This is a genomic window from Deinococcus metallilatus (genome assembly GCF_004758605.1).
GTDB lineage: Bacteria > Deinococcota > Deinococci > Deinococcales > Deinococcaceae > Deinococcus > Deinococcus metallilatus.
Map to the genome: position 1 here is coordinate 2,890,001 of NZ_CP038512.1, position 42,500 is coordinate 2,932,500.

Sequence of the window (42,500 nt, forward strand, 5' to 3'; positions counted from 1 at the left end):
CCCGGAGCGTAACGCGCACACTCCGCCGCCGGGGTCTAAAGTAAGGGCACCGTCCCCACTCTGCCCCGGAGGTGCCCCGATGAACACGCCCCTCACGCCCCTGGACCTGATCCGGCGCGGCCTCAAGACCTACCCCGACCGGCTGGCGGTGACGCAGCCCGGCGGCCCCAGCTTTACCTACCGCGCGTGGGGCGAGCGCATCTTCCGCCTGGCGCGCGCGGTGCGGGAAGCGGTGCCGCCCGGCTCGCGGGTCGCGGTCCTTTCGCCCAACACCCACGAGGGCCTGCTGACCTACGCGGCGGTGCCCTGGTCGGGCAACGTGCTGGTGCCACTGAACACCCGCCTCACGCCGCCCGAGTACGCTTTTCAGTTGAACCACGCGCGGGTCAGCCTGGTGCTGGCCGACGCTGCCCTCGCGCCGAAGGTGGAGGAGGTCTGCCGCGACCTGGGCATTCCCCTGTGGGTGATGGGCGAGGGCAGCAACTTCGAGGAACGCCTGGGCGCGCAGGACGGCTCGCCCCTGCCCCTCCCCGAACTGGACGAGGACGACGTGATCACCATCAACTACACGTCGGGCACGACCAGCAGCCCCAAGGGCGTGATGCTGACGCACCGCAACACGCTGCTCAACGCCATCGAGACGCTGTACAACCTGCACTTCGACCAGGACAGCGTGTACCTGCACACCCTGCCCGACTTTCACGCGAACGGGTGGGGCGGCGTGTGGAGTCCCTTCGGGGTGGGGGCCACGCACGTGACGTTGCCCGCCGTGCGCGGCGACACCATCCATGACGCGGTCCATGCCCAGGGCGTGACCCACCTGTGCGCCGCGCCGACGGTGCTGAGCATGATCACCGACCCCGCCACCGCCCGGCGCACACCCCGCACCGTGCGGGTGGCGACGGCGGGCAGCCCGCCCCACGCCCGCACCATCGCGGACATGAACGCCCTGGGCTTCGACGTGCTTCAGGTGTACGGCCTGACCGAAACCAGTCCCCTGATCACCGTCGCGGAACTCTCGGAGGCCGAGCGGGCGCTGCCCACGCCGGAGCGGGCCGCCCTGACCGCCAAACAGGGCTTCGAGATGCTGCTGGCCGGGGAGGTGGAGGTGATGACGCCGAACCTCACGCCGGTCCCGCACGACGGGCAGACCCTCGGGGAGATCATGGTGCGCGGGAACCTGGTGATGAAGGGCTACCTTGACAACCCGGAGGCGACTGCCAGGGCCTTCGAGGGCGGCTGGTTCCACAGCGGGGACGTGGCGGTGGTCCACCCTGACGGGCGCATCGAGATTCGGGACCGCAACAAGGACGTGATCATCTCGGGCGGCGAGAACATCAGCAGCGTGGAGGTGGAAGGCGTGCTGTACGCCCACCCCGCCGTGCGCGAGGCGGTGGTGGTCGCCCATCCCGACGAGAAGTGGGGCGAGGTGCCCTGCGCCTTTATCGCCCTGCACGCCGGGCAGACGGCCAGCCCCGAGGACCTCAGCGCGCATGTCCGCCAGCACCTCGCCGGGTACAAGGTGCCCAAGCACTACATCTTCCGCGAGGACCTGCCCAAGACCGCCAGCGGCAAGTTCCAGAAGTTCCTGCTGAGGAATGAACTGTGGGCGGGGCGGGAACGGGCGGTGAACTGAGATGAGGTCAGGCTAGGACCCGGCCCGCACGGACGATGGTGCGAAGACGGCGCGTGGCGGTGATGTCGCGGGTGGGGTCCCCCTCGACGATCAGCGCGTCGGCATGGGCGCCGGGACGCAGGACCCCGACCAGCGGTTGTCCATTTTTGGCCAGCAGGCGGCCCGCTGTCCCGGTCGCGGCCCGCAGAGCTTCGGTGGGCGTGAGGCCCGCCTGCGCCACCAGGTGTTCCAGTTCGGCGTGGAGGCCCCCGCCGGGCAGGTTGTCCACCCCTGCCGGAGTGTCGGTGCCCGCGCCGACCTGACCGCCCAGATCGAGGACGCGCCGGGTGAGGGTGGCGGCAAGGCGGGCGTCCCAGTCGGCCACGTCCCGCTCCTCCGCCGTACCCCCGTGTACCGCATCCCATTGGGCACGCAGCCCATCGGCCACCTTCCCGCCCCGGCTTCCGTGCGGCAGGTCGCCCAGGTCGGCGCGTTCCGCGTGGCGTGTGCCCTCGTAGATGCTCAGGGTGGGGACCAGGACCGCTTCCGCCTCCACCACCGCCTGCGCGAATCGGTCGAGGAGACGCTCACCGGGAAACTGCGTGGTGGGGTCGAACCCGAGCCGCCGGAAGGTGAGGGCAAAGCCGCTGGCGTGCTCGATGGTTTGCACACCCAGGCTCAGGGCTTGCAGAGCATCCACCTCGGCCCCACCAAGCCCACGGGTCATACGCATTCCCAGGTCCGTCATCACGGGCAGGCCGTGTTCGCGTACGTGCTGGACAGCCGCCGCGTAGGCGTCCGGGGGAAGCTGCTCGTACAGCTTGACGGTATCCACGCCCGCTGCGGCCAGCGCGTCCACCGCCGCCCGCGCCTCGTCGGCGTCGCGGAGCATCCAGGCGCCTGCCGCCGGGTCGCCCACCTCGCCCAGTATCCCCGGTCCGAAGTGCCGGAAGATGCTGTTCGGGCCGTCCAGAATGGTGCCTGCCCCAAACACATGCGGCCCCTCGCCTGTGGAGGCCAGCGCGCGCAACTCCGCCAGCACCTCTAGGCTGTTGCCCGCGTCGCGCACGGCGGTTACCCCCGCCCCCGGAAACCAGCGGGCGTAGTGGGGCCGGACGTGGACGTGCAGGTCCACCAGGCCGAGAAGGATCGTGCCGTCCGGCCCCGCGTCCAGCACCTCCACCCCTGCCGGGAGCGGCAGGTGTTCGGCCACCTCCAGCACCCGCCCGCCCCGCAGCAGCACGGTGGCCTGGGGCCAGAGGGTTTCGCCGTCGAAGAGGCGTCCAGTGAGGGCCAGCATCGGGGAAGGGGGCATGCCCTCAGCGTGCCGCCGCGCCTTCTCACACCGTAAGCTGGGCGTGTGAGTAGCGTTCTGAACGTCACCGGACCGGCTGCCGTCAGGCTGCTGACGCACGGCCGGGCGCGCAGGGTGCTGGGCGCTTTTTTGAAGGGCGAGAACACGGTGGCGGGCGCCGCGCGGGAACTGGGGCTGGATCTCCGGGTGGTTCACCGGGACGTGCTGGCCCTGAAGGCGGCGGACCTCCTGCGGGTGGTGCGCGAGCAGAAGCGGGCGGGCCGTCCGGTCAAGGTGTACGCGGCGGCAGCTCCGGCCTTTTTCGTGCCGTTCTCCGCGACGGGCGCGGCGGAGTTGAGCGAGCTGGGCGCGGGCCGCACCAGCCGCTATGAAACGCTCTTCCGCGCCGCCTTTTCCCGCGAGTTCGAGCGGCTGCACCACGAGCAGGGCGGCGGGCGGGAATGGGGCGTGCGGCTCTACCTCGCGCCGGAAGGTCAGGTGACCACCGATACGAGTTACGAGGGCGCGGACCTGATCGACGCGGGCGTGCGCTATCAGGGACCGCTGGGCCTCATCCTGAACGCGGACGCGACCGTGACCCTCAGCGAAAGCGAGGCGCGGGAGGTGCAGGTCGAACTGATCCGGCTCCTGATGCGGCTGCGCCCCCGGACGCTGGCCCACGACGCGGCGGGCAGCGGCCGCCCCTACCTGCTGCGGCTGGGCCTGGTGCCGGTGACGCCGGAGGAACGCGCGGCATTGTCCTGAACCCCTCGCCCTGAACCCCGGGCGCTGAACAACGGCCGGTCAGCCGGACGTGGGCACTGCTTTCTTAAGGCTTGGAGCTAGACTGTCAGGCGAGTGTACGCACTCGCACCACAACACTTTTCTGACATTTCTTCCGGGTGTGCCGCGAGCGCCGCTCAGGTACGCCCAACCTAGACCGAAAGGAAGGGCCACCATGACCATGCTGTACTTCGTGCTGGCGCTCCTGGGGGGGTTGGCAGGCGGGTTTTTGATGGGGCAGTCGCGGGGACGGCAGGAACGGGCCGCCATCGACGACCAGCTCCAGCGCGAAGCCCGCGCCGAGGCGGACCGTATCCGGGCGCAGGCGGGCAGCGAAGCCCGGCAACTGCGCGAGCAGGCCGAGGTGCGCCTGCGGGACGCGGAGCGCCGCCTTCAGGAAGCCGACGACCGGGAACGCCAGGGCACCCTCCAGTTGGAGACGCAACGGGAACAACTCCAGACGCTCCGCACGCAGATCGAGGCCGAGCGCGGCCAGGCCAAGCAGGACGCTGCGCGGGAACGCGAGACGCTGAGCGCCGACCGCCAGGAAACCCGGCGCGAACGTGACGAACTCAAACGTGAGATCGAGCGCCTGAACCGCCGCGCCGAACAGCTCGACGCCCGGGGAGACAAACTCGACGCGCTGGAAGAGCGCCTGGAGGACGCCCGGCACGCGCTGGCCGAGCAGGAGGCCGACCTGGCCGAACGTGCGCGGCAGATCGACCTGAAGCTGTACGAGGTCGCGGGCCTCACCCGGGAAGCCGCCCGGGAGCAGATTCTGGGCCAGCTGGACGCGGAACTGGAGGAGGAAAAGGCCATCCGCGTCAAGGCGATGACCGAGCGCGCGGTGGCGGAGGCCAAACGCACCGCCCGCAACGTGATCGCGCAGGCCATCCAGCGCAGCGCCAGCGAGACGAGCGCCCAGATGAGCGTGTCGGTGGTGCCGATCCCCAACGACGCGATGAAGGGCCGCCTGATCGGCCGCGAGGGCCGCAACATCCGCGCCTTCGAGGCGCTGACCGGCGTGGACCTGATCATCGACGACACCCCCGAGGCCGTGATCCTGAGCAGCTTCAACCCGGTGCGGCGCGAGGTGGCGCGGCACGTGCTGGAAGCCCTGGTGGCCGACGGCCGCATCCATCCCACCCGCATCGAGGAGATGGTCCACAAGGCCCAGGACGAGATGAAGAGTTTCATTCACGCCCAGGGCGAGGAGGCGGCCATCGAGGCGGGCGTGGTGGGCGTCAAGCCGGGGCTGATCCAACTGCTGGGCCGGATGTACTTCCGCAGCAGCTACGGCCAGAACGTGCTGAAGCACTCCGTCCAGGTCGCGCACCTGACCGGCATCATGGCCGACGAGCTGGGGCTGGACGCCGCGCTGGCCCGCCGCGCCGGGCTGATGCACGACGTGGGCAAGAGCATCGACCGCGAGATCGAGGGCACCCACGTCGAGATCGGCATCAATCTGGCCAAACGGTTCGGGGAGCCGCCGGAAGTCATCGACGCCATCGCCCACCACCACGACCCCGAGAACGGCGAGACGCTGTACAGCGTGCTGGTCGCCGCCGCCGACGCCATCAGCGCGGCCCGGCCCGGTGCACGCCGTGAGGAACTCGAAGCCTATGTGCGCCGCCTGGAACAACTGGAACAGATCGCGGTCGCCTTCCCCGGCGTGCAGCAGGCCTACGCGATCCAGGCGGGCCGCGAGGTGCGCGTGATCGTGCAGCCTGAAAAGGTCACGGACGCCCAGGCCACCCTGCTGGCCCGCGAGATCGCCGGGCGGGTCGAGCAGGACATGGAGTACCCCGGCCAGGTGCAGGTCACGGTGGTGCGCGAGAGCCGCGCGGTGGAAGTCGCGCGCTAAAGGGAGGGGGGCAAGGGGGGGGCGGTCGCGCGCTAAGGCGGACCGCCCCTCTCCTTTAACCGCTTCGGCCCACCTTAAGTTGGTCTTACCACCTGGGTAGACCTGCCACCCCACCGTACTCCTGAACGAGTTTGTTCGCCTGGTCCCCGTGCAGCCGGACAACTTGCAGGCCGTAGAGGTCAATCAGGTCGGGCAGCACCTCCGCCAGCGTCACGCGCTCCATCAGGCTGCCGTCCAGCGGGCTTTCGGTCACGTCCTTCTTGCCGGTGAAGTACGGGACCTCGCGGTTGTGGCTGCGGTAGATGTGGAAGTCGGCGCCGTTCTCGGGAATCACGAGCTGGTAGATGCGGCCCTCCTGCATCATCTCCAGCACGCGCTCCAGCTCCATCACGCCGTGTTCCTGAATCCGCTCCAGCACCTGCTCCTCGCTCTTGCGGCGGTGCTCGTCCAGAATGGGCTGGATTTTGTCGAGAATCTCCTGCGGGTTCACCCAGCCGGTCCCGCCGACCACGTTCGTTTCACCGATCACCTCATAGGGGGCCTTGTCCGGAATCTCGGCCCGGAATGCCGCGACACGCTCGGACGGGCCCACCAGGATCAGTTCTTTCAGGTCGCCCAGGCGCAGAATGTCGCCGAGTTCTTGGACCATCCCGTTGTAAAAGCGTTGCTGCTCGGCGGCCTCACGGTTCTGGAAGAGGTCGGCGCTGCTGTCGCTGCGGGGACCACTGCCCTGCGCGCCGCCACTCGCCCCCGGCGTGCCCGGGACGTGGCGGGTGCCCTGCGCCATGGCGTCCCAGCTCTTGCCGTTGTCGATCCGGACATTCTCCTCCCGGGTGATCTCGGTCAGCTCGCCCTGCCGCAGCAGAAAGAGCCTTGCCCACTCACGGTCTACCGCCAGGATGGCGACGGTGGGCAGCAGGTCCAGCATACTGGCGAGCATGGACTTGAGCGGGCGGCCATAGTGAAACCGGTCGGGCAGGTCCGCCTGGATGTCGTAGCGTTCGAACATATCCTCGCCCACCAGATAAAAAGAACTCCTGCCGGTATGTCGCTGCGCCTCGGGCAGGTCGGCCAGCACCTGATTCATCACGGTGGGGGGAACGCCCGCATCCAGCATTCCGGCCTTCGCGCGGGTGAGGAGGGCCGGTCCCTCATTGTCAGGCACGGCGGGATTGACGTCGATGACGGCCATCAGGACCATCGCGTTGTCGGGGAGACTCTCGATGCGCTGGATATCGGCTCGGGTGATCATGGTCACTCCTTTCTCCGTCCATTCTTCGGACGCCAGCCGCCGGAAAGTGGCCGGGTTTGCTGAAGTCCGGTTCACGTTTCCGTGACCTCGCGGCCCTGGCCCAGGCAGCCCACCCCGAGGTTCAAGTGCATAATTTGACACCCGACGAATACCACGCTATAGTTTTGGACATCACCGCCCGATGAGGCGGCTTTTTTATTGCCGTCCCTTTTCCTGGCCCTGCGGTGTAGCCTGCGGCCATGACCTCCCCGACCTCCCCCGAATCGCCGCTGAAGTCCGCCGAATGGCTGCTTTCGCATCTGGCCGACCCGCTGGTGCGGGTGCTGGACTGCCGGTACGCGCTGAACGACCCGCTGGTGGGACGCATCGCCTATCTGGAGGGGCATGTGCCGGGCGCGATCTACGCCGACCTGGAGACGGACCTCAGCGGTCCCGTGCAGCCCCATGGGGCGGGCGGAAGGCACCCGCTGCCCGACCCGGCGACGCTGGCCGCGTGGCTGGGCAGCGTGGGCATCGGGAATGACAGCGTCGTGGTCGCCTACGACGATCCCTCCACCGGGCAGGGCTTCTATGCGGCGCGGGCCTGGTGGCTGCTGCGCTGGCTGGGGCACCCCCGGGTCTATGTGCTGGACGGCGGCTGGCCCGCCTTCCTGGCGGCGGGCGGACAGCCGGGCACCGCCGAGCCGGACTTCGCCCCCACCACCTTCACGCCCGACGTGCAGCCGGATATGGTCGCCACTGCCGAAGACGTGGCGGGCCGGGAGGCGGGGACGCTCCTGATCGACTCGCGTGCCCCGAACCGTTACCGGGGGGAGGTGGAACCGCTGGACCGCAAGGCCGGGCACATCCCCGGCGCGGTGAACCGCGAGTGGGCCGGGGCGCTGGACGAGGGCGGGCACTGGCGGGACGCCGGGGCGCAGGCCGCGCGCCTGAACGCGGGGGACGCCTCCACCATCACCTACTGCGGCAGCGGCGTGAGCGCCACCCCGAACCTGCTGGCGCGGGAACTGGCCGGGGTTCCGCTCGGCCCGCAGAACCGCCTGTACGCCGGGTCGTGGAGCGACTGGGTGAGCGAGGGCGCGCGGCCCGTGGCGACGGGCGAGGAGGCGGAGGCCAGGGGGCCTAAGCCGTAAATCTTCCTCCTTGTGCCCCCTGCCCGCCCCCAGCTTCCCTCAGCGTGTGCTGCCGTACCCGCCCGAGCAGGCCGCGCCACGTTCGGGGGCGGTAGCTCCCTGCTCGTACTCGTCGAGGAAGGCTTTCAGGCGCGCGTCGTTCGCGCTCTGGACCGGCAGTTGCGCGTTCCAGGCGCTGATCACGATGGGGGCGGGCAGGCCCTCGTAGGGGCTGAGGAGCGTGTAGGGCCGCCCGTCCACGAGGTGCCGGAGGGCCGCGACCTCCTGCGCCCCCAGGCCAGGGCGGTAAGTGATCCACACGGCCCCGTGTTCCAGGCTGTGGACGGCGTATTCGTTGTAGAGCGGCTGGTCGTAGACGCCGCAGTTCTGCCAGATGGGGTTGTGCGGGCCGCCCGCGGGGGGCGTCTCGGCGTAGACCAGGGAACCGGAGCGGTGGTCCCCGCCCTGGTAGTCGAAGGTCTTCACGCCCTCAATGCCTTTCTGACCGCAGGCGGCGAGCGAGAGGGGCAGGAGGGCGAGGAACAGGGTGCGTTTCATCGCTTCTCAGGGTAGCGGCAGTTTCAATCCTCAGCCCCTTTCAGGACTGGAGACGCCCCGAGAACTCCCGGGGGGTTCAGCCCCGAACCGGCTTCCACGCAGCGTTCGGCATGGGAAGCTGGGGCATGACCGCCTCCCCCCTCCCCCGCCTGGCCGCCCTGACCCAGCCGATCATCTTCGTGGACACCGAGACGGGCGGGCGCGACCCGGCCCGGCACCCGCTGCTGACCATCGGGCTGGTCACGCTCACGCCACAGGGGGAGGTCACGCGGCCCCTCCATCTGCGACTGCGGCATGACTGGTACGATGTGGAAGCGGACGCGATGGCGGTGAACGGCATCGACCTGGACACGCATCACGCCGCCGCGCAACCCGCCGGGGAGGTCGCGGACGCCGTGCGCGCCTACGCGCGGGAGGTCGGGCGGGTGATGCTGGGGGGGCACAACCTGCACTACGACCTGGGCTTTTTGCGGCTGCTGCTGCCGGACCTGAACAGCGTGTTCCGGCGGGGGCGGGTGGACACCAAACTCAGCGCGCAGTTTCTGATTCATGCCGGGGTGCTGCCGCGCAAGGTGGGGACGCCGCTGGACCAGCTCGCCAAGCACTTCGGGCTGGAGTATCAGGCCCACAATGCGCTGGAAGATGCGGCGGTGACGGCGCGGGTGTACACGGAGTTGTTGCGGCTGGTGGCGCGGTGAGGGGCAGGGCAGCTTGCTTCGATTTGCCCCCACCCCCCCAGCCCCCCTACCCCCACCGGGGGCAGGGGGGAGCGGCGCTGCGCTGGGCAAGAGAGGTTTCCTGGAGCGGCGGGTCTGGGTGGGCCGTTGACGTGTCCGGCCTCGACGCTCTGCCCGCTGACCTGGAAGGCCTCGGGCCTGCGGCCCGAACGGCTCGGCTGCCTGGAAGGTTGGCTTGAGAGGTGGGGGTCGGGCGTCGGCTCCAGAGTTTGAAAAGCTTAGGACTTACGCGATTGGGAAAGTGTGTAGGACGCTGTTCTTTCTCCTCCCCCTTGAGGAGGGAGGCCGGGAGGGGGTACACAGGCCTGGCGTCAAAGGTCGTTCGGAATGTTCAGGCCTCCTCTTTACATGTCGCGGTGAGGGCAGGTCCCTTCTCCCCCACCGCGTTGCCGGAGGTGGGCGGCAATCCCGCGTCTACTCCCCCCCCGCGCTGGCCCGCGCGTCTTCGTGGCTCTCGGGCAGGCCGGGGGGACGCCCGGCGGGGAAGGTGGTGGTCAGGAGGTCCACCTCCTGATGGTCGGGCATGATGTTGCCGGTCAGGCCCCGTTGCGCCAGCACCGGGAGGAACTCCTCCATCGCGGGCACCTCGCCGTGAATCAGCCAGACGCGCGGGGTGCCGGTCGTGGAGAGGAAGGCGAGCAGGTCGTCCTGGTCGGCGTGGGCGGAGAAGCCGCCGATGGTGTGGACGTGGGCGCGCACGATGATCTCCTCGCCCAGGATGTGGACGGGACTCTCCCCCGCCACGATGCGGCCCCCCAGGCTGCCGGGCGACTGGTAGCTGGCGATGACCAGGCTGGTGCTGGGCTTCCAGAGGTTGTGCTTGAGGTGGTGCTGGATGCGCCCGCCGTTCATCATCCCGCTCCCGGCCATGATGATCGCGGGGCCGTCATAGCGGTTGATGCGTTGCGACTCGGTGCTGGTCAGGACGACGTGCAGCGTGGAGGGCCGGAAGGGGTCCTCACCGCTTTGGAGGGCCTCGCGGACGGGCGGGATCAGTTCGTCCCCGAACTCGAAGTAATCGCCGGTGGCGCGGGCGGCCAGCGGGGAATCGAGGAAGATGGGAATACGGGGCACCTCGCCCGCCTCCATCATGTTCCGCAGGATGTAGAGGATCATCTGCGCGCGCTCGATGGCGAAGGTGGGAATCAGAATCTTGCCGCCCGCGCGGATGCTCTGGTGCAGGATGTCACGGAACTCGGCCAGCGTCGCCTCGCGGGAGCGGTGGATGCGGTTGGCGTAGGTCGTCTCGATCATCACCGCGTCCACCGGGGGCGGCGGCGTGAAGGTGAGTTGCAGGCCGCTCTCGCGGTTCCCGAGGTCGCCCGACATCAGCAGGCGCTGGCCTTCCACCTCGATCACCAGGTAGGCGCTGCCCAGGATGTGCCCGGCCCGCTCGGCGGTGACCTTGAGCGGCCCCACCTGCGCCCTCTCGCCGTAGTGCAGGGCAGGACGCAGCAGGGCCAGGGTGCGGTGAACGTCCTCCTCGTCGTAGAGGGGTTCGGGGACCTCGGCCTCCCGGCCCACCCGGCGGGCCCGGCGGAGGTCCTGGCGAAACCCCTCCACCTGAAGGCGGGCCGAGTCGAGCAGCACCGCCTCGGCCAGCGCCGCTGTCGGCGGGGTGCAGTAGACCGGCCCCCGGTAGCCGCGCTTGACCAGCAGCGGCAGCCGCCCGATGTGGTCGAGGTGCGCGTGCGTCACCACCACCGCCAGGAGGTCGGCGGCGTCAAAGGGGAAGGGTTCGCGGTTGCGGGCTTCCAGCTCCTCGCCGCCCTGGAAGAGGCCGCAGTCGATCAGCACCGGGCCGTCACGGGTGGACAGCAGGTGCGCGCTTCCCGTGACGGTCAGCGCCGCCCCCAGACTCTCAACTCGCATGGGCGTAGTGTGCGCCGCCTCCCCCTCTCGCTGACTTTACCCGCCCTTCAGGAACCGGGCGGCCGGGGCAGGGCGGGTGTAGGTTCGGCGCATGACAGACCCTCTGATCTTCACCGCCGGGCCAGGGGCAGGGACCCCGGACGCGGCCGAAACCGGGCCGGGGCCGGACGCGGCGGGCCACCCCTTCCAGCGCCTCGCGGTCGGCATCGATTTCTCGCCCGCCTCGCTGCACGCGCTGGAGGTGGCCCGCACGCGCTTTCCGGGGGCCCAGCGCCGCCTCCTGCACGTGACCGACGCCCGCGTGGCCACCACGCCCGACCTGGGCGGCGGCGTGATCCCCACCGGTCCCAGCCCGGCCCTCCTGCACACGCTGGAGAACGCCGACGCGGACCGCCTGGCCGCTCTGGTGCAGGGAAGCGAGGAAACCGAGCTGCTGGTGGGCGATCCCGTCACCGGCATTCTGGAGGCGGCGGAACGCTGGGGCGCAGAGCTGATCGTGGTGGGCACGCACTCGCAGGGGGCCATCGAGCATTTCTTCCTGGGGAGCAGCGCTGAGAAGCTGGTCGCCCGCAGCCCGGTCCCGGTCCTGACCGTGCGGCTGCCCCGGAGGGCTGCGGCGGAACGCTGAGCGTCGGGGGCGGAGGCCAGCAGAAAAAAGCCCCCGCTCAGGGGGTGGGAGGCGGGGTGACGGGCGCAGGCGTGGCCGTGCCCGAACCGGGAGAACTGCCGCTCTCCTCCCCGTCCTGGAAGGTGCCGGTGATGGTGCCGCCCTCTCCGGCGCGGGCCACCACCTCGTTGCGGTCGAGGTCGTAAAGGAGTTCCTGGGCGCGCAGCACGTCGCCCCCCTGTACGCTCTCGGCGGGCTGCTCGGGGGTGCCGATCAATCGGGCGGTGTTCGCCTGGTCGTCGTACTCGACGCGGGCGGCCTTGCTGACGCGCCCCCCCTTGCTGTTCAGCACCACGTTGCCGACCAGCACCGTCTGCTCCTCGTCCACGTTCACCTCAATGCGCTCGCTGGTGCCGGTGAGGGCGCCGTCCTCCGAGGGCCGGGTGAAGCTGATGGGGCCGTCGATGCGGGCGATGCCGTCGGACTCGTCGTAGACGAGCTGTTTGCCCTTCAGTTCGGTCTTGCCCTGGGTCACCAGCACGGTGTCGGGCGTGGGCTTGGGTGTGGCCTCGACGGCGCAGCGGCTCAGGCGGTCGGTCTTGCCGGGCGGCACCTCGTCCAGAAAACGGGCGGTCCCCGCGCTGGCCTCCACCCGCCCGTCGCCGCCCTCGCCATTCTCGCCCTGCCGCTGGGTGACCAGCGCGAGGGGCACCCGGATCACGTTCTTGTCGATGGTGATCCGCACGCCGCCCGGCCCGGTTTCGCTGAAGACGGCCAGGCTGGGCGCATCCTCCGGTTCGTCGTCCTGGCGGCCGCAGATGGTGAAGATGCCGGTTTCGTCGCTGGTCCCGGTGCGGACGATGCGGATACGGCGCTCCTGCCCGTCGTCCCCTTTGCGGACGAGTTCCAGGCTGGCGTTCTCGGCCTCGCTGGCCGGGGGCGTCGTCTCGGGGGTCGCCTCTGTGGGAGCGGCCGACGGGGGAGCGGGGGCAGGCGCCGGGGCCGTGTCCTGCGCCAGCACGCAGGCGGGCAGGGCGGCCCCCAGCAGGAGGGCCAGGGTCAGGGTCAGCCGCCGGATCACCTGGGGCTTCCTCTACCCGGTCACTTCTCGCCGCGCAGCTTGAACTGCTCGGTCGGAATCTTGTACGGCGTGTTCAGCGCGCGCACGCGGGCCAGGTCGGTGCGCTGCTCCAGGGCGCCGCTGGCGGGCGCCTTGACGGTCACCTTGGTCTTGCTGTCCACGCTCACGGCGTTCCCGACCACGTAGGCGACGTTCTTCTTGTCGTCGTAGTACACGGCGTCGCCGGTGGTGGTCAGGCTGCCCTGCACCAGTTTCACGCCGCCGCGCACGTACAGCGTCTTGGACTTGGTGAGCGCGCGCACCTCCTGCCCGTTGATGGTCAGTTCCTTCTGGTTGCCCTTGGCGGCGCGCGTCAGGGTGGGGGTGCCGGTGAGCTGCGCGAGTTCGCGGTCCTCGTCGAAGACCAGTTTGTCGGCCTGGCCGCTCTGGTTGCCGTTGGTCAGGTGCACGTTCCCGGTGCTGGTGGACACGTTGTTGTCCACGTCGAGGCTCATCTGCCCGGCGCTGATGTTCACGGTGTCGCCGCTGCTCTTGTCCTCGGGCACGAAGGTCGCGCTGGGACTCGCGCTCAGCACGCCCTGCCCGGTCACCTCGCTGTAGGCGAGCTGCCCCCCCTTGGCGGTGAGGCGGCCACGGTTCACGATCACGTTGCCCGTGAAGTTGGCGGTGCGCTTGCCCCGCGCCTTGGCGTCACTCAGCGGCGTTCCGGCGGGGGCGGCCAGCGTGGCCTGTCCGGCCTGGATCTTGAGGGTGCTGACGGTCGCCCGCACCGGATTGCCGCTGAAGGTGTACGGGCCGTTGCGGATATCGCCGCGCGGCGCGCCCTCAATATTGATCAGGCGGCTGTCGGGCGCACTCTGCGCGAGGACGGTGGTGGCGGCCAGAGCTGCGGCCAGGGCCAGGCGGGTGGGGGTCCATCGGGGGAAGGTGGGTCGGTTCATGTCGAGTCTCCTCTCGCCGCAACGTCTGCCAGCGGCACACGTTTTCCGTTCTTGCACGTCTCGGTGGGGTCCAGCGGCGCGCTGATGCGGCTGTCCTCGCCCGAGTCGTCGATCTGAAACTGGAAGGACATCCGCAGCCGGGTGATCCGGCCGGTCAGGAAGGGGGAATCCAGCGCCGCGACTGGGGCGCTGAAGCCGTAGCCCTGCTCGACCCGCACCGGCTGCTGGGGCGTGCCCTTCAGGTCGATGTCCGCACACTGCTGCACCAGCGTGATCCGGGCCTGACGGGTCAGCATGTTGTCCTGCGCGTCAATCGTGAGGTCCGGGGCGCTCAGGGTGGCGTCCAGCACGGCGGGGCCTGTCGTCTGGCCGTCCGCGCCGCGTTTCCTGATCCAGCGCCCGCCGTCCGAGAGGCCCGCCAGATGTGTCTCGCCCTTCAGCGGATCGCTGGTCACGTCGGCCGCGCGGAACCGCCAGACCGCGTCCACGTCCCGCGCCGGATACAGGGTGAGCGCCACGCCCTGAAGTGTGGCCCCCGTCTGCGCCCCCTCCGCCGGGTTCTGCGGCAGGAGCGCGAACACCAGCGCAAAGATTCCCAGCGCAACGAGCGCGTACACCCCGGCTTTCAGCACGCGCGCACTCTAGCGCGGCGCCCTCATGAGAGTGATGGGGGGGACTGACGGGGGTGAGGAGGGTGGTTTGGGCTTTTCACCGCGCACCGCCTCCCGCCAACCGCGTACCCTCTCCCCCATGATCGACACCCACTGCCACCTCGACTACCTGGATGACCCGGCCTCGGCACGGGGCGAACTCGGCCTGACGGGACTGGTCTGCATCGGGGCCAGCCCGGAGCACGCGCGCAACGCGGTGGCGCTGGCCGAGCAGTTCGGAGACGTGTGGGCGACCGTCGGCCTGCATCCCACCGACACGGAGGAGGACGGGCCGGACGCGCGGGCCGAACTGGAGGCCCTGGCGCTCCACCCGCGCGTGGTCGGCATCGGGGAGAGCGGTCTGGACGACTACTGGGACGACTCGCGGAGGGCGGCCCAGGTGTCGGCCTTCGAGTGGCAGCTCGACCTGGCGCGGCGCACGGGCAAGCCGCTGGTGATTCACGTGCGCGACAAGCCGGGACAGGACAGCGCCCACCGGGGCGTGATGGAGGTGCTTTCCGCCTGGCCGGACGTTCCGGTGGTCCTGCACTGCTTCAGCGGGCATCCCGGCCTGCTCCGCTTCGGCGTGGAGCGCGGCGCGGCCTTCGGATTCGCGGGGAACACGACCTACAAGAACGCCCGGGAGATTCAGGAGGCGGCCCGGGTGGTGCCGCTGGACCGCCTGCTGGTCGAAACCGACGCGCCCTTTCTGGCCCCGGTGCCCAGACGGGGCAAGCCCAACCGGCCCGGGTACGTGCGTTACACCCTGGACTTCATCGCCGGGCTGCGCGGGCTGGACGCGGCCGAACTGGAGCGCGTGACCGACGCGAACGCCCGGCGGGTCTACCGGCTGGACGGCGCGGCAGACTGAGACAGAACAGTCCGGACAGAGTGACATGGGGCAGGGCGAAACCAGGGCGTAGACTACCCGAGTTTGCACAGCCCGCTTCCGGCCCGGCCGGAGGTCCTCCCGAGTCTTGCCCCCTTCGGAAAGGTAGCCATGTGGCCTGATCTGGCATCCTCCTCAACCCTTTCTGCCCCCCTCCGCCCGGGGAAGGCATGACGCCCCCCTCCCCTTCGCCCGACCTCCCGCTCGCGGGTGTGCGTGTGGTGGACTTCACGCGGGTCCTCACCGGCCCCTACTGCACGATGCTGCTGGGGGACCTGGGGGCCGATGTGATCAAGATCGAGCCGCCGCAGGGCGACGACACGCGCGCCTGGGGACCGCCGTACCAACGACAGGGCGAGGCGCGGGAATCGACCTACTACCTCAGCGTGAACCGCAACAAGCGCAGCGTGGTGCTGGACCTGAAGACCGAAAGTGGTCTGGAAGCGGCGCGGCGGCTGATCGGCAGGGCGGACGTGCTGGTGGAGAACTTCCGCCCCGGGACGTTTGAACGCCTGGGCTTCGGCTGGGAGACGCTCCACGCCCAGTTCCCCCGGCTGATCTACGCCGCCATCAGCGGCTTCGGGCAATCCGGGCCGTACCGCGACCGCGCTGGCTATGACGTGATCGCGCAGGGCATGGGCGGCCTGATGAGCTACAACGGCGAGGAAGGCCGCCCCCCCGTGCGCGTCGGCGTCGCGGTGGCGGACGTGTTCGCCGGGTCGCTGATCACGCAGGCGATCCTGGCGGCGCTCTACCAGCGCGAGCGCACTGGCGCGGGCCGCCGGGTGGACGTGAATCTGCTTGAGGGCATCATCTCGCTGGGGACCAGCCAGATCAGCCGGTACCTGAACGGCGGGCAGATTCCCGGGCCGCAGGGCAACGACCACCCCAGCATCGTGCCCTACGGCACCTACCCCTGCGCCGACGGCCTGATCAACGTGGCGGCGGGCAACGACAGCCTGTGGCGGCGCTTCTGTGCCGCGCTGGGCTTCGAGTCGCTGGGCCACAACCCGCAGTACGCCACCAACGAGGGCCGCGTCCACGCCCGCGAGGCCCTGAACGCCGAACTCTACCCGGCCTTGCAGACATACACCCGCGCCGAGGTGATGCGGCGGCTGGACGCGGCGGGCGTGCCCTGTGGCCCCGTCAACAACGTGCAGGAGGTCTTCGAGGACCCCCACGTGACCCAGCAGGGCATCGCCGTGACCGTTCCCCACGCCAGCCTGGGCCAGACCACCGTGACTGCCCCGCCCTGGAGCCTCGACGGCCAGCGCCCCCCGGTTCGCCGCGCCCCGCCCACCCTGGGCCAGCACACCGGGGAGGTTCTGGCCGAACTCGGTTTCGACCCCCCTGACCCCTTCCAGAAGGAGCCCCGATGATCGACGAATTCGGAGTATTTGACCTGCTGACCCCCGACGAGCGCCTGATCCGCGAGAGCGTGCGCGCCTTTTGCGACGCGGAACTGCTGCCCCACATCGCCGACTGGTGGGACAGCGGGGATTTCCCGGTGCGCGAGGTGATGCGGCAGTTCGGCCAGATGGGCCTGCTGGGGCCGACGGTGCCCGAGGAATACGGCGGCGCGGGCACCTCCTACAGTGCCTACGGCGCGATGATGTACGAACTGGAACGGGTGGACAGCGGCCTGAGAAGCGCGGCCAGCGTGCAGGGCAGCCTGGTGATGTTCCCCATCTTCACCTACGGCAGCGAGGAACAGAAACGCCGCTACCTCCCCGGCCTCGCCTCCGGTGAGCTGATCGGCTGCTTCGGCCTCACCGAACCGGACGGCGGAAGCGATCCCGGCGCGATGCGGACCCGCGCCCGGCGTGACGGCAATGAATACGTGCTGAACGGCAACAAGATGTGGATCACCAACAGCCCCGTCGCGGATATCGCCGTGGTCTGGGCCAAGGACGACGAAGGTGTGGTCCGGGGCTTCATCGTGCCGACCGATACGCCCGGCTTCCAGGCGCCCAAGATTCACCGCAAGATGAGCCTGCGGGCGTCCATCACCGGGGAAATCGTGCTGGAGGACTGCCGGATTCCGGCGGAGAATGTGCTTCCCGGTTCGGGGGGCCTGAAATCGCCGCTCTCGTGCCTGACTTCCGCCCGCTTCGGCATCGCCTGGGGGGCGATGGGGGCGCTGGAAGCGGTGCTCCAGACGGCGCTGGACTACACCGGCAGCCGCACCACCTTCGGCAAACCGATTGCCGCGCGGCAACTGGTGCAGGACAAGCTGGTGCGGATGGCAACGGACCATTCGACCGGCCTGCTGCTGGCGTGGCGGCTGGGGCAGCTCAAGGACAGCGGGCGGATGAACTACGCCCAGGTGAGTTACGCCAAGCGCAACAACGTGCGGGTGGCGCTGAACGGCGCTCGCCTGGCCCGGGAGATGCTGGGGGGGAACGGCATCACCACCGAGTACCCGGTGATCCGGCACATGCTGAACCTGGAAACCGTGGATACCTACGAGGGCACCCACGACATCCACACGCTGATCGCCGGACGGCAACTCACCGGGCAGAACGCGCTGGAGTAGGCGGCGTGGCCTCCGCGAGCGGTCCGGGTGGGCAGGGCGACCCGCCGCGCAGGCCGCTGCACCAGCAGGCGACCCTGACCGTCGCGTCGGAGGGCCGGGGTATCGGCTATGAGCTGGACGGCGTCGCCTACGGCCTGATCTGGCCGGGGCCTGAGCCGGTTGGCCTGGAGGACTCGGCCAGGATGGCCCTGCTCCACGCGGCGGCACTGGAATTGCTGGAGGTCGAGGTGGCGCTGCCCCCGGCCATGCCCCTCGCCATGCCCGCCGGGATGCGGGTGACCCGCGCTTCGGAAGGTGACCCGGCGAGGGCACTGGAGGCCGCCCGCCTGGCCCTGGCCGTGTGCCGGATGGCCGAAGGTCACCCCCTCACCGGGCCGGAACTTCGGGCCGTGCGGCAGCAACATGGCCCGCCCGTCACCCCCGAGGTGATCCTTCACGCGGACGGCAGCGCGGACAAGCTGGGCGGCAGCCTCAGCGTGGGCTATACCCTGAACGGCAGGCCCTACGAGACGTTCTTCCTGCACGAGCGGGGGCACGAGAACCTGGCCGAGCGGGAAGCGATCCGGCTGGCGCTGACCCATGCCCGGTTCCTGGGTTACACGCGGTTCCGGGTCCGCAGCGACCACAAATTCCACGTGCGGCGTTACGCCGAGGGGCTGATCCACCGGGGCAGGCGCAAGTCGGCCTCGCTGGAACGGCTCGACGCGCTGGTAGACGAACTGGGGGACGCCGTCCACTTCGAGTATGCCGTGACGAACGCGACGGACGCGCCGCACCGCCTGGCCGTCCATGCCCGCGCCCTGCACCGGCTGGCGAGCGGGCAGCCCCTCTCCCACGCGCAGCGGGTGGCCCTCCGCCGGGTGCATTTCGCGCGGAAGGCGGGGGGCGGGGTGCCGTACTGAGAGGCGGCTACCACCATCCCCGACGCTTGAAGTAGTACGCCAGCAGCCCGCCGATTACCAGAAAACTGGCCCAGGCGAAGGCGTACCCGTAGCGGGTGTGCAGCTCTGGCATGTTCGCGAAATTCATGCCCCAGACGCCAGCCAGAAAGGTCAGCGGCAGGAAGACCACGCTGACGGCGGTGAGGGTCCGCATCACCTCGTTCATGCGCTGGCTTTGCAGGTTCAGGTGCAGGTCGAGCAGGCTGGTGAGGAAGTCGCGCAGCCCGTCCAGGCGGCTCGCCACCCGCGTGAAGGAGTCCAGCACGTCGCGGTAGCGCACCAGATCGGCGGCGGTGCCCTCGGCGTGCCGGGCCAGCAGGGCCGTCGCCTCGCGGGCATCGGCGCTGAGGCGGCGGGCCTGGGCCAGCAGGTGCTTGAGAGTGAACACGTCCCCGACCGGATTGGTGCGCCCGTCGGTGAAGACGCGCTCCTCCAGAGCGTCCACCCGCGTCTCCAGCGCGTCGGCCAGGGTGAAGAAGGTGTCGGCGGTCTGGTCGAGCAGTTCGTACACGATCTCGGGCGCGGTGTTCACGCTCTCGCGGCCCACCAGCTTCCAGACGGTATTCAGTGCCCGCGTCCCCGCCCGGCTGATCGTCAGCACGGCGTCGGGGTACAGGAAGATGCTGAGGCGCTCGGTGAACTCGTCGGCCTCTTCGGGGTGGGCAAAGGACCGGATCGTGATGAAGCCGTGTTCGGGATACGCTTCGGCGCGGCTCCAGTGCCCCTGTTCCAGCGCGTCCTCCAGCGCCAGGCGGTTGAGGGGAAAGGCGGCCCGCAGCCGGTCGAGGTCCCCCGGCGTGACCTCCTGCGCGTCCACCCACACGTGCTGGGTCTGTCCGGTCCAGTCGAGAGGCGTGCCGGTGAGGGTCTGGGCGCGAATCATGGGGAAGATGGTAAGTGGTCCGTGGAGCGTGGTGCGCGGGACAGGTTGGGGCCCGCAGGAAACTCCGCCGCCTCGCAGACAAGAGCAAAAGGGCAGCGACTCACCACTGACCACTCCCCACTCCCCACTCCCCTATCCTGTCCCTCGTGAACGCATGGCTCTGGGTGATGGCTGGCGGCGCGGTCGGCGCGGCGGCACGTTACGGGGTGACGCTGCTGCTCGCGCCGCTGGTGGCCCGCACGGCCCCCCCTCTCCAGCACTTCCCCTTCGCCGTGCTGGGCATCAACGTGCTGGGGTCGTTTCTGCTGGGCCTGACGCTGACGCTGGTGGGGCGCGGGCTGTGGCCGCCGGAAGCGCGGCTGGCCTTCGGGACCGGCGTGCTGGGGGCCTTTACCACCTTTTCCACCTTCAGTGTGGAGCTGGACGGCTTGCTGACGCGCGGCGCGGCGGGTCCGGCCGCCCTCTATGCCGCGCTCAGCGTGGGGCTGGGTGTGCTGGCGGCGGTGGCGGGCCGCTCGCTGGGGGCGAGACTGTGACGGGGCGCAAACGCAAAAAGGCCGAGGTCACGCGGACGCCGGAACACTTCCTCGACCTGGCGGACGTGCTGGTCTACGTCGGGCAGGTGATCGCGCGGGGCGTGCCGGGGGCGGTGTGGGTGCGCGCGGAGATCGCCAGCCTCACCGACCGCCGCCACCTCTACCTCGATCTGGTGCAACTGGAGGACGGGGTGGAGGTCGCCAAGTGCCGGGCCACCGTCTGGGCGCGGGAACGCTACGCGCTGGAGGGCAAGTTCCGCCGCGCGACGGGCGGCACGCTCACGGCGGGTCTGAAGGTGCTGCTCTTCTGCACGGCGGAGTTTCACCCCCAGTACGGCTTCTCGTTGAACGTGCTGGACGTGGCCCCCGAATTCACGCTGGGAGACGCGGCGCTCAAGCTCGACGCGCTGCGGGAGGCGCTGGTGCGCGAGGGGGTGTACGGCCTGAACCGCGCCCTTCCCGCCCCGGCTGACTTCGCGCGGGTGGCGGTGATCAGCCCGGCGGAGGCGGCGGGCCTGGGCGACTTCCGCCGCGAGACGGACGCGCTGGAGGCGGCGGGGGTGGTGGAGTTCCTCTACCTGGAGGCGACCTTCCAGGGCCGCGAGGCGTCGGGGAGCCTCACCGGGGCGATTGCCGAGGCGCGGGAGGCGCACCAGGAAGAACCGCTGGACGCGCTGGTGGTGATCCGGGGCGGCGGGGCGGTGACCGACCTCGCCTGGCTGAACGACCTGGAGGTGGCCCGCGCGCTGGCGACCTTTCCGGCCCCCGTCATCACCGGGCTGGGCCACGCCCGCGACGACACCCTGCTCGACGAGGTGGCGTGCCTCCGTACCGACACCCCCAGCAAGGCGGCGGGCCTGATCGTCCGCACGGTGGTCGCCGCCGCCGCGCAGGCGCAGGAGGACGCCCGAACTATCCGTGCCCACGCCCGTAACGTGCTGGTGAACGCCGAGGCCGGGACACGCTGGCTGCTGGACCGCGTCCTGGGCACCGCCCGCCGACAGGCCGATGCCGCGCAGGCGCAGACGGACGCGCTGATGCGGCAGGCCCTCGGCCTCACGCCGGAGCGCACGCTGGCCCGCGGCTACGCGCTGGTGCGGGACGCGCGGGGTCGGCCGGTCACCCACGCCGCGCAGGTGAAACCGGGACAGGCGCTCACGCTGGAATTCGGGGACGGGGTGCGGCGGGTCCGGGCCTTGGACGGGGCGGGGTGACCGGCCGGGGACGGAAGCGAGGACGCCCGGCAGGAGCAGACACGGGCGGGCCGCCTACTGGCGGGTGATCTTACAGTCGCCTGCGCCCTCCACCAGCGTCCTGAAGGCGGCACCCTTGGGTTGACTCTCCAGCCGTTCCTTCAGGGCCTCCAGACCGGCCACCGTCTCCTTGAGCAGAAAGCCTTCGGCGGAACGCCAGCCGGGGCCACTGGGAATCGCTAGGCAGCCGATGACCCGGGCGTCACTGCTCCCCCCGAGCACTTCCGCCACATCGACGACCGCCACGAAGTCCTGCTCACCGTTGATGGTGAACTGGGCCGAATGCGGGGCCGCCCCGTCGGCGTCGTAGTCCCAGTCGCCACCCCGGTCCCTTTCCCCCGAATCTCGGAGGGTGATGGTCTGGGAGACCGCCTCCTTGTTCTTGGTGGTGCCGGTCAGCGTGAACACGTCACCCGCAGCGAAAGGGCCTTTCGGCGCCGCAGCGGGCGCACAGGCCGCGAGAAGGAGGGTGGGCAACAACAGAAACTTTTTCATCCTCTTCTTAAATTACACATGAAGTGAGGGATGTGTGGCCGCAAATGTGCAGTCTGCTCAGTGCGCCTCCGCCAGCGCCCGCACCACTCCGTCCTGCACGGCGCGCAGGGTCAGGATCGGCGTGTCTTCCGGCCCGTTCATCAGCAGGGCGAAGGCCAGGGTGTGACCACTTTTGCCCGTCACGTACCCGGTGAGGCTGCTCACGCCGGGGAGTGTGCCCGTCTTGGCCCGCACGTCCAGACCGCTGCCGCGCAGCCGCAGGGCCAGGGTGCCGCCGCGTCCGTCGTGCGCGGGGACATTCTCGCCGGTCCCGGCCTGCGCCAGGGCCTCGGAGAAGGCGTTGCGGTGCGCGGGGGAGGTGTGCCCGGGCAGCTCGGCCACGGGGCTTCCCACCGGGTAGGGCAGGTCGTGCATGACCTTCAGGAGCCCCACCAGCGCGCGGGCGGTCAGGCGGTTCTCGCGGCCCAGGCCGCTGCCGTCCACCAGGCGGACGCCCGTCAGGTCCACGTTCAGGCGGCGCAGCACCGCCCGCTCCCGCGCCAGGGCCCCGGGGAGCGTCCCGTCCCCGCCGGGTCGAACGGCGAGGGTCGCCAGCAGTTCCTCCGCGCGGAGGTTGTCGCTGGGGCGCAGGGTGGCGGCCAGCACGTGGAAGGGAGAGGCGCTGCGGACGGAGGCCACCCCCTCCTCGGGGCGATGCCCGACCGGGATGAAGGGATCGGGGGGAAGGGGCCTGCCCCGCTCATCGGTACGGGGAGGCGGCGTGTACCGCAGGAAGGCGGGGGCCGGAGTCACGGTGCTGGAGAGGACCCGGACTCCGGCGCGGCGCAGTTCGCGGATCAGCGCCGCTCCCATGCGGGCGCGGGCCTCGGCAGCGGAAGCGGGCGGCCGGTCATGCCACTCGGCCAGGCGGACGGCGGTCATGGGCACGCCCAACGCCAGCCCTTTCCAGGTCGCCGCGTCCAGCCCGCCCTCGTCCACCTGGACGGCGCGGGCCTCGCGGACGCCACGTGCGTAGACCTGCCGGGCCAGGGCACGCAGGCTGTCCGGGCCGTCCGTGCCCGTCAGGGTGGGATCGGCGTCCCCGCGCAGGGTCAGGTGCGACACGCGCGCCCGGCCCACCTCGGCGGCGGGCACGGTCAGTTCGGTACTCCACCAGCCCCCCGCCCCGCCCCGGTCCACCAGCACCGAGGCTGCCGTGACCAGCTTGACGTTACTGGCCGGGATCAGGGAGAGGTCCGCCTCCCGCGCCTCCAGCAGTTCGCCGGTGTTCAGGTCACGCACCAGCAGCCCGGCCTGCACCTTGTCCGGCAGCCTCGCCAGCGCCCGCCGCACCCCCGCGCTGAGGCCGGGGTCACGCCGCAGCGTCACCTGTTCGCCCACCTCCGGCGCCTGCGCCCGCGACCCCGGCACCCCGGCGCAGAGGCTCAGGCAGACGAGGCACAGGGGAAGGAGGCGGCGCACAGAAGGCAGGATAAGGCTATTCCTGGCCTGCGGCCTGTCACATGTGGCTGTTGGAAAGACAGCGCCCTTTCACGGGTCACGCGCCGCAGGCTACGAGCCCTTCCCCTCCGCCTGCATCCGCAGATACATCTGGTACTGCGGCGCGCCCCCCAGCATGTTCTGGCCGCCGTCCACCGGCAGGATCACGCCGGTGATATAGCTGGCCGCGTCCGACACCAGAAAGAGGGCCGCGTTGGCGATGTCCTGCGGCACCCCGAAGCGGCCCAGCGGCACGGTCGCGGTGAACTGCTGGCGGGTCTTCTCGTCGGGGGCGAGGCGGGCCATACCTTCCGTGCCCTCGATGGGGCCGGGAATGATCGCGTTCACACGCACGCCGCGCAAACCCCACTCCACCGCCAGCGTCTGCGTCAGCGCGTCCACACCCGCCTTGGCCGCCACCACATGCGCCTGCATCGGCACCGGCACGCCGTAGGCGCTGATGCTGAGGATGTTCCCGCCGGGCACCCTGAGATGGGGCGCACAGGCCTTGATAGTGTTGTAGGTGCCCAGCAGGTCGATGTCCACCACCGTCTTGAAGCCGTTGGGGGAAATGCCGTCCACCGGCGCCGGAAAATTCCCCGCCGCGCCGCAGATCACGATGTCGAAGGGGCCGAACTGGTCTGCGCCCGCCTGCGCCGCCGCCTGGAGAGCGGCAAAGTCGCGCACATCGGCAGAAACACCGAGGGCGCGGCCTCCCGCCTCCTCGATGCCGCGCGCCGCGTTCTGGGCCTTTTCCAGGTTGCGGCCCAGGATGGTCACGGCGCAGCCGTGCGCGGCGAAGCTCCGCGCGATGCCGAGATTGATGCCGCTGCCGCCCCCGGTGATCAGCGCGTGCTTGCCGCTGAGGAGGTCGGGGCGGAAGGTGGTGTCGGGGTCGTGGGGCTGGGTCATGGTGGGGCTCCTTTGGGGAAAGCGATCAGCTCTCAGCCGTCAGCTTTCAGCAAGAGATGGACGCTTTAGCTTTTGCTTTCGGGTGCTGACCGCTGAGGGCTGACGGCTGAAAGCTTCAGTGCCTCCACCGTCATATGCCGCGCGTTCCACTCCACGGCGGCGGCGAGGCTCTGGGCATGGGGCAGACCGTCCGCGAGGATGCGTTTGGTGCCTTCCACGGCCTTGGGCGGCAGCGCGGCCAGCCCGGCAGCCAGGGCGTCCGCGCGGGCATACAGCGCCCCGGCGTCCGGGTGGACCTCGGTCACCAGGCCCCAGCGTTCGGCGGTGGCCGCGTCGATGGGGTCGCCGGTCAGGGCGAGGTGCGCGGCGCGGCCCCGGCCGATCAACTCCGGCAACCGCTGGAGGCCGCCCAGGTCCGCCGTGATGCCCAGCTTCACTTCCGGCAGGCTGAAGCGTGCGCCCGCGCTGCACAGCCGCAGGTCACACGCGGCCGCCAGTTCCAGCCCCGCCCCGATACACCAGCCGTCGATGGCGGCGATGACGGGAATGGGGAGCGCGGCGAGGCCCTCGATAGCCGCGTGCATCCCGGCCACCACCGCCGCGAACTTCGCGGGGTCGCCCAGCGCGGGGGCGATCACGGGCGCGGTCGCCCCCAGGTCCAGCCCCACGCTGAAGGCCCGCTCGCCGCGCACGATCAGCGCGCGGGCCTCCCCCAGTTCGGAGAGCGCCTGCGGCACCTCGCGCCAGGTCGCCGGGCCAAACGCCCCCTTCGGATGGATGAAGGTCAGGGTCGCCACCTGGCCGGAACGGGAGAGGCGCAGGCTTTCATAGGTCATGGGGAAAGTGTACCCGGTTCAAAAAGGGTGGGGTGAAGAGGACGCCGCCAGCCCCCAGTTCTGACCGTCCCTTCCCCGGCAAGGCCACGGCGGAGTGCCGGGCTTACGACCGGATGCCCCGGCATCTGCCAGAGTGACCGTGATGCGAACAGTCGTGGCGGGCATTCTGGAACGTGAGGGGCCGGGCGGGGTGCGGCAGGTGCTGGTGGGGGCGCGGTCCTCCCCGGCCTGGGCGGCGGGCCAGTGGGAATTTCCCGGCGGCAAGGTCGAGGACGGCGAGACGGTGGCCGAGGCCCTGATCCGCGAGTGGCGCGAGGAACTGGGCACCGAGGTGGAAGCGGGCGAGGAGGTCTACCGCCGCGAACTGGACACGCCCATCGGCGCCTTCACGCTGGTGGCGCTGCGGGTCCGCCTGCTGTCGGACGAGCCGCGCCCGCTGGAACACCGCGCCCTGGCCTGGGTGGCTCCCGCCGACCTGACGCGCCTGCGGTTGCTGACGAGCAACGTGGCCATCGCGGAGGCGCTGAACCGGACGCCCTGACGCTCCCTTCAGGCCACCCGTTCCGCCCCGAACACCCGGCTGGGCCGCGCGTACTCGTCCTGGGCGGCCACCAGTTGAATCTCGCGGGTGCCCGCGCGGTGCGTCCGGTCCAGCACGGCGAAGAGGGCACTCATGCTGAGGCTGAGGGCGGTTCCGGCGTCCCCGGTCTTGAGGTAGTGGCCCAGGAACAGGGCCGCAATCGCGTCACCCGTGCCGTTGCGGGGCGGGTCCAGCGGGAGCAGCGGTGTGCGGCACAGCCAGGCCCCCTCCCCCGTCACCGCCAGCGTCTCGATCACGCCCTCCGGCGCGTCCTCCCGCACCAGGCTGGTCACGACCACGATCCGAGGGCCGCCCTCGCGCAGCGTGCCGCGCAGCATCCGGGCCGCGTCCAGGGCTTCTTGCAGGGTGGTCACGCGGCGGCCGGTCAGCAGTTCCAGCTCGAACTGGTTGGGTGTCACAATGTCCGCTTCGGGCACCGCCTGCGCGCGGATCAGGTCGGGCAACTCGGGCCGCACGAACACGCCGCGCCCCACGTCGCCCATCACCGGGTCGCAGCAGTACAGCGCGGCCGGGTTGGCGGCGCGCACGCGGCGCACGGCCTCCACGACGGCGCTGACGGTGCCCTCCGATCCCATGTAGCCGCTCAGGACGGCGGCACACTCGGAGAGCACGCCGCGCGCCTCGATGCCGTCCAGCAGATCCGCCACCAGTTCGGGCGGGAAGACGCTGCCGGTCCATTCGCCGTAGCCGGTGTGGTTGGAAAACTGGACGGTGTTGATGGTCCACACCTCGAAGCCCAGGCGTTGCAGCGGGAACAGCGCGGCGGCGTTCCCCACGTGCCCGTAACTCACCCACGACTGGATGCTCAGGATGTTCTGCGGAAGGGCCGGGGCAGAGGGGGAAGTCATGCGCCGAGGATACCCTCGGGGGTGGCCCTCTCCAGCACGGTCAGGGGGCCGAACTCGCGCGCCCACAGGTCGGCCTTGTCCCGCGCGCCCGCGAGGTCCAGGGGAGTCGCGCCGCTCACCGTGAGGGTCCAGCCGGGCGCGCTGCGGGTGAGGTTGTGGAGCCGCACCTCTCCGGCGTGCGAGCGATCCAGCCCGTCCGCGACGCGCAGCACGGCGGCCAGCCGCGCGACCAGGGCGCGGTCGGGGGCGGGCAGCGCGGCGTACTCAGGATGAGAGGACTTGGGGCCGCTCCTCCGGTGATAACGGGCCAGTTGCGCCACCAGTTCGATCTCGCGCGGGGTAAAGCCGCGCAGGCCCGCGTGGCGGATCAGGTACGCGGAGTGCTTGTGGTGCGCGCTCTGCACCACGATCTGCCCGACCTCGTGCAGCACGGCGGCGGCGGTCAGCAGGCTGCGGGCCTCCGGCGGGAACGTCTCCCCCGCCGCCTCCAGCCGGGCGAGGAGGTCGCGGGCCAGCGCGCTGACGTGCCGCGCGTGCGCGAGGTTCGCCCCGAAGCGTTCGGCGGTCGCCAGCACGCTGCGCTGCCGGGCGCTGAGGCCCTGCGCGTAGGCCATGTGCCGCCCCAGTTCCTCGATCAGCATCCCCTCGCGCAGCGCCCCCTCGCTGACGGTCGCCCGCTCGGCCCCCAACTCCTCCAGCGCCGCGTGCAGCACCGCCAGGCCCGCCACGATGGTATCCGCGCGGCGCTCCAGGCCGGGCAGGCGAATCCGCCGGGCGGCGCTGAGGCCGCGGATGCGTTCCAGCAGGGCCGCGAGATCGGCGGTGGTGACCGTCAGGCCGTTCACGCTGGGCGGCAGGGTATCGCCCCGGGCCGCGAGCAGGGCCGCCGCGGCCTCGGCGGTGCCGCTCGACAGGACGACGTGCGTGCCGGGCCGGACCCAGAAGCGGCCCAGGTGCGGCGCCAGGGCCGAGCGCACCGCGTCCTGAAGGGCGCGCAGCTCGGCCTTACTCGGCGGGTCACGGTGCAGCCACGCGCGGGTCATCCGAATGGCGCCCAGCGGGAGGCTCAGCACGTCCTCTGCCCGCTCAGGGCCGCCCCGCGCCAGCTCCAGGCTGCCGCCGCCCAGGTCGAGCAGCACGTTGTCCGCGCCGAAATCGACGCTGTGCGCCGCCCCCAGGTACGTCAGTTGCCCCTCGCGCTCCCCGCTGATGATGACGGGATAGACGCCGGTGCGCTCCCCCACGCGGGCCGCCACCTCGGGGCCGTTGGGGGCTTCGCGCAGGGCGCTGGTGGCGTACACCTGCACCTCGGGCACCCCCGCCGCCGCGCCGAGCGCCTGAAAGTGCGTGAGGGCCGCCGCCAGCCGCTCCTCGCCCTCCCGCGTGAGATTGCCCGCCGCGTCCAGGCACTCCCCCAGCCGGGTCCGGTCCTTCAGCGCGTCCAGCACGCGGTACCCGCCCCCCTCACCGCGCGCTTCCGCGATCAGCAGGTGACTGGAATTGGTGCCCACGTCCGCGACGGCGACCCTCATACCGAGCAGGGTAACCGCTGGCAGGCAGGCGGGCCAGGCTGGACCTTGTCTCCATTGATTGCATTTTGCAATTACTCATCGGGAACTGTGGCAGAGTGACGCGGTGGCCGAAGCTCCTTCCTCCCCGACTCTCCCGGCAGCGGAACTGGCGTTCCTGACCGCGCTGTGGGACGCCTGGCAGGCCCTCACGGCGCGGGGCGAGGCCGAGTTGCGCGCCCGGCATGACCTGGACCTGCGTTCCTTTATCGCGCTGGCCTACGTGCAGGGCGGCGCGGACCAGCCCGCCCAGCTCGCCCGTGACCTCGGCGTGCCCCGCTACGAGGTCAGCCGCGTGCTGCACGCGCTGGAGGCCCGGGGGGCGGTGACACGCGGCCAGGCCCCCACAGATGCCCGCCGCGTCACGGTGACGGTCACGCCGGGGGGCGCGGCGCTGTGGCAGGAGGCCCTCGCCACCGTGCGCGCCGTCACCGGCCCCGCGCTCGCCTCCCTCGGGCCGCAGGCCGAACAGCTCACCCGCGACCTGCATGTCCTGGCGCAAGCTGCCCGCTCTCTCCCCGCGCCGCCGGAGCCTGACCAGTCGGCTTCGCCGCTTTGCACGTCCCCCACGCAGGAGTCAGAATGACCACTTCCTCTTCCGACACGTCCCGTTGTCCCTTCCACGCCGTCACCGCCTCCCTCACCCGGCGCGACTCCCCCGCCTCCCCGACCGGGCAGGCCGTCGAGGTGGACGCCCGGGGCATCTACCGCGTTCACGATTTCCAGGCCTCGCGCGATGTCCTGCGTTCGGAGGGCGTGCGGCAGGCGGGCTTCATGTCCGAGGTCGCCAGCGGCGTGCGGGGCCTGGGCAACCTGCCGGTGCTGTTCGCGGAAGGCGAGAAGCACCATGAGATGCGCCGCTCGACCGCCCGCTACTTCACGCCCACCCAGGTCGCGGACTACCAGCCGATGATCGCCGCGCTGGCCGACGAATTGATCGCGGAACTCGCCCGCCAGGGTGAGATGGACCTCGACGACCTCAGCCTCAAGCTGGCGGTGAACGTGGCCGCACGGGTGGTGGGTCTGACCGACAGCCGCCTGCCCGGGCTGGAACGGCGCGTCGTGTCCTTCGTGGAGGGCGGCGGCGACAGCGAACCGGGGCGCGGGCAGCCCAAAAAAGGCCGATTGGCGGCCCGGCGGCAGCAGGCGCAGATGGCCCTCTTCTACTTTCTCGACGTGAAACCCGCGATTCAGGCCCGGCGCCAGGAACGCAAGGACGACCTGATCAGCCACCTGCTCGACCGCGAGTACAACGATGTGGAGATCATGACCGAGTGCCTGACCTACGGCACGGCGGGGATGGTCACCACCCGCGAGTTCATCAGCGCCGCCGCCTGGCACCTGCTGAAGAATCCGGAGCTGCGCGCCGACTACGTCCACGGCACCGAAAAGGAACGCCACGCCATCCTGCACGAGATTCTGCGCCTGGAGCCGGTCGTGACGATGCTCTACCGCCGCGCCGAGCAGGAGCTGACGGTGGAAGGCCAGACCATCCCCGAGGGCAGCCTGCTGGCCCTGAATATTCAGGAAGCCAACGTGGACCCGGAGGTCGTGGGTGAGGACGCGGGGCAGCTCTGCCCGGGCCGCAAGCTGCCGCGCGGCGTGCAGCCGCAGGTGCTGGCCTTTGGCGACGGCCACCACCGCTGCCCCGGCGCGTTCCTGGCGATCAAGGAGTCGGACGTGTTCCTGCGCCGCCTGCTGATGTGGAACGACCTGGAGATCGTCTCCGAACCCGAGGTCAGTTACAACGAGGTCGTGAAGGGCTACGAGCTGCGCGGCTTCCGTATCCGACTGGGAGGGGCAAAAGCGGCGTCCTGAAGATCGAACGGCGGCGGGGGGCTGAGGAGACAAGGGTTCTCCTCGGCCCCCTGCGGCTTGATCGTCTCAGACGCCTGCCAGCCGCACCTGCCACTCGGTCACGCTGGCCCAGGGCGTGAAGCCCAGCGCCACGTTGATGCCCAGCATGGCGGCGTTCTCGTTGGCATTGTTGGTGCGGATGAACCGCGCGCCGGGGCAGTGGGCGCGCAGGTGGCGCAGCATCGCCGCCTTGAGCCACTTGCCCAGGCCCTGGCCGCGCGCGGAGGGGCGCACGGCGGTCGCGCCCTGGTACACCAGCGCGGCGCGGTCGGGACTCCAGAAGACCTCGGTGTATCCGGCCAGTTCCCCGCTGCGGGTGTCCTCGGCGGCCATCAGGAAACGGACTTCCCCGGCGTCCTCGATCATGCCCTCCCAGGCGCGGATCATCTCGGGGGTGATGGTCCAGTCGTCCATCTCCAGGTCGCCGCGCGGGGCGGTGTTCATCACCATCATCATGTCGGCGGTGCGGGTCAGGAATTCGTCCGGCACACGCCCCCAGATGTGCAGGCGGTACGGGTCGCCATCCGGGCGGGTGGTCCAGGCGTCCAGCCGACTGTCCGCGACCTCCGCCATCACGAGCTGGCTCTGCCGCATCGGGAGGGCCGCTTCGGCCCCCAGGGTCCGGGCGAAGGCTTCCCCGGCGGGGGCCTGGCTGGTCGTGGCGAAGGTCACCACGCGGCGGCCTTCCTGCCGGGCGACCGCCTCCAGCGCGCGGCCCAGTTCGCGGCCCAGGCCCCGGCGGCGCCGCCCGGGATGAACGAGCAGCCGGGCGTGCGCGGCGTGCCGGTTCTGGGTCAGGTGGTAGTCCAGGCTCCCCCATCCGAGTGCCTGCTCGTGGTCCCACACCACGAAATGCGCGGTGGCTTCACCGGGCGTCACGTGCGTCAGGCTGACGGCCTCGCGCTCGGGGAGCAGGGGCGGGTCGTCCGGGTAGGCGAAGGCGTGGCAAGCGACCAGCAGATGGCCGACCGCCAGCCGCGCCTCCGGCGACGCGGCCGCCGGGTCGAAGGGAGAAACGGTCAGGTCGCGCGTCGTCATGCGCCCAGTGTGCGCTCCCCCTGTCAGGGGAACATGGGCCGAATGGCGGAGGGAGCAGGAAAGCCAGGCGGCTTAGGGCGGGACCGTCCTGGGCCACACAAAGCTTTTCTCGTATTCCTTGATGAGCCCGTTCACACCCCCGGGCCACAGAGCGGGGCGTTCCCCCGACACCCTGCAACCCGCTCAGACGCCCCGTCGCGGCGAGGGAGAAGGCCGCTTCGAGGTATGCCAGGTTCAGCGCGAAGTTCGGGATGTCCGCGTCCAGGTTGGGCGTGTTCTGACGCGGGGTGAAGCTGGGCGCCCAGGCCGTCAGGGCGGCGAAGCTGCGGAGGGAGGCTCTGAGCAGCCGATTGAACTCATGCCAAGACACGCCAAGCTAGCCAGGGCCACCGCAAAGTGCCGAGTCCGCCGAGGCGAAGTCCTACGCCAACTGCTCCTTCAGGAACGCCATCAGCCCCCGGATATGCTCCCGGTCGAAGCGGAAGTCCACGCCAGCGGCGTGGTACAGCTCGGGGACGGGTACCGTGCTGCCCAGGCGCAGGCTGGCCTTGTAGTTCGAGAGGGCCTCGGCCGGATTCTGCCGGGCCCCCCGCCAGATGCCGACTGCGGCGAGGTAACACATCGCATATTCGATGTAATAAAACGGCGCCCTGAAGACGTGATAGTACTGCCAGCCCTTCGCCCTCACGCTCTCGTCCAGGCCGTCCCAGTTCACGAAGGGGTGGAAGGTGCGGTCCAGTTCCAGCCACTTCGCGTCGAGGTCGGCGGTGGTGACGTTCTGGCCCGCCTCGGCGTAGAGCCAGTGCTGGAAGGCGTCCATCTGCGCGGCCCAGGGCAGGAAGGCGACCACGCCCTGAAGCTGCTTCTCGCGGTAGCGGGCCAGCTCGGCGGGCGAGAAGACGTGCCCGAGGTGGTCGAGCGTCAGGAATTCCATCGCCATCGAGGGAATCTCCACGAACTCGATGGGACTCCAGCGGTTCCAGACGAGCGGCTGCGCGCCCCCGCTCAGGAAGCCGTGGAAGGCGTGCCCGACCTCGTGGAACAGCACGCGCACGTCCTCGGAGGTGCCCACCACGTTCATCAGCACGAAGGGCTCGTTCTGCACCGGGAAGTACTGGCAGTAGGCGTGCGTCATCTTGCCGGGCCGCGACTGAAGGTCGAGCAGGCCGTCCCGCATTGAGCGGAAGCGCGCGGCCAGCTCGCCATCCAGGCCTTCGAAGGCCGTCTGCGCGAGGTCCTCCAGTTCCGCGCCCGTCTTGAATGGCTTCAGGGACGCGCGGCCTTCCGGGTCGAGCAAATTGTTGCGGTTGTAGTCCCAGGGGCGCACGCTGTCCAGGCCCAGGCGCGCGGCGATCCCGCCCATGATCTCGGCGGCGAGGGGGACCACCTCTTCACGCACGGCCTCGTGGAAGGCGCGGCAGTCCTCGGGCGTGTAGTCCACGCGGTCCAGGCGCCGCCAGATGAAGTCGCGGTAGCCGGGCAGGTCGGCATTCCAGGCAAGCTGCTGCCGCGTGCCGATCAGCTCCAGCATCAGCGCGTCGAGGGCAGGGGCGACGCCCTGGTTGCTCGCGGCCAGCGCCCGCCACGCCTCCTCGCGCTCGGTCCGGTCGGGACTGTCCATCTGCTGTTTGGCCTGCGGGACGGTCCGTTCCTCGCCGTTCAGGATGACCTTCTGGTTCCCGGTGATCACGCCGTGGCGGTTCATCTGCGCCTCGTGGGTGACGCCCAGTTCGACGTTCGCCTCGCGGAAGAGGGCGGCGGCGTCACGGAAGCGGCGGTAATTGAGCGCGAAGTCGGGGGCAGGTGTGTAACCGGGCACCGCCAGCAGCTTCTCGGTCAGGGCCTGCTCGGCGCGCTGGGCCTGCGGCGAGACTTCCTCCAGAAACTTCGCGTACCGTGCCTGAATGGCCTCGTCGTCCGTGTGCAGGTCGGCGTGGGTGGCGAGCTTGTTTCCGGCCTGCCCCACCTCCGCGTCCAGGGCGCTCCACTCGGCCAGCCAGGCGGGGACCTGTTCCGCCGTCAGGTCCGCGCTCAGGAGCCCCGCGTAACGCGGCGCGTAGGTGTCCCAGCGGGTCTGTTCGTCGGGAACGCTCAGCACGCGCTCGACAGCATTCAGGGTTGTGGTCATGCGCCGAGTCTAACGCCCGTTAGGGATACCCGGCGTAGGCTGGATGGCGGAGCCGGGAGAGCAGGTGGGCACAAGTGGGCGGAAGGCAGCCGGGAATGAGAAGATACGACGTCTATGAAAGGCCCTGTCCCCTCGCTGCTGCTGGCCGCCGCCTCCGGTGCGGTCGCGGCGCTGCTGACCTGGAACCTCTTGCAGAAGTCTCAGCGGAAGAAGCGGCACGGGCAGGAGAAACCGGTGCAGTTCGGAGAGATCGACGTGCAGCGCATCAACGTCCGGGAGGCGGACAGCACGCTGCGTCTGGTCATCTCCAATCGGGGGCGTCTGCCCGGCGCGTACAACCGTGGCAGGGAATACGCCCATCTGCGGGAACAGGCGGGCCTGCTCTTCTTCAACGACGAGGGCACCGAAAACGGCGGCCTGATCTTCGGTGGTCAGCGGGGCGCAGATGGTCAGGGCAAGCATGGCCTGCACCTGAGCTTCGACCGGTACGAGCAGGATCAGACGATCTTTCTCAGCTCGGGCGAACTCTTTACCGGCGACGGCGTCAGGCAGTACCGAACGCTGAACATCGTGGACAGGCCCGAGTGGCCCATCAAGGAACTCGTCGAAGTGACGCAGGGGAAGCAGGGCGAGGAGCTGGAGCAGGCCGTCAAGGGCTTTTTTCAGAACCACGAGGAGGCTCAACCGCGTCTCCTGCTGGGCAAGAAGGCGGATCAGACGGTGGGCCTGCGCCTGTTTGACCCGCAGGGACGCCCCCGTCTGGTCTTGCAGGTCGATCCACAAGGGACGCCGGTCTTGCAGTTTCTGGACGAGGCCGGTCGCACTGTCAAGCAGTTGCCGTGAAGGCGGCCTCCACGCTGCTTGCTGGCGGTTAGACTCCCCCCGTGAACACGTCCGCCCCCACCTCCTCTCCCTCCATCCTCGTCATCGTGGGAGGCAGCATGGCCGCCGTGAAGGCCCCGTCGGTGCTGCGGCGCCTGCGCGAGCGGGGCGCGCGGGTGCAGGTGATCGCCACGCGGGCCGCGCTCGCCTTCATCACCGAACTCAGCCTGGCGACCGCCGCCGATGGGGAGGTGGCGACCGACACGACCTGGTTCGAGGCCCGGCCCGACGCGCAACACCTGACCCTGGCGCGGGCGGAAGCGGTGGTGATCGTCGGCGCGTCGGCGGACCTGCTGGCGCGGGCAGCCCAGGGCCGCGCGGACGACCTGGCCTCGGCCACCCTGCTCAGCGTGGAGGGGCCGGTGCTGTGGGTGCCCGCGATGAACGAACGGATGTGGCGGCACCCGGCGGTGCAGGCCAACGTCGAGCGGCTGCGCGGCTGGGGCCAGACCTTCCTGGGGCCGGAGGTCGGCTCGTTCGGCACACGCGGCGAGGGCGCGGGGCTGGGCCGCATGGCCGAACCGGAGGACATCGCGGCGGCCACGCTCGCGCTCCTGCACCCGCCCCACTCCCGCGATCTGGCAGGCGTGAAGGTGGTCGTCTCCGCCGGGCCAACGCGCGAATATCTCGACCCGGTGCGCTTTATCAGCAATCCCTCCAGCGGCAAGATGGGCTTCGCGGTGGCCGAGGAAGCGCGGGACCGGGGTGCAGACGTGACGCTGGTGACCGGCCCGGTGAACCTCCCCGACCCGCCCGGCGTGGACGTGGTCCGCATCGAGACGGCGCTGGAACTGCGGGACGCGGTGCTGGCGGCCGCGCGGGACGCGCAGATGGTCGTGATGACAGCGGCGGTCGCGGACTACCGGGCAGCGGAACGCTCGGATGAGAAGCAGGCGAAGGTGGCGGGCGATGTGACCATCCATCTCACGCCCAACCCGGACATCCTGGCCGAATTGGGGCGCCAGAAGGGGGACCGGGTGCTGGTGGGCTTCGCGATGGAAACGCACGCCGGGGTGGAACGCGCGGCCCTCAAGGCGCAGCGCAAGAACGCCGATTTCATCCTGCTGAACTACCCTACCCGCGAGGGCACGGCCTTTGGCGGTGACGACAACGAGGTCACGCTGGTCCGCCCGGACGGCACCTCCGAAGCCTGGCCGCGCCTCAGCAAACGCGAGGTGGCGAGGCGGCTGCTGGACGAGGCCGCGCGGGTCAGACAGAAGGCGGAAAGCTGAGGGCAGAAGGCCGAGAAAGCAAGACTTCCTTCACAACCTCCACTCCCCACTCCCCTCATTGCATTATTCAGCGTATATACATACCATAGAGGGAATGCTCAGCAAGGAACAGCGTCAGAAGCGCATTCAAGACATCATCGCCCGCGACGCCATCTCCACGCAGGGCGAGCTTGTCGAGCGCCTGCGCGCCGAGGGGATACAGGTCACGCAGGCGACGGTCAGCCGGGACATCAACGAGTTGCGGCTGGTGCGGCTCCCCATCGGCAAGGGCCGCCACCGCTACGCGCTCGCGCAGGTCGCCGGGCACGAGGGCGTGGAGGAGGAACTGGGCCGCCTTTTCCAGAACTTCGTGCGTGACGTGGACCGGGGCGAGAACGTCCTGGTGATCCGCACCGCCGACGGCCACGCAACCGGCGTCGCCCTGCTGCTCGACCGCCTGCGCCGCGACGACATCGTGGGCACCATCGCGGGCGAGGACACCATCTTCGTGGTCGCCCGCACGACCGCCGAGGGTGAGGCGCTGATGGAGGAGCTGCACGCACTGATGCTGGGGTGAGGGACGCGGGAAACCCCTCACGTCCGCCTGGCGTTGAATGCTCCTCCAACGGACGTTCCCAGCAGAATGGCCGCGTCCATATCCGGCAGGCCGTGGACAGCGGCTTGCCCCTCGTGGATCACCTTGACCCGACAGGCGTTACCCAGTCTGCTGCTCAGGCCTTCCCGCAGCGCATCTTCCAGCACGATTCCGGCCAGAGAGCCGTAAAAACTGCTGGCGGCCGATGCAGCGGCTATCCTGCCCCTCTCATCCAGGTGGGCGGAGAGACTCAAGGCAAACTGCCTGGCCTGCTGGTCTGCCGGAACCGTCTCTATCAATGTCTCCAACAGAAACCTCAAAAGTCGCCTGCCATCGCTGATGCCATACGGGGTGGGGAGTAGGGGCGCAGGCTGCAGCGCCATCACCTCGCCCCCCAAGACTTCCGCCCAGGCCCATTTGACGGCGGTGTGTCCGGCGTCCAGAACGACCACCGGACCTTCCCGGTACTGTCTCGCCGCGCCGTGCAGCATCAGTTGGCGCGGCTGTGGGAACAGGTGCAACCGCACGTCGGCCGCGCCCAGTCGCGGCAACCACTCGCGGGCCGTGGAAAAGAGCTGCTGCCCGAGCAGGCCGCTCAGCACGCCGCCCCCCAGAATGATGTCGTTCACACGCCGCCAGCGTTCCCAGTGCGCGTCAGGCCACTCCGGGCGGGCCGCGCGACTTTCGGGTGGGGCCAGGTTCAGGGTGGCGACGACAGCCGCAAGGGCCATGCCCAGGTCTTCCGCAAACGCGGCGTCTTGCCAGTCACCGCGCTCCAGCCGAGCATTCAGTGCTCGCGGGTAGAGACTGCACACCTGCATTTTCTCGGCGTGGACGGCCTGCACACACTCTCTCAGGAGGTGAGAAGGGCCAGGCGTGTGCCGACGGCCGAGAAACTGCCGGGGCAGCCTCTTGAGGCAGAGCCGCGCGATGTCCCGCTTCCTCACGGCGGGGCCGCCCGGAAGGTCACGCATGTCCAGCTCGGCCCGCAGCTTCGGCGCGATACTCCAGGTGGCCAGCCACTCATGGGCCAGGCTTCCCGCCATGCCGTCCGGCAACCCGTCAAAGTCGGCGATGGTGACGCGGTTCAGGCCGGGGTTGAAGGTCATGGAAACACACGTCCCGGGCGACTTATTTTTCCCCGCGTCCCGTCACGGCACGTCCTCCTCATCCAGCACCGGAATATTCCCCACCGGGAGCTGCACGTGCGCGGTGGTGCCCCGGCCGACCTCACTTTCCAGCCAGATGCGGCCGCCGTGCGCGTCCATGATCCCCTTCGCGATGCTCAGGCCCAGGCCCGCGCCGCCCTGGTCGCGGCTGCGGCTGTCCTCGACGCGGTAGAAGCGGTCAAAGAGCCGGGCGAGGTGTTCGGGGGGAATGCCGGGGCCGTCGTCCTGCACGCTGAGGCGCACCTCCTGGCCGTGCTCGGCGGGCTGGCTGATCAGCGTGATGTGCCTCGATCCGGCCTTCAGGGCGTTGCCGACCAGATTGATGATGACCTGCTTGAGGCGGTCGGGGTCGCCCTCGAAGGCCACGTCCTCCCCCCGCGCGACGAGTTCGGTGCCCTGCGCGTGGGCGAGCGGCATCAGTTCACGCGCGATCTCGGCCAGGAACAGCCCCGAGAGGATCGGCTGGTGGGTCAGGGCCAGCGCCCCGCTGTCCGAGCGGGCGAGTTGCAGCAGGCTGGCGATCAGGTTGGTCAGCCGCTCGGACTCGCGGCGGATGATGTTCAGGCTCTCGCGCTGCTGCTCGGTGGGGTCGGTGCGGCGCAGCAGGTAGCTGGCGTGCCCGCTGATCGCGGTGACCGGCGTCCGCAGTTCATGGCTGGCATCACTGGTAAAGCGCCGCTGCGCCTCGAAGCTGGCTTCCAGGCGACCCAGCATGGCGTTCAGGGCGTGCGCGAGGGCCTGCACCTCGTCCCCGGTCCGGGGTTCGGGCACGCGCTCGCCCAGGTTCTGCCCGCCGATGCCCTCGGCGGCGCGCTGCACCTGGCGCAGGGGCCGCAGCGCCTGTCCGGCCAGCAGGTACGCGCCCACCCCCGCCGTGATCAGGCCCACCAGGAACAGCACCAGAATCACCCGCTGGAGCTGCGAGAGCGTGTAGTTCAGGGTGCTGAGGTTGCGGCCCACGTACGTGAGGGCGAAGCTCTCGCGCGGAAACCCCAGCACCCCCGAATCCTGTTGCACCGACCCGAGCGTCACCAGCACCCGCATGGGCGTCACGTCGCCGTAGGGTTCCTTGACCAGGCGGGTGATGGTCAGGCGCTGCTCGGGCGAGCGGATCAGGCGCGCGAACTCCTCATCGGTCAGGCGGATGGGGGCGTTCGGGTCCAGGCCGATCAGCGGGCGGCGCGTGCTGTCGCCCAGCCGCCGCAGCGACGCGAACAGTTGCCGCCGCTGCGCGTCCGTCTTGGCCTCGGCCAGCGCCTGCGCCAGCGTCTCGGCGTCATAGAAGGGCAGCTCCTCGATCTGAATGGCGGCATTCGGAAACAGGTACCGGGCGGTGGAGAGCTGGAGGGGCACGCCCCCGCCCAGGTTCTCCCCGCTCTCCGTGGGCGGCGTCAGGTCGAGCTGGCTGAACAGCCGCGTGAACTGCCGGTACGTGTCCAGCAGGTCGCGGTCGATCCCCAGCAGGAGGTTGTTCCGCATCAGGGCCAGCGTCGCGACCGCCACGACCGTCAGCAGCACGGCCAGCAGCGCCGTGTAGAACAGCGTGAGCCGCCCACGCAGCGTCACGGCCGTTCCCCCTTCCAGAAGCGGCCGGGCGCGTCAGGCAGTCCCCTCACACCCGGCAGTCTAGCGCCCCCCTCCAGGCCACGCCCGAACTTCACTCCTCGCGCAGCACGTAGCCCACGCCGCGCACCGTGTGGATCAGGCGGCGCTCCCCGCCCTCCTCCAGCTTGCGGCGCAGGTAGCCGATATACACGTCCACCACGTTGCTGCCCCCGGTGTACTCCGGCCAGACCTTCTCCTCGATCTCGAAGCGGGAAAAGACCTTGCCGGGATTGCGGGCCAGCAGTTCCAGCAGCTCGAACTCCTTGGCGCTGAGCTCCACCCGGCGGCCCCCCCGGAAAATCTCGCGGCCGTCGAGGTTCATCACCAGATCGGCCACGCGCACCTCGCCGGTGACGGCCGGGTTCACGCGGCGCAGGTGGGCACGCACGCGGGCGAGGAGTTCCTCGATGGAAAAGGGCTTGATCAGGTAATCGTCCGCGCCCGAGTCCAGGCCCTCCACCTTGTCCTGGATGCCGTCCTTGGCCGTCAGGATGATGATCGGCGTGTTGCTGGTCTTGCGGATGCGGCGCGCGACCTCCAGCCCGTCCAGCACCGGCAGCATCAGGTCGAGGATCACCAGGTCGGGGTTCACTTCCCGAAACTTGCTGAGGCCGGTCACGCCGTCAAAGGCGACCTCGGTGGCGTACCCCTCGGCGGCCAGTTCGAGTTCTATAAAGCGGGCAATGTCTTTTTCATCCTCGATCACGAGGACCAGCGGCTTGCGTTCCATACGGTCAGTCTATGGACCGTTCTCATGAGAAGCCCGCCCGGGTGCTTAACCGGTTTTCATCCCATCGGTCACAGCGGCAGGCGGCAACGTCACGGTATAGGCGTGGCAGTCCGGGCCGAAGCCCCGGAGCGGTGGCAGCGAGCGGGCCAGCAGGCCTCCCGGGGCGAGCTGCCGCGCCACCTGGGCGCACACCAGCGTCTCACCCGGCGTCGCCGCATCACACAGTCGCCGGGCATAGTTGACCGGCAACCCGTAGGCGCTGAGCTGGCCCCCGACCAGCCCCGTGATCACCGGGCCGAGCGCGACTCCCGCCCGCACCTGGAGCTGCACCCCCAGCGCACCCGCCAGGCCCAGGCGCACCGCCCGCTCATGGGCCTCCAGGGCGGCCGTGACGCCGAACCCGGTCCGCACCGAGGGCCACAGCGCCAGCACGGCGTCGCCCTGGTGCTGCAACACCTGGCCTCCCCGCGCCTCGAAGCTCAGGATCAGGACCTGCACGAACTCGGCCATCAGGGCCGCATACGTTTCCAGCGGCAACTGGTGGGCCAGGCGCGTACTGCCCACCAGATCCACCATCACCAGGCAGGCGGCCTGATGTTCGCGGTCACGCGCGGGCAGGGGCAGGAGCAACTCGGCCATGATCGGAGGTCTTCATCATGACGCAGATCACGTTTTTAGTAAAGTCCCATCACCCTCACATCAACTGCGCCGCCCACGTGCCCCGGCGGCTAGAGCAGGAACCCGTGCAGCGGCGGCAGCGTCCGGAAGGCGACCCACTCGCCCACCTGCACCGGCGGCAACGGCTCGAAGGCCGCCAGCACGAGGGGAACCCGCGCCCGCACCACCCAGACCTGCCGGGCGGCGTGCAGCACCTCACCTGTGCCCTCCACCCCCGAGATGCCCACCACGGTCAACGTCTCCGGCGTCCCACGCTCCTCCCCCGGCGTGAGACGGCGCGTTCCCGCCAGGTCCAGCACCCCGTGCACGACGACGCGCGCGAAACCCGGGCGGGCCACGTAGGGGCCGGTGCGGTCGAACAGGTACAGCACCCGGCCCCCGGTGGCAAACTCCAGCAGCGGGCTGCCTTCCGGCTGGGGATACAGCTCTCCCTCAGCGGCGAACGCGGCATAGCGGGAGGCGAATTCCGTCTCGGAACTCTCCAGCATCAAGGCTTCCATCCCTTCACGGCACGCATCCGCGTGATTCTAGCGTTCACCCGCTTCCCCGGCGCCCTCACGCCCTCATCCAGCCAGCCCAGCCTCCAGCCAGTCCAGGCCGGGCCGGGGCTGCCCCGCCGCGTCCAGCAGCGCGTCCGCCCGCTCCAGGGCAAAGGTGCCCTCCACCTCACGCAGGACGTGAATCAGGACCAGCCCCACCAGCCGTTCCAGCACCGCCCAGTTCACGGTCCCGGGGGCCTGAGCGTCGCGCGCCCGGCGCAACAGCGTCAGCGCCAGCCATTCGTCTCCGGCCGTGAAGGCCCGGGCCGCTTCGGGCGGGACCAGCCCCCTCAGGTCAGGGTGCGCCACGTCACGTCCAGCACCACACCCGCCAGCATGGTCAGGGCCAGCCACATGTTCGCGTCGAAAAAGGCCACGTTCACCCGCGCCAGGTCCTGCGGATTCACGATGCGGTGTTCGTACAGCAGGATGCTCCCCATCGCCAGTGCCGCGAGGTAGTACCAGAAGCTCGCGCCCGTCGCCACCCCCACCGCCAGGAGCAGCAGGAACGTGAGGGCGTGGCTGGCCGCCGCCAGCCGCAGGGCACGCGGAATGCCGAAGCGGGCGGGAATGCTGCGGATGCCGTGCGCCAGGTCGAAGCGGTAATCCATCGTCGCGTAGATCACGTCCAGGCCGATCATCCAGAAAATCACGACCGCCCAGAGCAGCCAGGCGGCCGGGGCGAAGTGGCCGGTCACGGCGATCCAGCCGCCCGCCGCCGCCGCGCCGTCGGTCACGCCCAACCAGGCATGGCACAGCCAGGTAAAGCGCTTGGTATAGGGGTAGCCGATCAGGAACACCACCGCCAGCGGCAGCAACGCCACACAGAGGGGGTTGAGCTGTGCCGCCGCGAACACCAGCACAATCAGGCTGAGGGCCACCAGTCCCCACGCCTGGGTCGGGCTGACCTTCCCGCTGGGCAGCTCCCGGCCCGCCGTGCGCGGGTTGTGGGCGTCAATCAGGCGGTCGATCACCCGGTTCGCACTCATGGCGGCGGTCCGGGCGGCCGCCATCGCCACCGTCACCCAGACCAGGGTGTGCCAGCCGGGCCAGCCCGTCCCATTCACCTGCATGCTCGCCAGCAGCATGCCCGCATACGCAAACGGCAACGCGAACACCGTGTGCTCGAACTTCACCAGATCCAGATAGGTCTTTACCCGCGCCGCAGCCCTCACAATGCCGCAGGATACGCCTGACCCGGCCCATGGGCGGCAAGCGAATGCACACACCTGCGCGCGGCTCTGCTATCATGCTCCCCGCGCGGACGTGAACGAGGCGTAGCGCAGGCCGGTAGCGCACTTGGTTTGGGACCAAGGGGTCGCTGGTTCGAATCCAGTCGCCTCGACCAAGCTGGACGCAGTTCGCGCGCAGCACGCGGGATTGGTGTAGTGGTAGCACAGCAGCCTTCCAAGCTTCTGGCCTCGGTTCGAATCCGTGATCCCGCTCCAGGCTCTGGCCCCCGCAAGGGGGTCAATTCTTACAGGCACCCTTAGCTCAGTTGGATAGAGCAACCGCCTTCTAAGCGGTCGGTCAAAGGTTCGAGTCCTTTAGGGTGCGCCACGAAAAACCCCCGCTTGGTGCGGTGGGTTTTTTTATAAACCATCGCCGTTTGCCTGCACGGTTCAGCTTGGAAAGCGCGGGGCGACCCCCTGTTCGAGTCACCCGTGCAGTGCCGGGTCAGTTGAACATGCGGCGCAAGTCGGCGGTGTACTTGGCCAGCTCGTGGGGCGGCGCAAAGGCCTCGGCGGCCTTGAGACGCAGTTCCAACACCTCATGCTCGTGCGGGTCTATCCGCAGGTACTGGTTGGCCAGCAGCACCACTCGCTGATGATCCCCCTCGGCCTCATACCGCGCCATCTGGTTGCGCAGCTCGAAGGTCAGGGCAAGCAAGGCTTCATCCCGCACCAGCTGTGCCCACTCGCTCT

Annotated in this window: 42 protein-coding genes and 3 tRNA genes (1 of these 45 cut by a window edge); 21 read left to right on the forward strand and 24 right to left on the reverse strand. The window is 70.0% G+C overall.

All coding sequences use genetic code 11. The features are described 5' to 3' along the window. The first annotated feature begins 79 nt into the window (after window positions 1–79). Window positions 80–1,636, forward strand: coding sequence for an AMP-binding protein (locus E5F05_RS20145; protein WP_129120436.1), 1,557 nt, complete (start codon window positions 80–82; stop codon window positions 1,634–1,636). 7 nt (window positions 1,637–1,643) lie between these two features. On the opposite strand, the gene E5F05_RS21415 is transcribed toward E5F05_RS20145, so the two are convergent. Further along, a complete protein-coding gene (locus tag E5F05_RS21415) occupies window positions 1,644–2,930 on the reverse strand; it encodes an amidohydrolase family protein (RefSeq protein WP_184117674.1) in 1,287 nt (428 codons plus the stop codon). A 45-nt stretch (window positions 2,931–2,975) separates the two neighbouring features. On the opposite strand from E5F05_RS21415, the gene E5F05_RS20155 reads away from it, so the two are divergent. Both E5F05_RS20155 and rny read left to right on the forward strand, forming a co-directional pair. Next, the gene (locus E5F05_RS20155; protein ID WP_129120437.1) at window positions 2,976–3,674 is read left to right on the forward strand and encodes a hypothetical protein; all 699 of its coding nucleotides are present in this window, start codon (window positions 2,976–2,978) and stop codon (window positions 3,672–3,674) included. Between the two features lie 193 nt (window positions 3,675–3,867). Further along, window positions 3,868–5,556 (forward strand): ribonuclease Y, encoded by a 1,689-nt coding sequence (rny, locus tag E5F05_RS20160; protein WP_129120438.1) that lies wholly within the window; start codon window positions 3,868–3,870, stop codon window positions 5,554–5,556. Window positions 5,557–5,641: 85 nt separating this feature from the next. Here rny and E5F05_RS20165 read toward each other — a convergent pair whose 3' ends face one another. Next, entirely contained in the window at window positions 5,642–6,808 is a 1,167-nt protein-coding gene (locus E5F05_RS20165; protein WP_129120439.1) for a VLRF1 family aeRF1-type release factor, read from the reverse strand. A gap of 239 nt (window positions 6,809–7,047) precedes the next feature. On the opposite strand from E5F05_RS20165, the gene E5F05_RS20170 reads away from it, so the two are divergent. Continuing rightward, complete coding sequence (locus E5F05_RS20170) at window positions 7,048–7,941, forward strand: sulfurtransferase (RefSeq protein WP_129120440.1); 894 nt, start codon at window positions 7,048–7,050, stop codon at window positions 7,939–7,941. Window positions 7,942–7,980: 39 nt separating this feature from the next. Here the strand turns inward: E5F05_RS20170 and E5F05_RS20175 are convergent, their stop codons facing one another. After that, entirely contained in the window at window positions 7,981–8,478 is a 498-nt protein-coding gene (locus E5F05_RS20175) for a thioredoxin-like domain-containing protein (RefSeq protein ID WP_129120441.1), read from the reverse strand. Window positions 8,479–8,603: 125 nt separating this feature from the next. Here E5F05_RS20175 and E5F05_RS20180 point away from each other — a divergent pair, with 125 nt between their 5' ends. Beyond that, window positions 8,604–9,176: a 3'-5' exonuclease gene (locus tag E5F05_RS20180; RefSeq protein WP_129120442.1), complete on the forward strand. Its 573-nt coding sequence runs from the start codon at window positions 8,604–8,606 to the stop codon at window positions 9,174–9,176. A gap of 453 nt (window positions 9,177–9,629) precedes the next feature. On the opposite strand, the gene E5F05_RS20185 is transcribed toward E5F05_RS20180, so the two are convergent. Further along, window positions 9,630–11,087 carry an MBL fold metallo-hydrolase gene (locus E5F05_RS20185; protein ID WP_129120443.1) on the reverse strand — a complete coding sequence of 486 codons (1,458 nt, stop codon included), beginning with the start codon at window positions 11,085–11,087 and terminating at the stop codon, window positions 9,630–9,632. A gap of 91 nt (window positions 11,088–11,178) precedes the next feature. On the opposite strand from E5F05_RS20185, the gene E5F05_RS20190 reads away from it, so the two are divergent. Beyond that, a complete protein-coding gene (locus E5F05_RS20190; RefSeq protein ID WP_129120444.1) occupies window positions 11,179–11,715 on the forward strand; it encodes a universal stress protein in 537 nt (178 codons plus the stop codon). Window positions 11,716–11,752: 37 nt separating this feature from the next. Here the strand turns inward: E5F05_RS20190 and E5F05_RS20195 are convergent, their stop codons facing one another. Genes E5F05_RS20195 through E5F05_RS20205 form a run of 3 tightly spaced genes read right to left on the reverse strand, consistent with a single transcriptional unit; the run spans window position 11,753 to window position 14,348 of the window. Further along, on the reverse strand, window positions 11,753–12,775 hold the full coding sequence (locus E5F05_RS20195) for an LptA/OstA family protein (RefSeq protein WP_129120445.1): 1,023 nt from the start codon (window positions 12,773–12,775) through the stop codon (window positions 11,753–11,755). 20 nt (window positions 12,776–12,795) lie between these two features. Next, window positions 12,796–13,716: an LptA/OstA family protein gene (locus E5F05_RS20200; RefSeq protein WP_129120446.1), complete on the reverse strand. Its 921-nt coding sequence runs from the start codon at window positions 13,714–13,716 to the stop codon at window positions 12,796–12,798. Further along, window positions 13,713–14,348, reverse strand: coding sequence for a hypothetical protein (locus E5F05_RS20205; RefSeq protein WP_129120447.1), 636 nt, complete (start codon window positions 14,346–14,348; stop codon window positions 13,713–13,715). The genes E5F05_RS20200 and E5F05_RS20205 overlap by 4 nt, the downstream gene beginning before the upstream one ends. A gap of 118 nt (window positions 14,349–14,466) precedes the next feature. Here E5F05_RS20205 and E5F05_RS20210 point away from each other — a divergent pair, with 118 nt between their 5' ends. From E5F05_RS20210 to E5F05_RS20225, 4 genes are all read left to right on the forward strand, one after another. Beyond that, window positions 14,467–15,237: a TatD family hydrolase gene (locus E5F05_RS20210; protein WP_164973573.1), complete on the forward strand. Its 771-nt coding sequence runs from the start codon at window positions 14,467–14,469 to the stop codon at window positions 15,235–15,237. A gap of 188 nt (window positions 15,238–15,425) precedes the next feature. Beyond that, entirely contained in the window at window positions 15,426–16,634 is a 1,209-nt protein-coding gene (locus E5F05_RS20215; RefSeq protein WP_129120449.1) for a CaiB/BaiF CoA transferase family protein, read from the forward strand. Beyond that, window positions 16,631–17,791: an acyl-CoA dehydrogenase family protein gene (locus E5F05_RS20220; RefSeq protein WP_129120450.1), complete on the forward strand. Its 1,161-nt coding sequence runs from the start codon at window positions 16,631–16,633 to the stop codon at window positions 17,789–17,791. Before E5F05_RS20215 ends, E5F05_RS20220 begins: the two co-directional genes overlap by 4 nt. A 5-nt stretch (window positions 17,792–17,796) precedes the next feature. Further along, entirely contained in the window at window positions 17,797–18,693 is an 897-nt protein-coding gene (locus E5F05_RS20225; protein WP_129120451.1) for a ribonuclease H family protein, read from the forward strand. Between the two features lie 7 nt (window positions 18,694–18,700). Here the strand turns inward: E5F05_RS20225 and E5F05_RS20230 are convergent, their stop codons facing one another. After that, window positions 18,701–19,615: a magnesium transporter CorA family protein gene (locus E5F05_RS20230; protein WP_129120452.1), complete on the reverse strand. Its 915-nt coding sequence runs from the start codon at window positions 19,613–19,615 to the stop codon at window positions 18,701–18,703. A gap of 167 nt (window positions 19,616–19,782) precedes the next feature. Between E5F05_RS20230 and E5F05_RS20235 the strand changes: the two genes are divergently transcribed. Then, window positions 19,783–20,151: a fluoride efflux transporter FluC gene (locus E5F05_RS20235; RefSeq protein WP_129120476.1), complete on the forward strand. Its 369-nt coding sequence runs from the start codon at window positions 19,783–19,785 to the stop codon at window positions 20,149–20,151. Next, window positions 20,148–21,365 (forward strand): exodeoxyribonuclease VII large subunit, encoded by a 1,218-nt coding sequence (gene xseA / locus E5F05_RS20240; protein WP_129120453.1) that lies wholly within the window; start codon window positions 20,148–20,150, stop codon window positions 21,363–21,365. The genes E5F05_RS20235 and xseA overlap by 4 nt, the downstream gene beginning before the upstream one ends. A gap of 54 nt (window positions 21,366–21,419) precedes the next feature. On the opposite strand, the gene E5F05_RS20245 is transcribed toward xseA, so the two are convergent. The 4 genes from E5F05_RS20245 to E5F05_RS20260 form a co-directional block, all read right to left on the reverse strand. Continuing rightward, window positions 21,420–21,899 carry a hypothetical protein gene (locus tag E5F05_RS20245; RefSeq protein WP_129120454.1) on the reverse strand — a complete coding sequence of 160 codons (480 nt, stop codon included), beginning with the start codon at window positions 21,897–21,899 and terminating at the stop codon, window positions 21,420–21,422. A gap of 57 nt (window positions 21,900–21,956) precedes the next feature. After that, the gene (locus E5F05_RS20250) at window positions 21,957–23,360 is read right to left on the reverse strand and encodes a D-alanyl-D-alanine carboxypeptidase/D-alanyl-D-alanine-endopeptidase (RefSeq protein WP_129120455.1); all 1,404 of its coding nucleotides are present in this window, start codon (window positions 23,358–23,360) and stop codon (window positions 21,957–21,959) included. 90 nt (window positions 23,361–23,450) lie between these two features. Continuing rightward, window positions 23,451–24,290 (reverse strand): SDR family oxidoreductase, encoded by an 840-nt coding sequence (locus E5F05_RS20255; RefSeq protein ID WP_129120456.1) that lies wholly within the window; start codon window positions 24,288–24,290, stop codon window positions 23,451–23,453. A 65-nt stretch (window positions 24,291–24,355) separates the two neighbouring features. After that, the gene (locus tag E5F05_RS20260; RefSeq protein WP_129120457.1) at window positions 24,356–25,126 is read right to left on the reverse strand and encodes an enoyl-CoA hydratase-related protein; all 771 of its coding nucleotides are present in this window, start codon (window positions 25,124–25,126) and stop codon (window positions 24,356–24,358) included. 142 nt (window positions 25,127–25,268) lie between these two features. On the opposite strand from E5F05_RS20260, the gene E5F05_RS20265 reads away from it, so the two are divergent. Further along, window positions 25,269–25,667 (forward strand): (deoxy)nucleoside triphosphate pyrophosphohydrolase, encoded by a 399-nt coding sequence (locus E5F05_RS20265; protein WP_129120458.1) that lies wholly within the window; start codon window positions 25,269–25,271, stop codon window positions 25,665–25,667. Between the two features lie 8 nt (window positions 25,668–25,675). Here E5F05_RS20265 and pdxY read toward each other — a convergent pair whose 3' ends face one another. Continuing rightward, on the reverse strand, window positions 25,676–26,575 hold the full coding sequence (gene pdxY, locus E5F05_RS20270) for a pyridoxal kinase PdxY (RefSeq protein ID WP_129120459.1): 900 nt from the start codon (window positions 26,573–26,575) through the stop codon (window positions 25,676–25,678). Beyond that, window positions 26,572–28,107, reverse strand: a complete 1,536-nt coding sequence (locus E5F05_RS20275; RefSeq protein ID WP_129120460.1) for a Ppx/GppA phosphatase family protein — start codon at window positions 28,105–28,107, stop codon at window positions 26,572–26,574. The genes pdxY and E5F05_RS20275 overlap by 4 nt, the downstream gene beginning before the upstream one ends. A gap of 103 nt (window positions 28,108–28,210) precedes the next feature. On the opposite strand from E5F05_RS20275, the gene E5F05_RS20280 reads away from it, so the two are divergent. Together E5F05_RS20280 and E5F05_RS20285 are read left to right on the forward strand one after the other, a co-directional pair. After that, entirely contained in the window at window positions 28,211–28,729 is a 519-nt protein-coding gene (locus E5F05_RS20280; protein WP_164973574.1) for a MarR family winged helix-turn-helix transcriptional regulator, read from the forward strand. Further along, window positions 28,726–29,961 carry a cytochrome P450 gene (locus tag E5F05_RS20285; RefSeq protein WP_129120462.1) on the forward strand — a complete coding sequence of 412 codons (1,236 nt, stop codon included), beginning with the start codon at window positions 28,726–28,728 and terminating at the stop codon, window positions 29,959–29,961. The genes E5F05_RS20280 and E5F05_RS20285 overlap by 4 nt, the downstream gene beginning before the upstream one ends. 66 nt (window positions 29,962–30,027) lie before the next feature. On the opposite strand, the gene E5F05_RS20290 is transcribed toward E5F05_RS20285, so the two are convergent. Together E5F05_RS20290 and E5F05_RS20295 are read right to left on the reverse strand one after the other, a co-directional pair. Then, complete coding sequence (locus E5F05_RS20290) at window positions 30,028–31,038, reverse strand: GNAT family N-acetyltransferase (protein ID WP_129120463.1); 1,011 nt, start codon at window positions 31,036–31,038, stop codon at window positions 30,028–30,030. 421 nt (window positions 31,039–31,459) lie between these two features. Beyond that, entirely contained in the window at window positions 31,460–33,166 is a 1,707-nt protein-coding gene (locus tag E5F05_RS20295) for a M3 family oligoendopeptidase (protein ID WP_129120464.1), read from the reverse strand. A 114-nt stretch (window positions 33,167–33,280) separates the two neighbouring features. Between E5F05_RS20295 and E5F05_RS20300 the strand changes: the two genes are divergently transcribed. The 3 genes from E5F05_RS20300 (at window position 33,281) to argR (ending at window position 35,836) form a co-directional block, all read left to right on the forward strand. Next, window positions 33,281–34,009 carry a hypothetical protein gene (locus tag E5F05_RS20300; RefSeq protein WP_129120465.1) on the forward strand — a complete coding sequence of 243 codons (729 nt, stop codon included), beginning with the start codon at window positions 33,281–33,283 and terminating at the stop codon, window positions 34,007–34,009. Window positions 34,010–34,107: 98 nt separating this feature from the next. Beyond that, entirely contained in the window at window positions 34,108–35,280 is a 1,173-nt protein-coding gene (coaBC, locus tag E5F05_RS20305; protein WP_221274471.1) for a bifunctional phosphopantothenoylcysteine decarboxylase/phosphopantothenate--cysteine ligase CoaBC, read from the forward strand. A 94-nt stretch (window positions 35,281–35,374) separates the two neighbouring features. Next, on the forward strand, window positions 35,375–35,836 hold the full coding sequence (argR, locus tag E5F05_RS20310) for an arginine repressor (protein ID WP_129120466.1): 462 nt from the start codon (window positions 35,375–35,377) through the stop codon (window positions 35,834–35,836). Between the two features lie 17 nt (window positions 35,837–35,853). Here the strand turns inward: argR and E5F05_RS20315 are convergent, their stop codons facing one another. The 7 genes from E5F05_RS20315 to mqnP form a co-directional block, all read right to left on the reverse strand. Further along, the gene (locus tag E5F05_RS20315) at window positions 35,854–36,963 is read right to left on the reverse strand and encodes a hypothetical protein (protein ID WP_129120467.1); all 1,110 of its coding nucleotides are present in this window, start codon (window positions 36,961–36,963) and stop codon (window positions 35,854–35,856) included. Between the two features lie 42 nt (window positions 36,964–37,005). Then, window positions 37,006–38,589 (reverse strand): sensor histidine kinase, encoded by a 1,584-nt coding sequence (locus tag E5F05_RS20320; protein ID WP_129120468.1) that lies wholly within the window; start codon window positions 38,587–38,589, stop codon window positions 37,006–37,008. 91 nt (window positions 38,590–38,680) lie between these two features. After that, complete coding sequence (locus E5F05_RS20325; protein WP_010887388.1) at window positions 38,681–39,358, reverse strand: response regulator transcription factor; 678 nt, start codon at window positions 39,356–39,358, stop codon at window positions 38,681–38,683. Window positions 39,359–39,403: 45 nt separating this feature from the next. After that, the gene (locus E5F05_RS20330; protein ID WP_129120469.1) at window positions 39,404–39,997 is read right to left on the reverse strand and encodes an adenylate/guanylate cyclase domain-containing protein; all 594 of its coding nucleotides are present in this window, start codon (window positions 39,995–39,997) and stop codon (window positions 39,404–39,406) included. An 89-nt stretch (window positions 39,998–40,086) separates the two neighbouring features. Further along, the gene (locus tag E5F05_RS20335) at window positions 40,087–40,524 is read right to left on the reverse strand and encodes a hypothetical protein (protein WP_129120470.1); all 438 of its coding nucleotides are present in this window, start codon (window positions 40,522–40,524) and stop codon (window positions 40,087–40,089) included. Between the two features lie 75 nt (window positions 40,525–40,599). Continuing rightward, the gene (locus tag E5F05_RS20340; protein ID WP_129120471.1) at window positions 40,600–40,884 is read right to left on the reverse strand and encodes a hypothetical protein; all 285 of its coding nucleotides are present in this window, start codon (window positions 40,882–40,884) and stop codon (window positions 40,600–40,602) included. Next, the gene (gene mqnP, locus E5F05_RS20345; protein ID WP_171029518.1) at window positions 40,866–41,750 is read right to left on the reverse strand and encodes a menaquinone biosynthesis prenyltransferase MqnP; all 885 of its coding nucleotides are present in this window, start codon (window positions 41,748–41,750) and stop codon (window positions 40,866–40,868) included. The genes E5F05_RS20340 and mqnP overlap by 19 nt, the downstream gene beginning before the upstream one ends. A 96-nt stretch (window positions 41,751–41,846) precedes the next feature. Between mqnP and E5F05_RS20350 the strand changes: the two genes are divergently transcribed. From E5F05_RS20350 to E5F05_RS20360, 3 genes are all read left to right on the forward strand, one after another. Next, window positions 41,847–41,923 (forward strand) — tRNA-Pro (locus E5F05_RS20350). Between the two features lie 26 nt (window positions 41,924–41,949). After that, window positions 41,950–42,023, forward strand: a tRNA-Gly gene (locus E5F05_RS20355). A 35-nt stretch (window positions 42,024–42,058) separates the two neighbouring features. Next, window positions 42,059–42,135, forward strand: a tRNA-Arg gene (locus E5F05_RS20360). A gap of 117 nt (window positions 42,136–42,252) precedes the next feature. Here E5F05_RS20360 and E5F05_RS20365 read toward each other — a convergent pair. Further along, window positions 42,253–42,500 carry the final stretch of an SARP family transcriptional regulator gene (locus E5F05_RS20365; RefSeq protein ID WP_129120473.1) on the reverse strand. It continues 1,630 nt past the right edge of the window, so only the last 248 of its 1,878 coding nucleotides appear in the window; the start codon falls outside the window, past its right edge — the gene reads right to left on this strand; its stop codon occupies window positions 42,253–42,255.

What these genes read in the sequence shown, in the direction of transcription:
- E5F05_RS20255 (WP_129120456.1), bottom strand. Translation starts at nt 24,290, where the DNA reads ATGACCCAGCCCCACGACCCCGACACCACCTTCCGCCCCGACCTCCTC.
- E5F05_RS20335 (WP_129120470.1), bottom strand. Translation starts at nt 40,524, where the DNA reads ATGCTGGAGAGTTCCGAGACGGAATTCGCCTCCCGCTATGCCGCGTTC.
- E5F05_RS20300 (WP_129120465.1), top strand. Translation starts at nt 33,281, where the DNA reads ATGAAAGGCCCTGTCCCCTCGCTGCTGCTGGCCGCCGCCTCCGGTGCG.
- E5F05_RS20315 (WP_129120467.1), bottom strand. Translation starts at nt 36,963, where the DNA reads ATGACCTTCAACCCCGGCCTGAACCGCGTCACCATCGCCGACTTTGAC.
- E5F05_RS20265 (WP_129120458.1), top strand. Translation starts at nt 25,269, where the DNA reads ATGCGAACAGTCGTGGCGGGCATTCTGGAACGTGAGGGGCCGGGCGGG.
- E5F05_RS20220 (WP_129120450.1), top strand. Translation starts at nt 16,631, where the DNA reads ATGATCGACGAATTCGGAGTATTTGACCTGCTGACCCCCGACGAGCGC.
- E5F05_RS20325 (WP_010887388.1), bottom strand. Translation starts at nt 39,358, where the DNA reads ATGGAACGCAAGCCGCTGGTCCTCGTGATCGAGGATGAAAAAGACATT.
- E5F05_RS20200 (WP_129120446.1), bottom strand. Translation starts at nt 13,716, where the DNA reads ATGAACCGACCCACCTTCCCCCGATGGACCCCCACCCGCCTGGCCCTG.
- E5F05_RS20180 (WP_129120442.1), top strand. Translation starts at nt 8,604, where the DNA reads ATGACCGCCTCCCCCCTCCCCCGCCTGGCCGCCCTGACCCAGCCGATC.
- rny (WP_129120438.1), top strand. Translation starts at nt 3,868, where the DNA reads ATGACCATGCTGTACTTCGTGCTGGCGCTCCTGGGGGGGTTGGCAGGC.
- E5F05_RS20235 (WP_129120476.1), top strand. Translation starts at nt 19,783, where the DNA reads ATGGCTGGCGGCGCGGTCGGCGCGGCGGCACGTTACGGGGTGACGCTG.
- E5F05_RS20285 (WP_129120462.1), top strand. Translation starts at nt 28,726, where the DNA reads ATGACCACTTCCTCTTCCGACACGTCCCGTTGTCCCTTCCACGCCGTC.
- coaBC (WP_221274471.1), top strand. Translation starts at nt 34,108, where the DNA reads ATGGCCGCCGTGAAGGCCCCGTCGGTGCTGCGGCGCCTGCGCGAGCGG.
- argR (WP_129120466.1), top strand. Translation starts at nt 35,375, where the DNA reads ATGCTCAGCAAGGAACAGCGTCAGAAGCGCATTCAAGACATCATCGCC.
- E5F05_RS20295 (WP_129120464.1), bottom strand. Translation starts at nt 33,166, where the DNA reads ATGACCACAACCCTGAATGCTGTCGAGCGCGTGCTGAGCGTTCCCGAC.
- E5F05_RS20260 (WP_129120457.1), bottom strand. Translation starts at nt 25,126, where the DNA reads ATGACCTATGAAAGCCTGCGCCTCTCCCGTTCCGGCCAGGTGGCGACC.
- E5F05_RS20145 (WP_129120436.1), top strand. Translation starts at nt 80, where the DNA reads ATGAACACGCCCCTCACGCCCCTGGACCTGATCCGGCGCGGCCTCAAG.
- E5F05_RS20330 (WP_129120469.1), bottom strand. Translation starts at nt 39,997, where the DNA reads ATGGCCGAGTTGCTCCTGCCCCTGCCCGCGCGTGACCGCGAACATCAG.
- E5F05_RS20215 (WP_129120449.1), top strand. Translation starts at nt 15,426, where the DNA reads ATGACGCCCCCCTCCCCTTCGCCCGACCTCCCGCTCGCGGGTGTGCGT.
- E5F05_RS20290 (WP_129120463.1), bottom strand. Translation starts at nt 31,038, where the DNA reads ATGACGACGCGCGACCTGACCGTTTCTCCCTTCGACCCGGCGGCCGCG.
- pdxY (WP_129120459.1), bottom strand. Translation starts at nt 26,575, where the DNA reads ATGACTTCCCCCTCTGCCCCGGCCCTTCCGCAGAACATCCTGAGCATC.
- E5F05_RS20245 (WP_129120454.1), bottom strand. Translation starts at nt 21,899, where the DNA reads ATGAAAAAGTTTCTGTTGTTGCCCACCCTCCTTCTCGCGGCCTGTGCG.
- E5F05_RS20175 (WP_129120441.1), bottom strand. Translation starts at nt 8,478, where the DNA reads ATGAAACGCACCCTGTTCCTCGCCCTCCTGCCCCTCTCGCTCGCCGCC.
- E5F05_RS21415 (WP_184117674.1), bottom strand. Translation starts at nt 2,930, where the DNA reads ATGCCCCCTTCCCCGATGCTGGCCCTCACTGGACGCCTCTTCGACGGC.
- E5F05_RS20230 (WP_129120452.1), bottom strand. Translation starts at nt 19,615, where the DNA reads ATGATTCGCGCCCAGACCCTCACCGGCACGCCTCTCGACTGGACCGGA.
- E5F05_RS20170 (WP_129120440.1), top strand. Translation starts at nt 7,048, where the DNA reads ATGACCTCCCCGACCTCCCCCGAATCGCCGCTGAAGTCCGCCGAATGG.
- E5F05_RS20210 (WP_164973573.1), top strand. Translation starts at nt 14,467, where the DNA reads ATGATCGACACCCACTGCCACCTCGACTACCTGGATGACCCGGCCTCG.
- E5F05_RS20165 (WP_129120439.1), bottom strand. Translation starts at nt 6,808, where the DNA reads ATGATCACCCGAGCCGATATCCAGCGCATCGAGAGTCTCCCCGACAAC.
- E5F05_RS20190 (WP_129120444.1), top strand. Translation starts at nt 11,179, where the DNA reads ATGACAGACCCTCTGATCTTCACCGCCGGGCCAGGGGCAGGGACCCCG.
- E5F05_RS20185 (WP_129120443.1), bottom strand. Translation starts at nt 11,087, where the DNA reads ATGCGAGTTGAGAGTCTGGGGGCGGCGCTGACCGTCACGGGAAGCGCG.
- E5F05_RS20275 (WP_129120460.1), bottom strand. Translation starts at nt 28,107, where the DNA reads ATGAGGGTCGCCGTCGCGGACGTGGGCACCAATTCCAGTCACCTGCTG.